Source organism: Thalassovita litoralis, from assembly GCF_900182725.1.
GTDB classification, from domain to species: Bacteria; Pseudomonadota; Alphaproteobacteria; order Rhodobacterales; family Rhodobacteraceae; genus Thalassobius; species Thalassobius litoralis.
Genome location: NZ_FXTO01000013.1, coordinates 1 through 57671, shown reverse-complemented (window position 1 = coordinate 57671; position 57671 = coordinate 1). Strand labels below are relative to the sequence as shown.

Here is a 57671-nt window from a genome sequence, read left to right as displayed (position 1 = left end):
ACCCTGCTGAAAAACCCGCCGATCCTGCTGTTGGACGAAGCAACCAGCGCCTTGGATACCGATACCGAACGGGAAATTCAGGGTGCCTTGGCGCGGGCCGGGCAGGGGCGGACGGTTATCACCATCGCCCACCGCCTGTCGACGATTGCCGACGCGGATAACATCGTGGTGCTGGAACAGGGCGAAGTGGTGGAACAAGGCACCCATGCCGAACTTCTGGCCGGACGGGGCCGGTATTACAGCCTGTGGACCCGCCAACAATCCGAGGAAGAGGCGGCCTGAATGTCATGGTGATGATCAGATAGCCAATCCAGAGGCACACACTTCGACGTCCAATCGCGTGCGCTTGATTTTGGCGTCACAGATCATTCGGTGTCATGGTCTTGATCGTTAGTGCTGAATGCGGTCCGATGCTGTGCGGCCGGACCCCCATTGGCTTGGGCGGTGTCAGCGACACTGGCGTTCCGCTTCTTCCCGAAGATCGCGGTATTGGCCGCCGCGTGCGCCCCGACCATCCCACCATTGCTCGCCAGAGCGCCAGATACGGTATTCCTGTCCATTGTTACAGGTGATCCTGTGGGCGGTGTTGGAAGTGCCGGCTACGCGCCCACCCGAGGTAATCGAACGTACCCCTTTTGTGGTGCCGGAGGTTCCAGCGGATTGAGACGCCGCAGGCTTGGATCCCGCTGTGGAACCACTATCGGAACTGTTTGTATCGGGCGCGGCGTATGTTGTCCCGTGCCTGCGTGCCTCCTCTGCGCGTATCCGGGCATTTTCTTCGGCCTGTCTGCGCCGCCGCTCGTCCGCAGCCCTTTCCTTTTTAAGCCAGTTGCGGTCTTGCTGCACGGCCTTCTCGAAGGCACTATTTCCCTGATTGATCAAAGATCCAAAGTCAGAGGCGAAAGCCCCGTGAGGAAGCCAGATGCAAAGCAACACGGCAAGGAAGGGGCGCGGGGCGGGCAGGACTGAATTAATCATTGGGCTTTTTTCGGTGCGCGGCGCACGACATTGCCGCTCTTGTTTTTCTCACGCCCCTTGCTCTTGAAAAACTCCTTCGAGGCAGAGAGCGTGCAACTGCGATCAAATTCATGGGAGACAGTGACCGCAGGACCATAATTCACAGGGTTCATATACCTGTCTCCGTTCATATACCTGTCTCCGTATCCGACAACCATGAATGGCTTGGACCTGACCGCTATGACAGAGCTGAATGCCTCACGAGAGGAGGCGACCCAGTCATCTGTATGTTTGCCAAACGGCGTGTCGGCACGGCTTTTATTACGAATGCGGATTTTCGGTTCGGCATAGAGGCTGACAGAATAGTTGTTACCGGGATAAAGAACAAACTTGTACCCTTCGCAACTACTCCCTTCTAGGTTTATGCCACCCTCTTTTATTCCCTTTCTGCCTTTCTCGGTGACCTCAAGCAGGAGTTTGGTTGCCGCATAGACATAAAGCGTTTTGCCTTCGGCGCGGACTTTTTGTGCAGCGGCAGAATTACCCAGGCTGGCCGTGAAGCGCATGGGTTGTTGCACGAATTGCGATGTGCTGGTGATATTCATCAGCCCTGTACGACCGCTGGCGATGGTCGAGTTTTTTGCATCCCCTAGTTTAATGTCCACGGTTACTCCACCTTCGCCCATCAGGGAGGCGCGAGAAACTGGTCCAGATGAAGGGGAGCCACAAGCAGACAATAAAAGGGCAGAGATCAAGCCAAATGCGCGAATGGACAAAATGTATATCCTAAATTTATCTAATGGTGGCAAATGCTTGCTGAGCAAGAGTGACATGAACGCTAGGGTGGTTCGCGATCTCTGTCAATTAGGAAACTTTGCCATGATATCCTAAGCGCGTTGGGGCTTGGTTCTCCATCGGGATGCGCGAATAAGGCGAAAAGGCCGGGCGTTGGCCCGACCTTTTCCTATCATTCTGCTGCTTTGATGTTCGGTCTGTCCGAGGACACGACATTAAATCCGGCCACATCAGGGGTATCATCGTCCCAGATGATTTCTGGTGCTTTCAGTTTGCGGGCGGCGCGTTGCAGGGCCATATCCTGTGCGGCGCGGCTGGCGCGGCCAAGGGACAGTGCCTTCAGCCCTTGGGCAATCCAGCGTAAATAGGTGGTCAGCCAGATCCGGATTGCCAGCAATGACGGGGTGAACACCAGCGTCAGCACTGTGGCAATACCCAGACCGAACACCACCGCAGTTGCCAGTTGTTTCCACCACAGCGCGGTGGGGCTGTCGATGGAATAACCGCCCTGAATGAAATCCAGCGACAGGCCGAACATCATCGGGGCCAGACCGGCCATCGTGGTGATGGTGGTCAGCAGCACGGGGCGAATGCGATCTTCGGCGGTGCGAACGATGGCTTCGATCCGGGGCATATAGGCGGAATATTCCTGATAGGTGTCGATCAGCACGATATTGTTGTTCACCACGATCCCCGCCAGCGCCACGATGCCGGTGCCTGTCATGATGATCGAAAACGCCTGATCCATCACCATCATCCCGATCAACACGCCGGTGGTGGACAAAACCACCGCCAGCAGCACAAGGAACGAATTATAAAAGCTGTTGAACTGCGCCAAAAGGATGATGAACATCAGCGCCAGCGCGGCAGCAAAGGCTTGCATCAGGAAGGCCTGAGATTCGGCCTGATCTTCCTGATCGCCGGTCCATTCCCATTCGATGCCCGCCGGAAATGGGTTTGAATTCAGCCATTCTGTCAGTGTTGCGATGCGTTCATTGGCGTTGATCGGCACCTGATAGGTCGTCCCATCGGGGTTGGTGGCGGTTTTGGTCAGCCCGTCCACCACGCCCGCTTTGACATCGAAGTAGCGGGTTTGATCCACGCGTTTGATCTGCGCCAGTTTGGGCACGGGTTCGCGGGTGATGAAATTGGCCAGCGGCACCAGCCCGTCCGGGGTGCGCACCTTCAGCGTGTCCAGCGTAGACAGGACGCGGTTCTGTTCCGGCAAGCGGACGCGGATTTCGATTTCTTCGTCACTGGTGTCCACGCGCATCGTGTCCAGCAGGATGCCGCGTGTGACCAGTTGGACCATTGCGCCCACAGTGGCCACATCCGCGCCATAAAGCCCGGCTTTTTCAACATCCACGTTGATTTGCCAGTCAATACCGGGCAGGGGCAGGGTGTCTTCGACCAGTTGCAGCCCTTCGGTGTCTTCAAAATGTGTGCGGGCAAGTTCGGTGGCTTTCACCAGATCGGCCCAGTTATTCCCCAGCAGGCGCAGATGTACCGGCTTGGCCGAGGCCGGACCCATCGCTTGTGCCAGAATCTCGATCTTGATGCCGGGGATTTGTTCTAACTGTTGGGTCAGTTCGGCAATGATCACGTCGCCGTCCAGATCAGGACGGTCGGATCGGTCTTCCCACGGAATTGTTTCAAGCTGAACCTGACCGATCGTATCCAGCGGCGGCTGCGCGCCCCCGGTATTGTTTTTCAACCCGCCTTCACCCGCGAAGGCAAAGGCGTTCAGCACACCGGGATGGGCCAGCACGATCTTTTCGACCTGTGCCACCAGCGCGTCCTTTTCATGCAGGGACAGGTTGCCACGGGCGCGGACATAGACGATGGCCTGTTCCGGTTCGGAATCCACAAAGAATTCCACGCCTTTGCTATTTTGGGAAAAGGTCATCATCGTCAGCACGACAAAGGTAATGACAGTGCCCACCGTGATCAGTGGCATAATCGGATTGCCTGCGATGAACTTGATCAAAATCCCAAAAGGTGTGCGTTTGTGGCCCGCCTTGATGCGGGTGCGGCGTGCCCATGTGATTTTGACCGATCCCAGCGCGATCGAGGCCAGAAAGGCCGCCCCGAAAAACAGCACCGTGCCGGGCAAAGAAGCAAAGGCCGGGGGCAGGGGGCTGGTGCCGCCGAACAGATAGCCGGGGTTCAGCACCTGCATCGCGCCGATGAACATACCCATCCAGCTAACCGGCACCAGCAGGGCGCGCAGCCACCACGGGGCATGGGCGGTCAAAAAGGCAGAGGCACCGTTGAATTTACGGCTCAGCCGCCCGGACACCCCGCCCATCACAGGCAGATAGATCAGCGCCACCACCAACGAGGCGGACAACACGAAAATCAGCGTAACGGGCAGCATCCCCATAAATTCGCCCGGAACGCCGGGCCAGAACAGCATGGGCAAAAACGCGCAAAGCGTGGTCGCGGTGGACGACACGATGGGCCAGAACATGCGCTTTGCCGCCTCGACATAGGCGTGCATGGGGCCGACCCCTTCGGAGATACGTTTGTCGGCATATTCCACAACCACGATGGCCCCATCCACCAGCATCCCCACGGCCAGAATCAGGCCGAACATGACAATGTTGGAAATGGTGACGCCCATCGCCGCCAGCAGCAGGAAACACAGCAGGAACGAGGTAGGAATGGCAAAGCCCACCAGTAGCGCGGCGCGGCTGCCAAGGCTGGACAGAACCACGATCATCACCAGCGCGATAGCTGTCAGCACCGAGCCTTCAAGCTGGCTGACCATCGACCCAACGACGCGGCTTTGGTCGTTTGACGTGCCAACGGTGACGGCGGCTTGTAAATCAGTGGGCCATTCGGTTTGCGCCTGGTCAACCACCTGCCGCACGGCGGCGGTGGTGTCCAGCAGGTTGAAGCCCTTGCGTTTGACCACTTGCAGCGCCACGGTGGGTTCGCCGTTGAAGCGGGCAATCCCGGTGCGATCCTCGAATGTCAGGCGGATTTCGGCCAGATCGCCCAGTGTCACAACCCGCTGACCATTGATTTTGACCGGCAGGGAATAAATGTCGCGCGGTTCATCAAAGGACGACGGGATCTTGACCGAAAACGTGCCTTGGGCGCTGTCTACCTCGCCTGCGGCGACCAGCATGTTATTGTTGCGCACCACGTTGATCAGTTCCGCAGCGGTGACGTTGTAGGATTCAAGACGCAGCGGGTCGATCACAACCTCGACCATTTCATCGCGCGATCCGGCAATCCCGGCTTCCAGCACAGCGTCCAGCCCTTCGACCTTGTCTTGCAGGTCTTTGGCGACCTGAAACATGGTGCGTTCGGGGACATCGCCGGTCAGGTTCACGATGATGATGGGAAATTCGGAAAAGTTGATTTCGTTGACGGTATATTTTTCCGCCCCATCCGGGAATTTGCTTTCGGCGGTGGACATGGCGTCGCGCACATCGGCCAGCACCTTGGATTTATCCCAGCCAAATTCAAATTCCAGCGCCACGCCCGCGTATCCCTCGGCCGCGGTCGAGGACATGGTTTTCAGCCCGTCCAGATCGGAAAATTCCGTTTCCATCGGTTTGACCAGCAGGGTTTCGCTGTCTTCGGCGGAAATGCCGGGAAAGGGGACAGATACGAAAAGAGCCGGGATTTCGATATCCGGCTCTCCTTCTTTGGGCAGGTCACGATAGGCCGTCCAGCCTGCCGCCAGCGACAGGATGATAAAAGCCACGATCATGCGGGCGCGGGCGGCGGCCCAATCGACCATTCCGGTCATTGCGCGACCTCCTGAAAGGTGGGGGCAACGGTGACGCCTGCGGTGACATATTCCTGCCCGACGATGATCACGTCGGCGGTTTCGTCCAGCCCGGTGATCCACACGCCCTGCGCGGTGTCGCGCACCAGCGTGATGGGGGCGAAGGCCACGATATTATTCGCCCCAACCAGCCGAACGCCAAGTTTGCCATCGTCATTCAACGTCAGTGCCGATTGCGGCAGCAAATGGGCCTTTGCCCCGTCTGACGCGATCAGGATTTCTGCCGTCTGTCCGTCGCGGATTTTCAGATCGGGGTTGGCAACGTCAATATCCACGCGGAAGGTGCGTGTTTGCGGATCGGCGGAACGGGACAAAAAGGTCACGCGCCCCTGCACCTGTGTGCCGGTGGTCAGCCGCGTCCCTGCCAAAGCCCCGACCGACACGCGGTCAATTTCGGTTTCAGGCACATAGCCCACCAGCTTGATCGGGTTCAATTGTATCACCGTGGCGCACAGCCCGCCGGATTGCAGCAGGCTACCCAATTCGGCGCTGTCGGATTCCAGCAGGCCGGTAAACGGTGCGGTGATGGTCAGGCGGTCGATTTCCTTTTGGCGGGCTGCAACGGCGGCCTGCGCGGATTCGATATTGGCCTGAACGGTTTCCAGTCCCGACCGGGCAGATTCCACACCGGCCTCGGCTGCTTTGGCGGCGGCTTCGGCGCCTGCCAGACGGGTTTCCGCGGCATAGCCCGAGGTGTTCAGCTTCTTGGCGACGTTATAGTTAATCGTTGCTTCGTGCAGGGCGGCTTCGGCCTTTTTCAGGTTCGCTTGCGCTTCTGGGATACGGGCGCGGGCGCTGGCCAGACCGGCCTGAGCCTCGGCCAGGCTGGCGGGGCGGGTGCCGGGGTCCAGTTCACACAGGGTTTGGCCCCGTTCCACATAGGCCCCCCGGCGCAGCGGATCGGAAACCACCTGTGCCGTGGTTTCGGCGCGGACATCGACCTGCCGCATGGCCTGCGTCTCGCCGCGCAAAACCACGGCGCTGTCAATCACCTGTGCCGTGGAATGCAGGGCGACCACGCCCACGGGTTTATGGGTGGGGCGGTCTGGTTTGGTGACTTCGGGGGTGGTGTCGTTTGTGTTGGCGACCTCTATCGCCTGTTCAACATCACCTGACAGGGCAAAGGCCATGAGCGCTTCGCGCTCCATCACCAGAACATATAGAAACGCTGTCACCAAAATGGCGGTGAGCACCGGGATGGGTCGCATGGTTGTGTCAGTCCTTGTTCGCGCGTCAAAGGGCAGTCCGGGTTCGCAAATAAGTGGGGTCGGACCGTTACTTTTCAATATGGGTCACTGTTGGGTGAACCGTTCGGTTCAGATTATGCGTGTGTCCCGAGTCACGCAAGCGTGCATTCGTTGATTATACGCGCATCATGCCGCAGCCCTTGGCAGCGCAGGGGCGCTGCGCTAAGAGGGTGCAAATCGAGAAAGGGTGCCTGCGTGAGCGATACCGACAGTTTCATTGAAGAAGTCACCGAAGAAGTGCGCCGCGACAAGCTGTTCGCACTGATGAAGAAATACGGCTGGATTGCGGTTCTGGCGGTGGTCGTCATCGTTGGGTCGGCGGCGTATAACGAATGGCGCAAGGCGCAAGCGACCGCTGCGGCGGAAAAGCTGGGCGATGATATCGTGACCGCGATGAAAGCTGACGATGCAGCCGCGCGGGAACAGGCGCTGGCCGGGGTTGAATCCGGTTCTGCGGTCGCCGGTGCCGTTGTGGCGATGATGCGCGCCGCCGAACTGGCCGAGGCAGGCGATGCCGCCGGGGCTGTGACGCTGCTGGATTCGGTGGCCTCGAACGGGGAAATCCCGATGATCTATCGTCAGGTCGCGGGGTTCAAATCGCTGTTGGTTCAGGGCGAAAAGCTGGATGCCGCCGAACGCCGAGTGCGTCTGGAGGGGCTGGTAACGACCGCGCCAACGCTGCGTCTGCCCGCCGAGGAACAACTTGCGTTGCTGGATGTCAGCGAAGGTAAAGCGCAGGACGCAATCGAGCGGTTACAGCGTATTCTGGCAGATGCCGAGGTGACAGGAGACTTGCGTCGCCGGGCGTCTCAGTTGATTGTATCGCTGGGTGGCGAGCTGAAAGCAGCCGATCAGGCGGGCGAGTGATCCACCGCGCGGTCGGGGTTCCTAAAGGTGGAACAGGCGGGCCGCAAAAAGAAGTGAGGGCAGTGTCCGTGAAAGCAAGTTCTTTGGTCCTTGGAGTGGCTGGTTTGGCAATGCTGGCCGCGTGCAGTGAGCGCGAGGAAGTTCTGATCGGCAAGCGGGAAGAGATTTACGCGGTGCTGGAGGGCGGCACCCCGCCCGCCGATGCGATCAGTGAGAATCGTTCCGTGGCAATCAGACTGCCCGCGCAACGCGCCAACAGCGAATGGACACATCGGATTGGCACGCCTGCCTATCGGACCTCGAACGCTGCTTTGGGGACCGCGCCGACCTTGGTTTGGTCTGCTCCGATTGGGGCGGGCGACAGCCGTCGCAACCGGATCACGGCTGATCCCATCGTGGCCGATGGACGAATTTACACGCTGGACGCCAATGCAACGGTGGTCGCCACCTCGGGTACTGGCGAAAGGCTGTGGAGCCGCGATCTGACGCCGCCGCGCGATACCCCGGACGAAGCGACCGGCGGCGGGCTGGCCTATGGCGGTGGAATGGTGTTCGTGACCTCGGGCTTTGGCAGCCTGACCGCGCTGGACCCGGTTTCGGGCGCTGTAAAATGGCAGCAATTGCTGAATGCCAGCGGATCGGGTGCGCCGACCTACTACAAGGGGCTGGTTTATGTCACCAGCGGCGACGATACCGCATGGGCAATCGAGGCAGACAGTGGGCGTATTCGCTGGCAGATGACATCAGCGCCGGATACCGGCAACGTGCTGGGGGCGCCGTCCCCTGCGCTGACCGATAAATACGCGATCTTCGGCTATGGCGATGGCGAGGTGCAGGCGGCGTTCCGCAAGGGCGGTATGCGGCTTTGGGCTTCGCAATTGGCAGGGCAGCGGCGCAATCGGGCGCTTGGCAAGATCAGCGACATCACCGGCGATCCGGTGGTGGATGGTGGCACTGTCTATGTCGGGTCTTATGCGGGCCGGATGGTGGCGATGGATTTGGACAGCGGTGAACGGCTGTGGACGGCCAAGGACGGGGCGCTGGGGCCAATGTGGCCTGCTGGGGGTTCGGTCTTTGCGATTACCGATCAAAACGAACTGGTCCGTCTGAATGCCAAAGATGGTAGCCGCATCTGGGGGGTGAAACTGCCCAATTACGTGAAGTTCACCCAGAAAAAAGCGACCGAGGTTTACGCCAATATGGGGCCGGTACTGGCCGGGGGGCGGATCATTGTTGCGTCGAACGATGGCAAGATGCGGTTTTTCGATCCCAAGGATGGCAGCCTGACCCAGACGGTAGATGTGCCGGATGGGGCGACGACCGCGCCGGTTGTCGCGGGGCGCACGTTGTATGTGGTGTCCACCAAGGGGCAATTGTACGCTTTCCGTTGACGCGGGAATGGTATAACAGGGCCGCTTGATCCGCTTTGGAGCCTGAGACATGAGTTTCACCCTTGCCATTGTGGGCCGCCCGAATGTGGGCAAGTCCACGTTATTCAATCGTCTGGTCGGCAAACGGCTGGCGCTGGTCGATGACCAGCCCGGTGTGACGCGCGATTTGCGCGAGGGCGAGGCGCGTCTGGGCGATCTGCGCTTTACCGTGATTGACACCGCCGGGTTGGAAGAAGCCACCGATGACAGCCTTCAGGGGCGGATGCGGCGGCTGACCGAACGGGCCGTGGATATGGCCGATATTTGCCTGTTCATGCTGGATGCACGTGTGGGGGTGACACCGTCAGACGAGGTGTTTGCCGATATCCTGCGCAAGCGGGCCAAGTATGTGATTCTGGCCGCGAACAAAGCCGAAGGCCGCGCGGGCGAGGCCGGAGCGCTGGAAGCCTATGCGCTGGGTCTGGGCGAACCCTTGCGGTTGTCTGCTGAACACGGCGAAGGCATGGGCGATCTGCTGCATGTTCTGATGCCTTTGGCCGAGGAATTCGCGGATCAGGCGGAACAGCATCAGCCTGAAACAGACATCAGCGTGGACGAAGATTGGGACGGCGAAGAAGAATTGCCGATCCGTTGGCCGACCATCGACAAACCGATGCAAATTGCCGTGGTGGGCCGCCCCAATGCCGGGAAATCCACCCTGATTAACAAAATTCTGGGCGAAGACCGCCTGTTGACCGGCCCCGAGGCCGGGATCACCCGTGACGCGATTTCACTGACGATCGACTGGAATGGCCTGCCGGTGCGGATGTGGGACACCGCAGGGATGCGCAAACGCGCCAAGGTACAGGAAAAGCTGGAAAAGCTGTCTGTGTCCGATGGCCTGCGGGCGGTGAAATTCGCCGAGGTTGTGGTGGTACTGCTGGATGCAGCGATCCCGTTTGAGCAGCAGGATTTGCGTATTGCCGATCTGGCCGAACGCGAAGGCCGGGCTGTCGTGGTGGCGGTGAACAAATGGGATATCGAGGACGAAAAGCAGGAAAAACTGCGGGCCTTGAAAGAAGCGTTTGAACGACTGCTGCCGCAATTGCGCGGTGCGCCGCTGGTTACGGTATCCGCCAAGACCGGCAAGGGGCTGGATCGGCTGCAAGCCGCCATCGAACGCGCCTATGAGACATGGAACCGCCGTATCCCAACCGCTGCACTGAACCGCTGGCTGGTGGGGATGCTGGAACAGCACCCGCCGCCCGCCCCGCAGGGTAAGCGGATCAAGCTGCGTTATATGACACAGGCCAAAACCCGCCCGCCGGGATTCGTGGTGATGTGTTCGCACCCCGATAAAATCCCCGACAGCTATTCACGCTATCTGGTGAACGGGTTGCGGCAGGATTTCGACATGCCCGGCACGCCGATCCGGCTGTATATGCGGGGGCAGGGGAACAAGAACCCCTATAAGGGACGCCGCGAAAAGAATGCGGGTGCCTTGACCAAACACCTGAACAAGAAACCAAAAGGGCGCTGATGCGCCCTTTTTCTTTTGCGTAGTAGTTTGTTATTGGGCCTTTGTTAATGAGCCACTGTGCGGGCCTGAGCAAAGGACAGAAGTTTCTTTGACTTCTCATCCCACAGATGCAGGCGGGCACTGGTAAGGCTTTCGCGGATCGTCATGCGATTGTCTTGTGCCAGTTCCGGGTAATCGCGCAGCACATCGGGCAGGCGATAAAACGGAATGCGGCTGTACAGGTGATGAACGTGGTGGATGCCGATATTCGCGCTAAGCCATTGCAGCAGCGGCGGCAGCACGTAATAGGAACTGCCCTGCAATGCGGCGGTGTGCATGTCCCAGTCTTCTTCCTGAGCCCAATGGGTATCCTCGAACTGATGCTGGACATAAAACAGCCACATCCCGGCTGTTGCCGCCAATATGGTCGAGGGCAGGAAGATCAACAGGATCGGCATAATTCCCCCGAACCAGTAGATCACCGCCAGAACCGCCACAATCGCGGCGTTGGTTCCCATTGCGCTGGCCCAGAACCGGGGACTGTTCATCAACCCCACCGGCACCCGGTTTTGCAGGAAAAACAAATAGCTTGGCCCGAACCCGAATAAAACGGCAGGGTTGCGGTAAAGCCGGTACATCAGCCGATCAAATCGTGTCAGGCTGGCATATTCCGCAACGGTCTTTGTATGCACATCCCCGATGCCACGCCGCCCCAGATGCCCGGCGGAACTGTGGTGAATCGAATGGGTGCGCCGCCACACGTCATATGGTGTCAGGGTGATCACGCCTAAAACGCGGCCCAGCCAGTCGCTCGCGGTGCGGTTGGTCAAAAGAGATCCATGTCCGCAATCATGCTGGATGGCGAACAGGCGCACCAAAAAGGCGGCATTCAACAGGGAAATTGCCAAGGTCAGCCAATAGCTGATGGACATCGCCCACCATGCCAGCGCCCAAAGGCCCAGAAATGCGCCCAAGGTCACGGCCAGCTCGAAGCTGCTGCGCCATGTGTTTGGCTGTCGATATTGCGCAAGGATCTTGATCCAGTCTCTTGCGGCTCGGGTTTCGGTAGCTTGCCCAGCGGCGCCGGATGGATCAGGCATTGATTTGCTTTTCTTTGTTGGTTCGGCTGCCCCTTTACATGATGGGGGGCGCGGCGGGAATGGTGAAAACTACTGTCTGGGGCGCTATGTCACAAAGGGGAAGCCACCAGCGGGCGCACGCGGCAGGGGGCGGCCCCGGATTTTATCCTGCTTTGCTGGCATAAGCGCCGTTTTGCCGACGGGCCGGGGCTACGGCCTGCGGGCCGTAATCGGGACCACTTGTGAAAATTCAGGGTTGGGATATTTCTGCGCACGAAGGCACTTTCGCCTTTGTTTCAGCGACTTATGAGTCGCATTTGGAGTTTTGCTTCATGAAGAAGTTCGTTCTGACCCTGGCTGCTGCGGCAGCGGTTTTTGCGGTTCAGGCACAGGCCGAAACCGCCGTCGAAGATACCGATGGCAACGGCACCTATTCGATGGACGAAATGGCCGCTGTCTACGCGGACCTGAGCGAAGAGCTGTTCGCACAGATCGACGCGGATGCCAGCGGCGAAGTCAGCCCCGAAGAACTGGCTGCCGCTGTCGAGGCCGGTTTGATCGAAGGCTGATCATCCGCCAATGACCAACGGCCTGACCTCGGGGCCGTCTGGACGCCCCCGGTGCTGGTTGCGCCGGGGGTTTGTGCTTTTGGGGAACAAGTCGATCAGGTCAAAAAACCGTTGTCATGCTATGCTATCCTTGCGTGAATCGGAATTGACAGGAGGTTGCATGTCCATCCGCACGATCCGCGATCTGACCCGTGCCTATATTCAGCCGGATAACCGGCTGGCGGCGCTAAGCTATTTTGGCACCTTTGCCGTGTATTTTGTGACGCTTTGGGCGGCTGTCGGATTGGTGGGGGCAGGGCTATGGAGCCTGCTTTTGCCATTGGCGGTGGTGGTGAATGCCTTTGCGGCGGTGCGGCTGTATGTGTTGCAGCATGATTGCGGCCATGCGTCCCTGTTCAAAACCCCGGCGCAGAATGTTTGGGCGGGCTATGGGCTGTCGGTGTTTACGCTGACGCCGTTTCGGGCCATGCGCTATAATCACAACCTGCATCACAAACATATCGGCAATCTGGATCATCGCGAAACCGGCGAAGTTCACACCATGACCCTGCGGGAATGGCAGGCGGCGGGACCGGGGACGCGGCTATATTATCGGCTATACCGGAATCCGGTGGTGCTGATGCTGGTCGGTGGCATTTTTGTATATTTCCTGCGTTATCGCTGGCCTAAAAATGCTTTGAAAACAGGTGTCTGGGACGTTCTGGCGCATAATTTGGGGATTGCGCTGTGGCTTGGGCTGATCTGGATTTGGGCAGGTTGGACCGGGTTGGCGATCTGGGCAGTCACGGCGGTGTTGGCCGGTGCGATCGGGGTGTTTCTGGTCTATCTGCAACATAATTTTGAAGAAACATATTGGGATCGCCGTCCCGATTTGAACCCTCAGATGGCGGCGCTGAAAGGTGCGTCCTCGTTGGATCTGGGGTGGTGGTGGGATCTGGGGACTGGAAATATCGCCTATCACGACATCCACCATTTTGAGCCACGCATCCCGTCCTATCGGCTGCGGCGGTGTCAGCGCGATCTTGCGGCAGCATTGGCACCGCAAACCACTTTGGTGCGCTGGCCCGAAGCACTCCGTGCCTTTCGGCTGAAACTATGGGACGAAGACGCGCAAAAGCTTGTGCCGTTTCCATCCCGAACAGCCCCAAAGCCAGTCACCGTTGCCTGAGCCTGATGCGCGCCTGTTATCGGCCTTGGTCGTTTCCTCAGGCCTTGGGGCGCTGCCCCAAACCCCGGAGTATTGCCAATCAGAAAGAAACCGATGCGCTTCTTTCTGATCTCAAATACTCTGGGGGAGGGCGCCATAGGCGACCGGGGGCAAAGCCCCCAATCTTAGGCTGGTCAGATCAGACCAACCGGCCTTCGGCGGTCAGGCGGGTTTTTCCGCCCAGATAGGGGTGCAGGACATCGGGCAGGGACACGGACCCGTCCGCCTGCTGGCCGTTTTCCAGAACCGCGATCAGCGTACGGCCCACTGCCAGCCCCGAGCCATTCAACGTGTGAACGAATTGCGGCTTGCCGCCATCGGCGGGTTTGAACCGGGCATTCATCCGGCGCGCTTGAAAATCACCGCAGACCGAAACAGAACTGATTTCACGATAGGTATTCTGACCGGGCAGCCAGACCTCGATATCGTGGGTTTTCGTCGCGCCAAATCCCATGTCGCCGGTACACAGCACCACCGTGCGATAGGGCAGGCCCAGTTTTTCAAGGATACCTTCGGCGCATTTCGTCATGCGGTCGTGTTCGGCCAGGCTGGCATCGGGGTGGGTGATGGAAACCATTTCCACCTTTTCAAACTGGTGCTGGCGCAGCATCCCGGCGGTATCGCGGCCTGCGCTACCCGCTTCCGAGCGAAAACATTGGGTATGGGCCACATAGCGGCGGGGCAGGCTGTCGTGGTCGACGGTTTCACCGTTGACGATATTGGTCAGGGTGACTTCGGCGGTGGGAACCAGCCACCAGCCTTCGCGGGTTTGATAGCTGTCTTCGCCGAATTTCGGCAGTTGCCCGGTGCCCAGCATCATTTCTTCGCGCACCAGAACCGGGGTCCAGGCTTCGGTCAGGCCGTTTTCATCCACATGGGTGTTCAGCATGAACTGCGCCAGCGCCCGGTGAATGCGCGACACTGCCCCGCTTAGCACCACAAACCGCGAGCCGGACAGTTTGGCCGCCGTTTCAAAATCCATACCGGGTTTGACGCCGGACAGTTCAAAATGTTCGATCGGCTGGAAATCGAATTCGCGCGGGGTGCCCCAGCGGCGGATTTCCACGTTATCGTTTTCATCTGCGCCTTGCGGGACATCGTCCAGCGGGGTGTTGGGCAGGGTCATCAGCAGGTCATTCAGCTTTTGATCCAGCTCTTTCGCCTCGGTCTGCATGGCGGCGATTTCGGATTTCTTTTCGGCGACCAGCGCGCGCAGGCGTTCGAACTCTGCCTCGTCGCCCTTGGCCTTGGCGGCACCGACCAGTTTGGCGGCCTTGTTCTGATCGGCCTGCGCGGTTTCGGCGGCCAGAATTTTGGCCCGGCGGGATTCGTCCAGCGCCAGAATGTCGGATGACAACGGCGCAGCCCCGCGGCGGGCAAGGGCCGCATCGAAAGCGGCGGGATTTTCGCGGATGGCACGGATGTCATGCATGGGTTTGCTCCGGGTTGCGGGTTTGAGTCGTGTTTCGCGCCGCTTATTGCCGATTTTTGCGCCGGATGTAAGCATGGCGCGTCTGCGCAATTGGATTTGTGCCATGAATGCGCCAATCCGTTACAGACAGGCGGGGCTTTCGCGCCTTGCAAATGGCGGGGTCCGCACATAGGTTCCCTGCAAATTCGCGGGGCCGTTTCGGCCCTGCCTGCATCTATAAGGACAGACAAGATGGACGCCATTGGCCAGTTTCTCCCGCTTATCCTGATTTTCGGGATCATGTATTTCCTGCTGATCCGCCCGCAGCAGAAAAAGATGAAGGATCACCAAAACATGGTATCCAATCTGCGCCGTGGCGATCAGGTGGTGACGCAGGGCGGTATCATCGGCAAAGTGTCGAAGGTCAAAGATGACGGCGAGATCGAAGTTGAAATCGCTGATGGCGTCAAAGTGCGCGTGGTCAAAGCCACCATTGCACAGGTTCTGAGCAAAACTGAACCGGCCGCAGCCGAGGCGTAAGCCTGTCCTGCCTCTAAGCGAAAGCCTATCCTATGCTACAGATTGACCTGTGGAAGCGCGTGGTAATCTTGGGGCTATGTGTCCTGGGATTGTTGCTGGCGCTTCCGAACGCGTTTTACACGCGGGTGGAAACCCATAACGACGCCGTCGCCGCCATCGAAGCCGGAGGCTCGGGGCAAGGGCTGGAGGAACAGGTTGGCCTGTGGCCGTCTTTCCTGCCGTCTGGGTTGGTCAATCTGGGGCTGGATTTGCGCGGCGGTGCGCATCTTCTGGCCGAGGTACAGGTTGAGGATGTTTATGAAAGCCGCTTACAGGCGATGTGGCCCGAAGTGCGCGATCTGCTGCGCGAGGAACGTGACACGATTGGCACGATCCGGTTGCAGCGCACCAAGGGCGCGGAGCTGCGGGTCCGGCTGAACCAAAAACCGGAAATGGCGGAACGCGCGGCTGAACTGGTGCGCGGTCTGGCGCGTCCGGTGGTCAGCCTGTCGGGGGCCGGGTCCAGCGATATCGAAGTAACCGTAGACGGCGCTGACGTGGTGGTCATGCTGAGCGAGGCCGAGCGCGTCGCCACGGATGATCGTACCGTCAAGCAGGCGTTGGAAATCATCCGCCGCCGGATTGACGAGGTCGGAACCCGCGAACCCACCATCCAGCGGCAGGGCGATGACCGTATCCTGATTCAGGTGCCCGGTGTGGGCAGCGCGAAAGAGCTGAAAGACATCATCGGCACCACCGCGCAATTGACGTTCCAGCCGGTTGTGACGCGCACCAATAACGCCGACATGCCCGCCGGGGCCGGAAACGAGGTATTGCCCGCCGTGGACGAGGCGGGGCTTTATTACGTTCTGGAACAGGCCCCCGTTGTCACCGGCGAGGATCTGGTGGATGCACAACCGTCCTTCGATCAGAACGGGCGGCCTGCGGTGTCGTTCCGGTTCAATACGTCCGGGGCGCGGAAATTCGGGGATTACACCGCCGAAAATATCGGCAACCCCTTTGCCATCGTTCTGGACGGAGAGGTGATCAGCGCCCCGGTCATTCAGGCGCATATCGGTGGCGGATCGGGGATCATCACCGGCAATTTCACCGTGGACGAATCGACCCATCTGGCGGTTTTGCTGCGGGCAGGGGCTTTGCCCGCCGGTCTGGATTTTCTGGAAGAACGGACCATCGGCCCGGAACTGGGGGCTGACAGCATCGAGGCGGGCAAAATCGCCTGTATCGTGGCTGGTCTGGCCGTGCTGATTTTCATGCAGCTTAGCTATGGGTTGTTCGGCACCTTTGCCAATATCGCGCTGATGATGAACGTCGCGCTGATCTTTGGTGCGCTGAGCCTGATTGGGGGGACGCTGACGCTGCCCGGTATCGCCGGGATCGTGCTGACCATTGGTATGGCGGTGGATGCCAACGTGCTGGTGTTTGAACGCATCCGCGAAGAATTGCGGACCGCACGCGGCCCGGCACGGGCGATCGAACTGGGCTATGATCGGGCGCTGTCTGCGATCATTGATGCCAATATCACCACCTTCATCATCTCGGTGATCCTGTTCATGCTGGGGTCTGGCCCGGTGCGCGGGTTCGCTATCACGCTGGGGCTGGGTATCCTGACCTCGGTCTTCACGGCGATCTTTGTGACCCGCCTTCTGATTGTCATGTGGTTCGAGCGTCGCCGCCCGAAAACGATTGAGGTCTGACCATGCGTTTGCGTTTTTTCCGCGAAGTTCCGAACTATGACTTCTTTCGCCTGCAAAAGCTGACTTTGGGTATTTCCGCGGTGGCCGTTGTGCTGTCGTTGGTATCCTGGCTGATGCTGGGCCTGAATTTCGGCATTGATTTCAAGGGTGGCACCACCATCCGCACCGAATCTACCGCTGCGGTGGATGTCGGGGCGTATCGTCAGGCGCTGGCCCCGCTGGGGCTGGGCGATGTGTCCATCACCGAAGTGTTCGATCCGTCCTTTGGCGAAGACAAGAACGTGGCGATGATCCGTATTCAGGCGCAGGGCGACCAAGAAGCGGTGACGCCTGAAACCATCCAGACGATCGAGGACGCGCTGAAAGGTGTCGACCCGTCGATCAGCTTTCCATCCGTGGAATCGGTGGGACCGAAAGTTTCGGGCGAGCTGATCCAGACCGCGGTTTTGGCTGTTGCGGCGTCGCTGGCGGCAATTCTGGTCTATATCTGGCTGCGGTTTGAATGGCAGTTTTCCGTGGGGGCCGTGGCCGCGCTGGCGCATGACGTGATCATCACCATCGGTATTTTCTCGGCCCTGCAAATCCGGTTCGATCTGGCGACGATTGCGGCGCTGCTGACGATCATCGGCTATTCGATCAACGATACGGTGGTGATTTTTGACCGGCTGCGGGAAAACCTGATCAAGTTCAAGACAACGCCGCTGCGCGATCTGATGAACCTGACGGTCAACGAAACCCTAAGCCGGACCATCATGACCAGCGGCACCACGCTGATTGCGCTGATTGCGCTGCTGGTGCTGGGGGGCGATGTGATCCGGGGCTTTGTGTTTGCGATCACCTGGGGCGTGATCGTCGGCACCTATTCATCGGTCTATGTGGCCAAAAACATCGTGCTGATGATGGGCGTGAAACGCGACTGGTCCAAGCCGGACAATAACCAAGGCAATCAATTCGCGAATATTGATGCCTGAGGTTCTGTCTCAAACGCTGTCCATCCCCGGTTTGGGGTGGATGGTGCTGGCGATCTTTCTGGCCGGGATGGTGCGGGGTTTTGCAGGGTTCGGTACGGCGCTGGTGGCCCTGCCGATCCTTGGGCAATATGTGCCGCCTATCTGGACGATTGTTGTGATTATCGTGGCGGACCTGATCGGGGCGTCGCTGAATGTGCCGCGCGCCTTGCGGGATGGGCAGCCCAAAGATGTGGGGGTCATGCTGCTGGGGGCGGTGCTGGCGCTGCCGGTCGGATTGTCCCTGTTGCTGGCGATCTCGCCCGAACTGTTCCGCTATATCGTCAGCATCATGGCGCTGATCGTTCCGGGGCTGCTGATGGTGGGGTTCCGGCTGCGCCGCCCTCTGACGCGCCCGATCCTGTTTGGCGCCGGGGCGGCAAGCGGTATTCTGGGCGGGCTGTCCGGGTTGGCCGGTCCGCCGGTGATTCTGTTGTTCATGGCCTCCAGTCGCCCGGTGGCGGCTATCCGGGGCAATATCATGGCCTATCTGTTTGGGTTTGCGCTGCTGACCCTGTTGGTATTGTGGCCGCAGGGGCGGCTGGATCTGGGCGCGGTGATGCTGGGGCTGGTGCTGGCCGGTCCGAATTTGGCGGGCAACATGCTGGGGGCGGCGATTTTCCGGCCAGATCGGGAACGGCTGTACCGCGTGGTTGGTTATACGATTACGGCAGTTTCGGCGCTAAGCGGGCTGCCGCTGTGGGACTAAGGACAAACGGGGACAGGGGCGCGGACGATGCAACTGACTGAAATTACCTATCGTGATGCGGTGCCGGTCGATGGCTACGGGCCGGGGTTTTTCCGGGTCGCGGGCCGTGTGATCGAAGGCCCGGCGCTGGTCACGCTGACCCGCGCCAGCAATTGGGGCGGGTTGGATGATCTGGCCGCGCTGCTGGCGCTGGAAGGACAGGTGGACGTGCTGTTTCTGGGAATGGGGGCAGACATTGCCCATGCCCCGGCGGCCTTTCGTCAGGCACTAGAAGCGGTTGGCATCGGGGTCGAAGTCATGAGTTCCCCCGCAGCCTGCCGGACCTATAACGTGCTGGCATCAGAAGGGCGGCGGGTTGCCGCTGCATTGCTGCCGGTTTGATCGGGGTCAAGGCCCGACCCGATAGGCTGGGTTAGGGCTGACGGGACAGCGTGGGGGCCAGCCCCCACACCCCCGGAGTATTTCGGGCAAGATGAAAAACGGTTTGCGGCGCTGGGGCGATCGGGTAGGACGGCTGCATGGAATTGAATGTATCGGAACTTGCAGTAGCGCGCGGCGGCGTGCCTGTGCTGGAGGGGGTCTCGTTTTCCGTATCGGCGGGCGAGGCGCTGGTGCTGCGTGGCCCCAATGGCTGCGGTAAAACCACGCTGTTGCGCACCGTGGCCGGATTGCAGCCCGCCCTGTCCGGCGTAATCGGGCTGGAGCGCGAGGCGATGGCCTATGCCGGGCATTCCGATGGCATCAAGGCGGTGCTGAGTGTGCGCGAGAATCTGCAATTCTGGGCGGATGTATTTGGCACCGGCACGATTGATCCGGCGCTGGCAGCATTTGATCTGCACGGGCTGATCGACCGGCCTGCCGGGGCGCTGAGTGCGGGGCAGAAACGGCGGCTAGGGTTGGCGCGGATGGTTGTCACCGGGCGGCCTGTGTGGGTGCTGGATGAACCGACCGTATCGCTGGATATGGATGCGGTAGCGATGTTCGCCGGGGCGGTGCGCACCCATCTGGCAGGCGGCGGGCTGGCGCTGATGGCCACACATATTGATCTGGGGCTGGACGAAGCGCGGGTGCTGGATATGCGCCCGTTCAAGGCCAAGGCCCCTTCGATCGACGATTTTGACGGAGCCTTCCTGTGATTGCCTTATTGATCCGCGATATTCGTCTGGCGGTCCGGGCCGGGGGCGGTTTTGGGCTGGGGCTGGCGTTTTTCCTGATCGTGGTGGCGCTGGTGCCATTTGGCGTGGGGCCGCAGTCGGCACTGCTGGCCAAAATCGCGGCGGGGATTTTGTGGCTGGGCGCTTTGCTGGCCTGCCTGTTGTCGCTGGATCGGATTTTCGCACTGGACTGGGAAGACGGGTCGCTGGATCTGCTGGCAACCGCCCCGGTGCCGATGGAAGCCGCCGTGTCGGTAAAAGCATTTGCGCATTGGTTGACGACGGGGCTGCCGCTGGTGCTGGCCGCGCCGGTGTTCGGGCTGTTGCTGAACCTGCCGGGGCCGGGCTATGGGCCGCTGGTGGTGTCGCTGCTGCTGGGCACACCGGCGCTGAGTGTGATCGGCACCTTTGGCGCGGCGCTGACGGTGGGGATCAAGCGGGGCGGGCTGTTGCTGAGCCTGCTGGTGCTGCCGCTTTATGTCCCAACATTGATTTTTGGCGCCGAAGTGGCGCGGCGCGGGGCCGAAGAAATGGCGTATCATACGCCGTTGCTGATGCTGGCGGGGATCACCTGCGGCGCTATCGCGCTTTTGCCTTTTGCCTCGGCCGCTGTACTGAGGGTGAACCTACGCTAACGGGGGTACGACACACGGGGATGTGAGTTGCGCCGCACGCAGGAAGAAATAGGAAAAGACATGGCCTCGATCTGGGAATATGCCAATCCAAAGAAATTCATCGCCACCACGGACAAGCTGTTGCCGTGGGTTTCGGCGCTGGCGGTTGCCACGCTGGTAAGCGGGCTGATCTGGGGGTTCTTTTTCACCCCCGAAGATTACAAACAGGGATCGACGGTAAAGATCATTTATCTGCACGTTCCAGCGGCGCTGATGGCGATCAATGCGTGGATGATGATGCTGGTGGCGTCATTGGTGTGGATCGTGCGGCGGCACCATGTATCGGCCCTGGCGGCCCGCGCGGCGGCCCCGATCGGGGCAATGATGACAATGATCGCACTGATCACCGGGGCAATCTGGGGACAGCCGATGTGGGGGACATGGTGGGAATGGGACCCGCGTCTGACCAGCTTTCTGATCCTGTTCCTGTTCTATCTGGGCTATATGGCGCTGTGGTCTGCGATTGAAAATGACGATACCGCCGCCGATCTGACCAGTATCTTGTGTCTGGTTGGGTCTGTCTTTGCGTTGCTTAGCCGCTATGCGGTGAATTTTTGGAACCAAGGGCTGCATCAGGGCGCGTCACTGTCGATGGACAAAGAGGAACATGTGGCGGATGTGTTCTATTATCCGCTGCTGGTGTGCATCGCCGGGTTTATCCTGCTGTTCGTCGCGTTGGTGTTTCTGCGCACACAGACAGAAATTCGCGCCCGCCGGACGCGGGCCTTGCTGGCAAGAGAAAGGCTGGGCCAATGATGCCGGAACTGGGAAAATACGAGGTAGAGGTGCTGTCCTCTTATGCGGTGTCGATTTTGCTGATCGTGGCGCTGGTCGTTGTCAGCATTCTGCGGTCGCGCAAGGCGCGGGCCGCGTTGGACGAGGTGGAAAAGCGGGGCCGGAAACATGGCTAAGATTTCTCCGATGATGATTGCGCCGCCGGTGATTTTCGCCGGGTTGGCGGCTATGTTCCTGATCGGGATGCAGCGGGAAAATCCCAATGAATTGCCAACCACGATGGCAGGAAAATCCGCCCCGGCGGTGCAGGTGGTGCCGCTGTCCGATTTGCCGGGTTTCACGGATGAAACGCTGCGGGACGGGCAGGTGAAGCTGGTGAACTTCTGGGCGTCATGGTGTGCGCCCTGCCGGGTGGAGCATCCCAATCTGGAAGCGCTGGCTGAACAAGGTGTCACGATTTACGGCGTGAATTACAAGGACAAGCCCGAGGCGGCGCTGAAGTTTCTGGCCGAACTGGGCAATCCTTATGCCGGGATCGGGCAGGACGATACCGGGCGGATGGGGTTGAACTGGGGCGTTTATGGCGTGCCGGAAACCTATTTGATCGACGGCGAAGGCCGGATCGTGACACGCCATGCCGGTCCGATCACCCAGCGCGTGATCGAAACAACGCTTGGCCCGGCTATTAAAAAGGCGATGGGGCAGTAAGCCCCATTTTGCCAGTGTGCAGGGGCAGGGGCGAGGTCGGGGCGTTCAGTCCATCCAGAATTTGCGGGTGAACAGAACGTAGACCGACAGGATTTCCAGCCGCCCGGCCAGCATCCCGAAAATCATCAGCCATTTTGCCGTTTCAGGGAAAGCGTTCAGCGCCCCCGCCGAGGATACTTCGGGGCCGAAAGCGGGGCCGACATTGGCGATGGCGGTCCATGCGGCGGTGATCGCGGTTTTCGGATGCAGGCCTGTCAGGTTCAGCGCCACGGTCAGCAGCCCGAAGCTGAGAACGAACAGCCCGAAAAAAGCGATGACAGAATCCATCACATCGGGTTCAATCGCCTGCTGCCCCAAGCGTGGGCGCAAGACCGCATTCGGCCATTGGATACGGCGGATCTGGGTTTTGATGGCTTCGATAACCACCAGCCAGCGAAAAATTTTGACAGAACACCCGGTCGAGGCGGTACAGCCACCAATCAACCCGGTGATAAAGATGATGGTAAAGGGGAAAGCCCCCCAAGCGGTGATGTCCTCGGATGCGTAGCCGGTGCCGGAAAAAAGCGTGACCACGTTAAAGGTGCTTTCGCGCAGGATATCCAGAAAATTCCCGGTTTCATGAATCCAGCGCCATGCCACCACGGCCCCGATGGCATAGGCGGTCCAGCGCAGGTAGGCCCGGATTTGCACATCCCGAAGCACCGGGGCGACCTGTCCGCGTGTGAGCTGCACAAAGCGGATAAACGGCATCGAGGCTAATAGCATGAAAACAGCTGAAACATATTCCAACGGCCCTTTGAATGCCCCAAAACTGGCGTCCGTGGTGGAAAAGCCGCCGGTGGACAGGGTGCTCATGGCGTGGATCGTGGCATCGAAGACGCTCATGCCCAACACCAGATAGCACAGGGCACATAGCACAGTCAGACCGATATACATATCCAGCAGGCTGCGGGCGATGTCGGGGGCGCGGGGCAGTACCTTGCCCAAGGTATCGAACCCTTCGGAGCGGAAAAACTGCATCCCGCCGACGCGCATGACTGGCAGGAAAATCATGGCCACAACGACGATCCCCAAACCGCCCAACCATTGCAGAATACCCCGCCACAGCAGGATGCCAGCGGGCAGGGTTTCGATTTTTTCGTAGATCGTCGACCCCGTCGTGGTCATGCCAGACACGGCCTCGAAATAGGCATCGGTAAAGGCGGATTGGGTTTCACCCAGCATCAGGGGCAAGGCACCGATCATGGGCATGACAACCCATGTGCCTGTGGTCAGCAAAAACGCCTCGCGGATACCAAGACCCTGATCGCGGCGGTTCTGGGTGGACAGAACGACGATTGTGCCCACCAGCAGGGCCAGCCCCGCAGATTGGGCGAAAACGCCGATATGCTGATCGCCTGTGACCCCGTCGATGACCAGACAGGGCAGCATGGCGATACCCATTGCAATAGCCAGAAATCCCAAGATGCGTGCAACGGTCGCGTATTGCATAGTTTTGTCCCGAATTCGGTGGGGCGCAGTTAATGCCAAGGTGGGGCAGAGGTCCAGCGCGAAAACGGGCTGGACGCCGCAGCATTTTGGACGCAGCATCCGGGCATGACACAGATATTGCAAACAGAACTCAGCTTTGTCCCTTGGGCCGATCCGCGCACCCGGCGGTTGCCGGGGGTGGTTCCGGTGACATTGGACAACTGGCTAGAGGTCGATACCGCCTTTGCCGGGCAAATGGCCCTGCGTGATCAGTTGATCGCGGAAAAACCGCAAGAGGTGCTGGCCCTGCATGACAGCGCCCGCCCCGCCGCCGAGGAACTGTACCAGACGGTTTTGGCGCAATTGCCCGCGCTGGGATACCGGCTAGAGCCTGACAGGGTTTTGCGCCCGGATGGGGTGTGGATTGCGTTGGAACCGGCGCAACCCTTAGCCACCTTGGGGCGGTTGGTGCAATGCGATTTGTGCCTGATGCAGCCCGACCCGACCGGGGGGACAACGGAAAGCGTGCTGACGGGCGGGGTGCTGTGTTTCCCGTCTGGCTGGCGTCTGGCGCAAAAATTCATGATGCCGATGATCCGCATCCATTTGCCGATTGAAAAATACACCCCCGATCTGGCGATGCGGGTGCAGCGGTTGTTGGATGGGGTGCAGGTGGGCAGGGGGCTGATGCGTGGCACCGCATCGCAATCCGATGCGCCCTTGGCTGACCCACGATCCGAAGGCGATCTTGTCCACGGCACGCGCGGATCACGGTTTATCCGGGTGGAACGGCAATGCCTGATCAGACTGCCGGAAACGCGGGCCGTGGTGTTTTCGATCCATACCCAGATCATAGAGCCATCGGCGCTGACACCGGAACAGGCCGCAGCGTTGGAAGAATTCCCAATTCGTTTGGCCGATTGACGGCGGATAACGCGGTCAGGTCTGATTTGGCTTATAGTCGGTATCCCCCTGCAACAGTCAGGATTTCGCCGGTGATAAATGACGCGTTGTCCGAAGCCAAAAAGCGCACGGCCTTGGCAATATCTTGCGGGGTGCCGATACGGCCAAGGGCGGTTTGATCTACGAAAAGCCGGGTCAGATCGGCATCGCGCGGGGCTTCGGGGGTGTTGATCGCGCCGGGGGCGACGGCGTTGACACGGATTCCTTGCGGTCCCAGCTCCTTGGCCATCGCGCGGGTCCATAGATTCAGCGCCGCCTTGCTGGCTCCGTAGATCGCGGCATCACGCGGGGGCAGTACCGCATTGATCGACGAGATGCTGACAATCGCCGCGCCGGAGTTCAGATGGGGCAGGGAGGCCGCCAACAGGGCGGCGGGGGCAGACAGGTTCACGTCCAGAATGCGGTGATGGGCCGCCAGATCGAATTCCGTTTTCGGGGACATGGCGATTTGTCCGGCGTTATTCACGATCACATCCAGCCTGCCAAAGCGGGCCAGCACTTGCCCAACCACTTGTTCCGCGCTGTTCGGTTCCGTCAGATCCGCCTGTAGCGCCAGACAATCCGGGCAGGTGGACAGTATCGGGCCGGGGTCGCTGCTGTGATGGGTAAAGACCACGTTATGATCCGTCGCTAATTCTTCGACAATGGCGCGGCCAATCCCACGCGCGCCGCCGGTGATCAGTGCCGTTTTGCGCATATTTTTTCCCTTCCTGACAACGAAGAAGGGCACCCCGAAGGGTGCCCGTCAAGTTTCTTAGTGAAAGTTGGCGCTGTCTTACGACTTGGCCAAGTTGCGCAGCACGTAATGCAGCACGCCACCGTTTTCCAGATATTCGATCTCGGGCGCGGTATCGATCCGGCACTTGACCTTGATGGTTTTGGTGGTGCCATCGCCATAGGTGATCGCGCAATCCAGAACCTGAAGCGGTTGCACGCTGTCCAGACCCGTGATCGAGATGGTTTCATCCCCTTTCAGGCCCAGAGTCTTGCGGTTGTCGCCGCCGGTGAATTCGAACGGAACAACGCCCATGCCCACCAGGTTCGAGCGGTGGATACGTTCAAACGATTCTGCGATCACGGCCTTGACGCCCAGCAGGTTGGTGCCTTTGGCCGCCCAGTCACGCGACGAACCCGCGCCGTATTCGATGCCGCCAAACACAACCAGCGGGGTGCCCGCCGCCTGATAAGCCATCGACGCATCGTAGACCGAGGTCTGTTCGCCATCGGGGCCTTTGGTAAAGCCGCCTTCGACGCCATCCAGCATTTCGTTCTTGATGCGGATGTTGGCGAAGGTGCCGCGCATCATCACCTCGTGGTTGCCGCGACGAGCACCGTACGAGTTGAATTCACGCACCGGCACACCGCGTTCGGTCAGGTATTTGCCTGCCGGGGTGTCGGCCTTGAACGAACCGGCGGGGGAAATGTGGTCGGTCGTGACCATATCGCCCAGGATCAGCAGAACCTTGGCACCTTCGATATTTTTGATGGTGCCTTTTTCCGTGCCCATGCCGCGGAAATACGGCGGGTTCTGGATATAGGTCGATTCCGCGGGCCAGTCATAGGTTTCACCCTTGGACGTTTCCACAGCCTGCCATTTTTCGTCGCCTTTGAAGACGTCGGCGTATTTTTTCATGAACGCTTCGCGGGTCACGGTCTTGTCGACCAGTTCCGCGATTTCTTTGTTGGTCGGCCAGATGTCTTTCAGGAACACATCGTTGCCATCCTTGTCCTGCCCCAGCGGTTCGCTGGTCAGGTCAATATTCATGTCACCGGCCAGCGCATAGGCCACAACCAGCGGCGGCGACGCCAGATAGTTGGCGCGCACATCCGGCGAAATCCGTCCTTCGAAGTTCCGGTTCCCCGACAGAACAGCGGTGGCGACCAGATCGCCCTCGTTGATCGCGGCCGAGATTTCCGGCTGAAGCGGACCCGAGTTCCCGATACAGGTGGTGCAGCCATAGCCAACAAGGTTGAAGCCAACGGCGTCCAGATCTTCCTGAAGGCCAGCAGCTTCGAGGTATTCGGTCACAACCTGCGAACCGGGGGCCAAAGAGGTTTTTACCCAAGGCTTGCGGTTCAGACCCAGCGCACGCGCCTTGCGGGCAACCAGACCGGCGCCGATCAGCACATAGGGGTTCGAGGTGTTGGTGCAGGACGTGATCGAAGCAATCACCACCTTGCCCGAGGTCATGGCGTAATCTTCGCCTTCAACGGCCACTTCTTTGTCCATCGGACGCTTGAAGTTATCGGCCATTTCCTTGGCAAAGGCAGCTTTCGCGCCGGTCAGCGGCAGATAGTCCTGCGGGCGTTTCGGACCCGAGATGGCGGGAACGATGGTGCCCATGTCCAGTTCCAGCGTGGACGAGTAGATCGGCGCATAGTCCGCACCACGCCAGAAGCCGTTTTCTTTGGCATAGGCTTCGACCAGCGCAATGCGGTCCTCTTCGCGGCCGGTCTGGCGCAGGTAGCGCAGGGTTTCGTCGTCGATCGGGAAGAAGCCACAGGTCGCACCGTATTCCGGGGCCATGTTGGCAATGGTCGAACGGTCGGGCAGGGGCAGGTGATCCAGACCTTCGCCGTAGAATTCAACGAATTTGCCGACCACGCCATGTTTGCGCAGCATTTCCACGACCTTCAGAACCAGGTCGGTTGCGGTGGTGCCTTCGACCATTTCGCCGGTCAGTTTGAAGCCCACAACCTCGGGGATCAGCATCGAAATCGGCTGGCCCAGCATGGCAGCTTCGGCTTCGATCCCGCCAACGCCCCAGCCCAGCACGGCCAGACCGTTCACCATGGTGGTGTGGCTGTCAGTGCCAACCAGCGTATCCGGGTAAGCCACGGTATCGCCGTTCTGGTCGGTGTCGGTCCAGACGGTCTGGGCCAGATATTCCACGTTCACCTGATGGCAGATGCCGGTGCCGGGCGGAACCACGCGGAAGTTATTGAACGCGCCCTGACCCCATTTCAGGAACTGGTAGCGTTCCATGTTCCGTTCGTATTCGCGGTCCACGTTCATCTGGAACGCGCGCGGATTGCCGAATTCGTCAATCATGACCGAGTGGTCAATGACCAGATCAACCGGGTTCAGCGGGTTGATTTTCTGGGCGTCGCCACCCAGCGCCTTGATACCGTCGCGCATGGCGGCCAGATCGACAACGGCGGGAACGCCGGTGAAATCCTGCATCAGCACGCGGGCCGGGCGATACGCGATTTCGCGCGGGTTCTTACCGCCATTCACAGCCCATTCGCCAAAGGCTTTGATGTCGTCAACCGACACCGAAAAACCATTGTCTTCAAAGCGCAGCAGGTTTTCCAGCACCACTTTCAGCGAAGCGGGCAGCTTGGAAAAATCGCCAAGCCCGGCTTCCTGGGCGGCGGGGATCGAGTAATAAGAATAGGATTTTCCGCCAGCCGACAGCGACTTGCGTGTCTTGGCGGTGTCATTTCCAACGACGATGGGCATGGATGGCCTCCCTCTGGTCAGCAAAAAGGGTTACGCTGGTGCCGCTTCTGCCTGAATGCGCCGAGGCAATCAAGGGGGGAGTGACAATTATGTATACCATTGCACACATTTTCGGGGATGATCGGCAGGGGATGGATTGCCTCACTCTTGGCTGACAAAACGTTGATTGGTTATTTCAGGCTGAAAGGCCTATGACAGAAGGCACGGAAAGAAGGGGAAAAACGCGATCATGCGTCAGGTCATGACATGGATAGCCGCTGCCTGGGTGGCGGCAGTGGGGCCGGTTTGGGCCGACGATCATCCAGTGCTGGTTGAGCTTTTTACCTCTCAGGGGTGTTCCTCTTGTCCGCCTGCTGATGAATTTCTAAGCACATTGGCAGAACGAGAGGATGTCATCGCCTTGGCGCTGCATGTGGATTATTGGGACTATATCGGCTGGAAAGACGCTTTTGCCGATCCCGCCTTTACCGCCCGGCAAAAAGCCTATGCCATCGCAGGTGGGCGCCGGTCTGTTTACACGCCGCAGATGATTGTCGGCGGGCGTGAACATGTGGTGGGTAATCATCCGGTCGATGTGATGGATTTGGTCCGTAAACACGCAGATCAGGCGCAGCCAGTGACCTTGACGCTTCGCCGACAGGGGGATCTGGTGCATATCACGGCACGGGCCAGCCAGCCGTTGCCCGAACCCGTTGTGGTTCAACTGGTGCGCTACCGGCCTTCGGCGCGGGTGGAAATCCACAAGGGTGAAAATGCTGGCCGGTCCGTGGAATATTCCAACATTGTGACCGAATGGCACATTCTGGGGGAATGGGACACGCGGCAAGGATTGGATACGGGCGGGCCGGTGCCCGGTGATCAGCCGGTCGTGGTGATCGTTCAGAAAAAAGGCCCCGGAGAGGTGCTGGCCGCCGCACGGTTGCGGTAGAACTCAGAGCGTTTTGCTCCAACGGCGGTGAATCCAAAACCATTGTTCAGGATGGGCGTTTACCCGCGTTTCCAGTCGCCGCGTCATTTCGTTGGTCATGGTCAGCGGGTCGGTGTGCGGAATCGGCGCTTCGATTTCCACATCGAAATTCACCCCATCCGCGTGACGGGTGGCGAAGAACGGCACCAGCAGCGCCTTGGTTCGCATCGCGATTTCAGCGGCAGAGGTCAGGGTAGGCGCGGGTTTCCCCATGAAATCAATCGGTTCGCCTGACTTGTCATGCAGGTCAAACAGAAGCACGCCGAACCCGCCCTTGGCAATGTGGCGGATCAGCCCCAGCGTACCGCGTTTACCCTTTTCAAACACGGGGCCGGACAGGCGTTTCATGTTTTCGGCGTAATGTTCGTTGAAATAGGGGTTGGCCATCGGGCGATACAGCCCGCCGATCTGAAAACCACGGTTGACCAGCGCGGCGCGGGGAATTTCAAAATTGGCATAATGGGCTGTGACCATCAGGACCGGCGTACCATTGGCGCGGGCCTGTTCGATCACTGACAGGCCGGGGCCGGAAATGGATTGCGTTTTTGTGCGCTCCAGCAGGCCCGCCGTGTCGTAGTTTTCTATCATCGTGCGCCCGGCATTATCGGCCACGGCATCCGCGATGCGGCGTTTTTCCGCGGCGGACATGTCCGGGTAAATATAGCTCAGGTTCGCGATGGCGCGTTTGCGATAGCCAACCGTGGGGGACAGGACGCGGCGGGTGAACCAGCCCATCAGACGCACACGGGTTTCCCAAGGCAGGGCCAGCGCCGTGCCGATCACCCCGCGCAGGACACGATCCGCGATCCAGTCCTGCCAGCCGCCGTGGGTTTTCTGTTTCTTCGCCAAAAGCCCGGTTATCCCCTTGTTTCCCGGTGCCAGACATAAATGCCGGATACCGCGATCACAAGAGCGCCGATACTTGTCCAAAGGTCAGGATATTCCCCGAACAGGGTGATTCCCCAGAAAGCGGCAAAGATCAGCCCGACATAGGCGAACGGGGCCAGCATCGCGGCTTCGCCAATAGACAGCGCCCGGATCAGCAACAACTGCGAGGCCGTGCCGCAGATCGCCAACACGGCCATGAGCATCAACGCAAACGGGCTGGGCGTGACCCAATAGAAGGGCACGGCGCAGGACAGCAGGATTGCGCCGAACAGCGCGGTATACAAAAGTGATGTCCAGGGATCTTCGTTTCTGCCCACGAACCGGGTGACAAGATTATAGCCGGAATAGGCGAACGCGCCCGCCAGCGGATACAAGGCATAAGGGGAAAATACGCCTGATCCGGGCCGGATTATGATCAACGCGCCGACCATCGCGGCGGCAATGCCAAAAATGCGACGCGGTCCCAGTTTTTCCCCCAGAAACAGCGCGGCGCCCAGCGTGATCAGCACCGGGTTGATGTCCATAATCGCCGTGGCCTCGGCCAAACCAATATGGGCCAATCCCGAAAAGAAACAGACAGTGCCGATCATCAGCAACACGGATCGCGCCAGTTGCAGGCCGGGATAGCGCGTGCGCATCACGGTTTTCAGTCGCGGGAATACCACGATCAAAACCATCAGGCTTTGCCCGGCATAGCGGGACCAGACCGTAGGGATCGTGCCGATATGCTGACCCAGTTCCTTGGCGGTGGCATCCATGATGGAAAAAAATAACAGCGCCCCCAACATCAGGGCGATGGCCTGCCCGTTGGGCGATAGTCTGGACATAACGGCAGCTTCCCTGCGTGGCGGATAACGGCGGGACGTTATGGGGCATAATTGTCAGTGTCCAGTGCTACTGGTCTTCTTCTTCGGGGATCAGCTCTATCTCTCCGGCTGATTCCAACTGGCGGATGGCGGCGACGACGGCGCCCATCGCCTCTTCCCCGGATTTGGGTTTGATGATGCCGGATTCGGCCATTTCTTCGCGTAGGGCGTCCGCCATACGGCCTGACAGGTTGGACAGGATGTGATCCGCCGCTGCGGTGCCATCCGTGGCGGTGGCATGGGCCAGCGCCATCACCAGCACGGGCTGATCCACGGCACGGGTCAGTTTGGGCACGTCCAGCGAGGCAATCCGAGCGGGAATGTCGTTGAAAGTGAAAATCGCGCGGCGGACGCGGGCGGCAAATTCGGCGTCTTCATCCTCGAGCGCGGTCAGTAATTCATCCCGCGTGGCCGAAGGGGAAAAGTTCAAAATAGCGCCCACGCGTTTGTCTGGTCCGTCTGCGAAGGCGCGTTCCGGCTGGGCGTCCATCTGCGCGGCCAGCGACAGGCCGATCCGGTCCACGGCATCGGGCGTGACAGCCCCGGTCAGTGATACGGCATAGGTGATGCGGCGGGCGTGGTCGCCGGGCAGCAGGGCCAGCACCTCGGCCGCGCGGGTGACATCCAGTTTAGACAGGACCACAGCGGCGATTTCGGTCGATTCGTCCTGAAAAATCGGCAACAGGGCAGGGGCATCCAGCGCCCTGATCCGATCCCACGGGTCCGCATATTGGCGCACGCCCGCCTGTTTGCGTAGCCGGGCAGCGGTGCGGGGATGAATGCGCCCGTCCAGAATGGTCAGCGCCCCGGCCAGATCATGTGGAAAGGTCACGCCGATTTCTTCTAACTGACCGGCAAATTCGGCCACGACATTCGCCAATGTCTGACGGTCCACCAGTCGCATGTCGCCCATCTGGCGGGTTAGTTCAGCCTGTAATTCTTCGGGCAGGTCGGAAAAATCCAGATCGGCCCCTTCGGACAACAAAAACCGCACCATGATAGCGGCCTTTTGCCTGCGGGTCAGGCCGGGGGATTGGCGCACAGATTTCCCCGTGCCGGACGCAGGCACCGCTTTTTTCGCCGGGGTGATCCGGGCCAGTTGGGTCGAGTTGGTCATCCATCCCTCTTCGTCAGCGTTTAGGGCAGATAACCAGCGAAGAATGAAGAAACCCTTTAGCCCAGCAGTTTAGCCGGTGGCACTGGTGCAGGATTTGCTGTCTTTATCCCAGACCTTGCCATCGGCGCAGGACATCGCCTGTTGGTGGTCATAGGGGCATTCGGCCATTGCGGTCAGCGGCGCGATGGTCAGGCTAAGCGCAATCAGAACGGTGCGGATCATAAGAAAACTCCCTGTCATGGGTCACATGACAGGGAGCATAGCACAGTTTCGCGATTCTGACGAACTCAGACCTCGCCGAACACCCGGCGGAAGATCGTGTCGACATGTTTGGTGTGATAGCCCATGTCGAATTTTTCGTTGATGCCATCCACGCCCAAGGCCGCGACAACATCCTTGTCCGCCAGCAGCTCTTCGCGGAAATCAACGCGGTCTTCCCAGACTTTCAGCGCGTTACGCTGCACCATCGCATAGGCGTCTTCGCGCGAAACGCCCGCTTGCGTCAGCGCCAGAAGCACCCGCTGCGACATCACCAGACCGGGGAATTTGTTCATGTTGTCCAGCATGTTTTGCGGGAAAACCAGCATTTTTTCAACAACGCCTGCCAGACGGTTCAGCGCGAAATCCAGCGTCACGGTCGCGTCCGGGCCAATGCCGCGTTCCACCGACGAATGTGAAATATCGCGTTCGTGCCACAGCGCCACGTTTTCCATCGCAGGCACCACGGTCATGCGCACCAGACGGGCCAGCCCGGTCAGGTTTTCGGTCAGCACCGGGTTCTTTTTGTGCGGCATCGCCGACGAGCCTTTTTGACCCATCGAGAAGAATTCAGCGCCTTCCAGCACCTCGGTCCGCTGCATGTGGCGGATTTCGATGGCGACGTTTTCGATGGAGGAGGCAATAACCCCCAGCGTCGCAAAGAACATCGCGTGACGGTCGCGCGGGATCACCTGCGTGCTGATGGGTTCGGGTTTCAGGCCCATCATCTTGCAAACATGTTCTTCGACGGCGGGGTCGATATTGGCAAAGGTGCCAACCGCGCCGGAAATCGCGCCCGTGGCGATTTCTTCGCGGGCGGCTTGCAGGCGGGCCTTGTTGCGGTCCATTTCGGCATAGAAACGGGCAAAGGTCAGGCCCATCGTGGTGGGTTCTGCGTGAATGCCGTGGCTGCGGCCCACGCGCACGCTGTCCTTGTGTTCAAAGGCGCGTTTTTTCAGCGCGGCCAGAACCTTGTCCAGACCACCCAGCAGAATATCCGAGGCGCGGACCAGTTGCACGTTCAGGCAGGTATCCAGCACGTCGGACGAGGTCATGCCCTGATGCACGAAACGCGCTTCTTCGCTGCCGACATGTTCGGCCAGATGGGTCAGGAATGCGATCACGTCATGTTTGGTGACAGCTTCGATTTCGTCGATGCGGGCCACGTCGAATTCCACGTCTTTCGCTTTCCAGACGGCTTCGGCGTTTTCGCGCGGGATCACGCCCAGATCGGCCTGTGCATCACAGGCGTGGGCTTCGATCTCGTACCAAATCTTGAACTTGGTCTCGGGCGACCAGATAGAGACCATCTCGGGGCGGGCATAACGCGGGATCATCGGCTTTCCTTGGATATGGTGGTTGGCGCGTTCTTTACCCCCCGTAGCCCTGCGCGGCAAGGGTGGGGCGGTCATATGTAGCGGTTGGGAACGGCCCTAATCATCTGCCAGCAGCGTTTCCACCTGACTGCCACGGGTCAGCGTACCGTGAACCGGGCATTTATCCGCGATCTGGCGCAGCTTTTCGCGCTGATCCGGGGTCAGGTCGCCGTCCAGATGGATGCGGCGGGTGAACAGATCAATCTTGTCGGCATTGCTGGCATCCTGCGCGTGAACTTTGCCCTGCGTGACATCCACCCGCACATGTTTCAGCGGCCAGCCCTTGCGCCGGGCATACATGCGGATCGTCATCGAGGTGCAGGCCCCCAACCCCGCAGCCAGAAATCCATAAGGGGTCATGCCGCGATTGGTGCCGCCATAGGCCAGGGGTTCATCGGCAATGCTGTGATGCAGGGGGCCGGATTGAATATCCTGAAGGAAACCGTCCGGGTCGGCCTCGGATACGCGCACGACACCTTCGGGTGCGCCGGGGGGCGGGGCGGGGTGTTTCAGCGCCAGATAGCGGCTGGCCCATGTGGCGATGACCTGCGCGGCGTATTCTGCATCCGCAGCGCGGGAAATCAGGTGGTCGGCATCATCCAGAGTCACGAAACTTTTGGGGTGTTTGGCGGCCACGAAAATGCCGGTGGCATTGTCGATCCCCACAATTTCATCCCGCGGGGCGTGCAGCACCAAAAGCGCGGCTTTCAAGTGGCCGATGGCATCAATCAGATTGGCCTGTGACACGTCTTTCAGAAAGCTGTCGGTGATCGGAAATGCCCCGTGGCCCAGTTGCACCTGTGCGCAGCCTTCGGTTTCGATGGTGTGAATATCCGTTTCAAACGCTTTCAGAATGTGGGCCGGATCGAATGGCGCGTTCAGCGTGGCAACCGCGCGAATGCCATTGATCTGCGGTGCAGCACGCAACACAGCCGCCCCGCCCAGCGAATGCCCGATCAGCAGGGTCGGGGCCATGTTCCGCCCGGTCAGATAGGTGGCTGCGGCCAGAATGTCCTGTACGTTCGAGGTGAAATTGGTGTTGGCAAATTCCCCCTGCGAATGGCCCAACCCGGTGAAATCGAAACGCAGCACACCGATACCCAGCCCGGCTAGCCGCTGGCTGATCCGGCGGGCGGCGGCGATGTCCTTGGTGCAGGTAAAGCAATGCGCAAATATGGCGGTGGCCTGATGCGGCCCGTCAGGCAGGTCCAGCCGGGCTGCCAGTTGGGCGCCATCATGGCCGACAAAAGTGATGCGTTCAGAAGGCATGAATGGTCTTTCAATTTGTGGATTTCGGGGCGCAGGGGGCCGCTTTACCAAAAGATTAGGGTGTGAGGACGGGCTGCACCAGTTGCCATAAGCTGTCGTCACGCGAAGTTGAGCCACAGAGAACACATAGGGCGTGCGCTGCCGCTTTGCGGTCATCGCAGGCAGGCGGCATATCGGAGGGGTGTTTTGCCAAGGAGAAAAACACCATACGAAAAGGCCATCGCGCGGGGCGACGGCCAGGTCCCTTGCCGCGCAAGGTTGGGGAAAACGGGTTAGCTGACGATTTTCGTTACAATGCCGATCACATCGGCGGTTGCGCCATTGGCATTTAGCGCCGCAAACAGTCCGGTCAGGGACAGGGTGTGAGCTGACAGGCGGAAATCTTCGCCACGAAACAGGTTATACACCATCAGGAATGCCGCCAGCGGCAATGAAAAGACGCCAACAGTGATGGACACGAACCATGTTGCCATACGGGCCACGCTGTTGCGTGGGGCGGCGATTCCGCTTTCTTCCAAGGCTGAATCATCGACGTCTTGGAAACTGCTGCGCAGTTCGGAAAGTTCGTGAATTTCGGTCTGGCTCATGGCCTGTTGGCTGCGGCGGTCATATTCCCGTTCCAACAGCCGCGAGGTGATGTCCACATCCGGGAACCGTCCCGGTGCGCGGGGTGTTTGTGGGCGATCAGGGGCAAGGGCCGGATGGTTCGGGCGCACCACAGCCGCCGGGGACGGAGCCGGAGAGACAGAAGCCATTGCCATCGCCATTTGCGGTTGCGCCAGAATGGGGCCGGGAACCGCACGGACAGGGCGCTGTTGCGTGGTTTGCTCTTTGCGCTTCACGCGGCGGGGCATGACGCGGGCCACGGCTTTGACAAAATCCTGCGTTTCAAGCAGGGTTTCTTCGTCCAGCCATTGAATATAGTCGGGTTCCAGCCAGACTGCCATCTGGCAGGTCAGGCTGGCCAGCGTCGCCTGTGTCGCGCGTTTGGCGGGGGTCGTTTCACTGTCCAGCGGCTGCGTCAGGGATACTTCGATGATCAGCCCGGCATGGTCCAAAATGGCCCGTGCAGATGCCGTTTCATGGTCCAACGGTTCGGGCGTTGCGGGGCCGGGGTGATCGGGGACAGACAGTTCCAGCGTCAGCAGGTCCGAGATGACCTGCACATGGTTTTCGGATTGCACCTGAACGCCGGAAATGCGGTGGCCGTTTGCTTCCAGAACGCGCTGCAAGCTGACGCTCAGTTCAAGCGTGTCGCAATTGCGAGAGGCCAGAAACACCAGCCCAGAAGTATAGCGGTTTTCGTCGGTTTTCATCACTGAGGCTCCGGCCTTCTTATCCTGTTCGTCCTGTTCAATCTGGAGGGGAAAAAGGGAAAGATTATGGCCGAAATTCGGTGACTGCGGGGTAATCCCGCGTCATGGGCGACACTGTTGCCTGTCAACGAACAGTGGGGCGGGAAAAATCCGGGTTGGATGTATCCCTGACCAGAGAGAGGCGCAAAACCGCGCCTATCTGGTTCGGTTTGGGGGTGAAAATTCTCTGCTTTGGGTTGATTCGCAGCGTTGGCCGCTTGGCAAAAGAAAAAGGACGCCCAAAGGCGCCCTTTCCCAAGTCAGTGACTGCTTGATCAACAGCTATAGTACATCTGGTATTCGATGGGGTGGGGGGTATGCTCGTAAGCATGAACCTCGTCCATCTTCAGGGCGATGTAACCATTGATCTGGTCTTTGGTGAACACGTCACCGGCCAGCAGGTAATCCATATCTGCTTGCAGCTCGTCCAGAGCTTCGCGCAGCGAACCGCAAACGGTGGGGATCCCGGCCAGCTCTTCTGCGGGCAGATCGTACAGGTTTTTGTCCATTGCGTCGCCCGGATCAATCTTGTTCTTGATCCCGTCCAGACCAGCCATCAGCAGGGCGGCAAAGCACAGGTAGGGGTTCGCCGCGGGATCGGGGAAACGGGCCTCGACGCGCTTGGCTTTGGGCGATTCAGTCCACGGAATACGAACGCAACCCGAACGGTTACGGGCCGAATAGGCGCGCAGAACGGGGGCTTCAAAGCCGGGGATCAGACGCTTGTAGCTGTTGGTCGACGGGTTGGTGAAGGCGTTCAGCGATTTCGCGTGCTTCAGGATGCCGCCGATGAAATACAGGGCTTCTGCCGACAGATCGGCATATTTGTCGCCTGCGAACAGCGGCTTGCCGTCTTTCCAGATCGACATGTTGACGTGCATCCCCGACCCGTTGTCGCCCTTCATCGGTTTCGGCATGAAGGTCGCGGTCTTGCCATAGGCATGGGCCACGTTGTGGATCACGTATTTGTATTTCTGGATGTTGTCAGCCTGTTCGGTCAGGGTCCCGAAGATCAGGCCCAGTTCGTGCTGACAGGTCGCAACTTCGTGGTGATGCTTGTCGGTTTTCATGCCCATGCGCTTCATGGTCGACAGCATTTCGGCGCGGATGTCCTGTGCTTCGTCCACGGGGTTCACCGGGAAATAGCCGCCCTTGTGTTCCGCGCGGTGTGCCAGGTTGCCGCTTTCGAATTCTGCATCGGTGTTCCATGCTGCGGCTTCGGCGTCGATCGAATAGCCAACTTTCGACGGGGTCACGGAATAGCGCACGTCGTCGAACAGGAAGAATTCAGCTTCAGGCCCCATATAGGCCACATCGCCGATCCCCGAGGATTTCAGGTAGGCTTCGGCTTTTTGTGCGGTGCCGCGCGGATCGCGTTCGTAGGATTCGCCGGTGTCGGGTTCCACGACCGAGCAATGGATGCACAGGGTTTTTTCCGCATAGAACGGGTCAACATAAACCGAGTCAGTGTCGGGCATCAGTTTCATGTCCGATGCTTCGATCGACTTCCAGCCTGCAATCGACGAACCGTCGAACATGAAGCCTTCTTCCAGGAAATCCTCGTCAACCAGATCGGCGACAACCGTCACGTGTTGCAGTTTGCCACGCGGATCGGTGAAGCGGATATCGACGTATTCGATTTCCTCGTCCTTGATGAGGTTAAGAACTGCGTCCTTGCTCATTCTCTTATCCCTTTCTTTGTATTGGGGGTAATTACAGCGCGTCCGAGCCGGATTCGCCGGTACGGATGCGGATAGCTTGTTCAACGGGGCTGACGAAAATCTTGCCGTCACCGATTTTGTCGGTTTTGGCGGCGTCGATGATCGCCTCGATTGCGCCATCAACCAGATCGTCGTCCAGCACAACTTCGATTTTCACTTTGGGCAGGAAGTCCACGACGTATTCAGCGCCGCGGTACAGTTCGGTATGGCCCTTCTGACGACCGAAGCCTTTGACTTCGATCACGCTCAGACCTTGGATACCGGCCTCTTGCAGCGCTTCTTTTACTTCATCAAGCTTGAAGGGCTTGATGATCGCCTCGATCTTCTTCATCGCTTTGGATCTCCTCGCCATGACGTGTTGCAAGCCGACAGATCACTTTCCCTGAACAGCCACAATTAGCTATGGTTATGTCACCGGGAAGGCATGGCTGAAACCGGGGTGAGTGATTAAATTTTGTGCAATTTGCACGAAAAATCATCGAAATTGAATCGCTGAGGCGGGCATAATGACTGAAATTCTGACATCTGCACAAATGCGCAGCATCGAACGTGCCGCTATCGAGTCGGGACAGGCTACGGGGCTGGACCTGATGGAACAGGCCGGTCAGGGCGTGGTCGATGCTGTCTTGGCGCAATGGCCGCAGATGCAGAAAACCCCGCGCTGCGCAGTTGTTTTATGCGGGCCGGGGAACAATGGCGGCGATGGGTTTGTGATTGCCCGCCTGCTGGCGGCGCGGGGCTGGATGGTCGAGGTGTTTTTCTTTGGCCAGATCGACAAATTGCCGCCCGATGCACGAAAGAATTACGATAGATGGCACGGCGGCGTTCACCCCGTTTCTGAATTTCTGGCGCGATCGGCTTGGGACTGCGATCTGGTGATTGACGCGCTGTTCGGCACCGGGTTGACACGCAGTCCAGAAGGGCTGGCAGCGTTGTTTGAGCGAATGAAAGCGCTGCGCGATGGGTCGGCAACGCGACCCGTATGCGTGGCGGTGGATATTCCCAGCGGGCTTTGCGCCGATAGCGGGCGAGTCTTTACGTCAGAGCCGGGTGAACCGGCGGCGATGGCTGATATAACGGTCAGTTTTCATGCCGCAAAACTGGGGCATGTTTTGGCCGAGGGGCCGGATCGTTGTGGCAAACTGGTGGTCGCGGACATCGGACTGGCACAAAGCGGGGCGCCTTCGGTGGTGCAGCAAGTGATGGCCCCCGACTGGCGGTTACTGAACAAAGGGGCGGGGCATAAATTCTCGCACGGTCATGCACTGATCCTGTCCGGTGGGGCCGGGCGCACTGGCGCGTCGCGTTTGGCGGCGCGGGCGGCGTTACGGGTTGGGGCCGGGCTGGTGACGCTGGGGGTGCCGCCTGCGGCCCAGCAAGAGGTGGCCTGTCAGGTGACTGCCATCATGTTGCGGCGCGTGGCTGATGGCGCTGGCCTGTCCGCTGTGTTGCAGGACGGGCGGCTGAATGCCGTGGGGTTGGGTCCGGCGTTGGGGTTGAACGATCACGCGGCGGGGTTGATCGCGGCAACGCTGGCGGCCGGGCGGGCGACTGTTCTGGATGCCGACGCCCTGACGCTTTTGGCCGGGGATCGGGATTTGTGGCAGACATTGCATCCGGGCTGTGTGCTGACCCCACATGGCGGCGAATTTGCGCGGCTGTTCCCGGATATTGCTGCTGACTTGGCCGAATTGCCGTTGCGCGGGCCGATCCGGTCCAAGGTGGATGCCACCCGTGATGCCGCGAAACGGGCCGGGTGCGTTGTGTTGTACAAAGGCGCGGATACGGTGATTGCAGCCCCGGACGGGCGATGTGCGGTTCATGCGGCGGCATACGATCAGGCCGCCCCGTGGCTGGCAACAGCCGGATCAGGCGATGTTCTGACCGGGCTGATTACCGGGCTTCTGGCGCGCGGGATGCTTCCGTTTCAGGCCGCTCAAACGGGCGCGTGGTTGCACGCGGCCGCTGCACGCCGTGCCGGGCCGGGCCTGATTGCCGAGGATTTACCCGAGGCGATACCGACCGTGTTCCGCGATTTGCAGAATGCCGTTTCCAATCTTGTATCAGGAAAGTAATTTTTCCTCTCGCATCCCGTGAAGGGGTTTGCTAAGGAGCGTCGAACCAGCCGTTGGCTGATGAATGTGCGGGTGTGGCGAAATTGGTAGACGCACCAGATTTAGGTTCTGGCGCCGCAAGGCGTGGGGGTTCAAGTCCCTCCACCCGCACCACTTATGTGAATATCTTTAAATAAAATCAGTGGGTTGCGAAGTCGTTCATTATTGCAGTCCCCCTTTGAGTCCCCTTTTTGGTCGTCGTTTGGTGATAAGAATGGAGACTGTGCCAACTGGCCGATCTTCGCATGAAGGGATTTCACGTCGATCTCGGGGGGCGAAGCCCTCGGCTTGTCGTCGAAGACATCCGAAACGCCGTTCAGAAGTTGGTCTTTCCACTGCTTGATTTGGTTGGGATGCAGATCGAACTGGGTCGCCAACTCGCTCATCGTCTTGTTGCCCTTCAAGGCCGCCAGTGCGACCTTCGCCTTGAATGCAGGGCTGTGGTTACGTCGCGGTCGTCTTGTCATCTTCTCTCCTTTGTCTCGGCAACGCTGCCGGAGTGGGAGCAGAAAATCCACCTAACTCAACTGTTCAGATTCGTCGGGCCACCTCTGTTTTGATCGGTTTGATATAGCTGCGCAGTTTGTCGGTGATAACGACCCTTGGTTCAGGACGATATATGTGTTTGGTGCAGCTCTTATGCCAATCTTCCTGATCATGGTCTTTGCAAAGAGCAAAAGGGGGTGATGGGTTTCGATCCTCGCAGGATGGCGCATAATTCCCATACCGCATATGTTCTGCTATTGTTCGCCTTCCTGACAAGAGCAAGGGAATCGTGACCCATGTGCAATCTCTATTCCCAGACGAAGAGCCAAGATGCGATGCGGCATGTTTTTGATGCCATGCTGGAAGAGGGGGAAGAACTGGTGGATCGCACCGGAAACCTGCCACCAATACCCGGCATCTGGCCCGACTATCCCGCACCGATCATTCGGCGAGGCGCGGGGGCGGCTTGGCAATTGACTATGGCGCGATGGGGCATGCCAACCCCGGCCAAATTCCTTGAGGGCAAGCGCGTTGACAAGGGCGTGACCAACATCCGCAATGTCGGTTCGCCCCATTGGCGGCGCTGGCTTGGGGTAGAGCACCGTTGCCTTGTACCTTTTACCAGCTTTTCCGAGCTTGACGGACGTCGCGGTGCCTCGCGTAATTCGCCGGTCTGGTTCGCTTTGGGAGTGGATCGCCCCCTTGGTTTCTTCGCTGGGATACGCACCACATGGACTTCGGTACGCAAACTGAAGGAAGGCGAAGTAACGGCAGAGATATTCGGTTTCCTGACCTGCGAACCAAATGCCGAAGTTGCAGCTGTTCACCCCAAAGCTATGCCCCTGATCCTGACCCGGCCCGAAGACTGGCGATGCTGGTTAACGGCCCCGACCGAGAAGGCGCTGACCCTTCAACGTCCCCTGCCGGATGGGCGGCTTACAATTGTGGCCGAAGGGGTCCGCGAGGATGTGGCTAACCATGTCGGTTAAGAACGATCCGTTCGCGTTGGTCCCGCATCGGGTGCACGAGGCCGAAGGGCAAGGGCGGCGCAGCTTTGCCTTGTTTCAGGCGACGCGTCGAACCGGGCCACTGATCTGGGTCCTGCCTGGCCATGCCTACCATCTGCCGATGTTGCGCGGCCTGCCCGAAGGTGTCGGGCAACGATTGCACCTTGTCCGACCCACAAACGAGGGGGATCTTCTGTGGGCCGTTGAGGAAGCACTGAGGACCACAGGGGTTGGGCTGATCATTGCCGAGCCGGAAAAGCCCCTGTCACTGATCGCTGGTCGGCGTCTGCAACTGGCGGCCGAAGCGGGACGAACAACAGGTCTCATGCTGATCCGCGAGGGGCAGGGCAGTCATGCGGCCGAAACTCGCTGGCGATGTACACCAATTGCATCTGAACGGCGGGACTCGACTCTGCATCGATGGAGTCTTAAGAAGAACAAAAAGGGAACTTCAGGAATCTGGACCGTGCACTGGAATGGCAAAACGGCTTCTGTCCATTCGGTTTCCGCGACTGGCGAGCGACAGTGCGCTGCGGAAACGTCCCCTTGAGGGACCGTTCGCCCTGATCCATCGATCAGGGAACACCGATCATGTGCACTGCCTGAACCCGGAGGCCGAGGCGCGTGGGGTACATTGCGGCATGGCAGCCACTGATGCCCGTGCCATCTGTCCTGATCTGATTACCCGGCCCGCAGATTTGATACGCGAAGCCGCAGCATTGGCCGGGCTTAGACGGTGGGCTGGACGTTATTCGCCAATGGTGGCGCGAGACGGGCCGGGTGGACTGATTGCCGATATTTCCGGCGTGCCGCATCTTTTTGGTGGAGAGCCGGAATTGAGGGCCGATTTACATGCGCGGCTGGAACGGGTTGGCCTGACCTTATCCAGTGCCATCGCCGAAACCCGCGGCGCAGCCTATGCGCTGGCCTGTCATGGCGGCGGCATCCTGCCCGAAGGCACGGTGCAGGACGGTCTTGCCCGCCTGCCGGTTTCGGCGTTGAGGATCGGCAGCGACGTGGCCGAAGGGCTGTCCCGCATGGGATTGAACCGGATCGGGGATCTGGCAAGCTTGCCCCGCGCCCCTCTGGCACGACGCTTTGGCACTGGTCTTGTACTGCGGCTTGATCAGGCCCTGGGCCTTCAGCCCGAGCCGATCTCGCCCGAGGCGGAGGCACCGTATTTCGGGGTGCGGATGACCCTGCCGGAACCGATCGGGGTACAAGCCGATGTGATGGCGGGCCTTAGGCGTCTGCTGGATCGGTTGTGTGCCACTCTGGCTGGGCATCATCGTGGGGCGCGACGTCTGCATCTGGAACTCCACCGGGTTGATCGCGAAATCGCACGGGTGGAAATCGGGCTGGCCCGCCCGATGCGCGATCCAGAGCGCATTGCGGCGCTTTTCGCCAAGGGTGTGGCGGAGGTGGACGCCGGGTTCGGGATCGAAGCCATGCGCTTGGTCGCCCATGTGACCGAAGACCAGCCGCCTGAGCAGATCGGTGGCCCCAGAATCATCCACGAAGATGACGCGCTGGCTGATCTGTTCTCCCGGCTGGGCAACCGGCTGGGATTTGACCGGGTGCTGCGGCTTTTACCGGCAGCCAGTTTAATCCCGGAACGCAGTTTCCTGATAGCCCCCGCCGCTTATAGCGAAGCAGAATCCCCACCTCCGCATCGCGGCCCGGATCGCCCGATCATCATCTTCCCACCCGAATTGGTCACGACAAAAGGACTGGGACAGCCCGGCCATCCCCCCGCCCAGTTCACATGGCGGCGCATGTCCTTCAACACGCTGCGCGCGGATGGGCCGGAACGGATCACCCCGGAATGGTGGTTTGATGATCCCGCCTGGCGTTCAGGATTGCGGGATTACTGGCGTGTGGAAACCCGCGAAGGCGCACGGTTATGGCTGTTTCACACGCCACAGGCCCCGGCAGGATCCACGCAAAACTGGTTCGCACAAGGAGAGTTCGCATGACGGGCTATGCTGAGCTGTGCGTGACCAGCAATTTTACCTTCCTGACTGGAGCCTCGCACCCCGAAGAGCTAATCACCCGCGCAGCCGAATTGGGTCTGGCGGCCATTGCCATCACCGACCGCAATTCGGTTGCGGGGGTGGTGCGGGCGTTCTCGGCGCTGAAGGAACTGATCCGGCTGAAGGATGAGGTCCGCGCGGTTCGCGATGGGTCCGAGTCCGGCCCCGCAATCCGATCTCGACAGGTGACAGATCATTCCAGCCGTCAGATAAGGCAACAGGGGGATTACAACGATATCCCTTACGTTTCACCAGACCTGCCCCTGCCCAAGCTGATCCCCGGCGCCCGGATCGTGTTGACCGATAGTGCGGTGGACTGGCTGGCTTTGCCCACGGATGTCGCGGCCTGGTCTCGGCTGACCCGGCTTTTATCACTGGGCAAACGGCGCGCAGAAAAGGGCGATTGCCACCTGACGCGCAAAGATCTGTCTGACTGGGGGCAGGGCATGGTGCTGATCGCGTTGCCACCCGACCCAATGGAGCCTTCAGATCCAAACCTTGCCAGTGACATCCGGCACATGCTGCGGGCCTTTCCCGGTCAGTGTTTCCTTGGCGCAGCCCCGCGCTATGACGGGCGCGATCCATCGCGGCTTGAGCGGCTGGCGCGGCTGGCTCATGACACCGGCTTGCCGCTTGTGGCCGTGGGCGATGTTATCATGCATCGCGCGGCCCGGCGTCCGCTGGCGGATGTTCTGACCTGCCTGCGGACGGGATGTACCATCGACACGATTGGCGAACGGCGGCTGACCAATGGCGAACGTCGCCTTAAAGCCCCCGAAGACATGGCGCGGATGTTTCACCGCTACCCGGCGGCGATACGGCGCACGTTGGAAATTGCCGACCGTTGCGCGTTTCGGCTGGATGATCTGCGCTATCAATACCCTGATGAGGCACAGGGCGGCGAACCCGCGCAGATGCGACTGGAGAGGCTGTCGCGCAAAGGGCTGTATTGGCGTTATCCCGAGGGGCCGCCCGCCAAAATCGTCACACGGGTCGACAAGGAACTGAAGCTGATAGAGGAAATGGGCTATGCCCCGTATTTCCTGACGGTTCATGACATCGTAGCCTTTGCACGCTCCAAAGGCATCCTGTGTCAGGGGCGCGGCTCGGCGGCAAATTCGGTGGTCTGCTACCTGCTGGGCGTGACAGAAGTGCCCCCAGAAAGCATCACCTTGATTTTTGAGCGGTTCATTTCAAAGGAGCGCGGTGAGCCGCCAGATATCGACGTGGATTTTGAACATGAACGCCGCGAAGAGGTCATCCAATGGATTTACGAACGCTATGGCCGCCACCGGGCGGGGCTGACTGCGACTGTGATCCATTTCCGGTCACGCGCCGCGATCCGCGAGGTTGGCAAGGTGATGGGGCTGAGTCAGGACGTGATTGCCCGACTTGCGGGGCAGATCTGGGGATGGTCCTCCAGCGCGCCGGGTGCGGATCGGATGCGCGATGCCGGGATCGACCCAACGGACGGGCGCGTGGCGCTTGCGGCCCGGCTGATTGGCGAAATCATCGGATTCCCAAGGCACCTGAGCCAGCATGTCGGCGGTTTTGTTATCACCCACGGGCGGCTGGACGAACTGTGTCCCATCGAGAATGCGGCGATGGAGGATCGCACCATCATCGAATGGGACAAGGACGATATTGACGCTCTTGGCTTGTTGAAGGTCGATGTTCTGGCGCTTGGTATGTTAACCTGTATCCGCAAGGCGTTTGCGCTGTTGAAAGATCACCGCCACCTGCCGCTGAGCCTTGCCACTGTCCCGCCCGAAGATCCGGCAGTTTATGATATGCTGTGCCGGGCTGACGCGATCGGGGTGTTTCAGGTAGAAAGCCGAGCGCAGCTTAATTTCCTGCCGCGTATGCAACCGCGCACGTTCTACGATCTGGTGTGCGAAGTTGCCATCATCCGGCCTGGTCCGATTCAGGGCGGTATGGTGCATCCCTTCATCAATCGGCGTCAGGGCAAGGAGCAGGTCGAGGATTTTGGCCCCGCCATGATGGAGGTTCTGGGGCGCACCTATGGCGTGCCGTTGTTTCAGGAACAGGCCATGCAGATTGCCGTGGTCGCGGCGGGGTTTTCGGCAGCCGAAGCGGACCGATTGCGCCGCTCACTGGCAACGTTCAAGCGAATGGGGACCATTGGCGCGTTTCGGGAGCGGTTCGTCTCCGGGATGCTGGCGCGCGGATACGAGGCGGATTTTGCGGAACGCTGTTTCGCCCAGATCGAGGGTTTCGGCAGCTATGGTTTCCCTGAAAGTCATGCCGCAAGCTTTGCCCGGCTGGTCTATATTTCCGGGTGGCTGAAACGACATCATCCGGCGGTGTTTACCTGTGCGCTGCTCAACAGCCAGCCAATGGGGTTTTATGCCCCGGCGCAGCTTGTGCGGGATGCACGCGAGCACGGTGTCGAAATCCGTACCGTATCCGTTAACCATTCCGCTTGGGATTGCACGTTAGAGCCACGCAGCGACGGGGCACTGGCTCTGCGCCTTGGGTTTCGCCAGATCAAGGGTCTGCGCGAAGAAGATGCGGTATGGATCGAAGCCGCCCGTGGCAATGGGTATGCGGATGTCGAAAGCCTGTGGCGCCGAGCCGGACTTCGCCCCGATGCGCTGGAGCGATTGGCTGAGGGGGATGCATTTGCCCCGCTCGGTCTGAATCGTCGCGATGCGCTTTGGGCGGCCCGTGCGCTGCGGGGGCCTAAACCCCTGCCGCTGTTCGGTGCCGATGGCGAAGGCGGGGTTGAGCCTCAGGTCACCCTGCCGGCAATGACGCTGGGTCAGGAGGTGGTCGAGGATTACCTTGCCCTGCGCTTATCGCTCCGCGCTCATCCGATGGAGATTTTGCGTGCCCACCTGCCAGAAAGCCTGCCGCATGAGCGGCTGGTCCGGGCCAACGGACGCGTCACTGTGGCAGGCCTTGTCATCACACGCCAACGCCCCGGCACGGCCTCGGGCGTGATTTTCCTGACGCTGGAGGATGAAACAGGCGTGTCCAACGTGGTGGTCTGGACCAAAGTCTACGAGGCGTTTCGCAAGGCGGTGATCGCGGGGCGGTTGCTGCGTGTCACGGGCCGGATTGAACGCGAGGGGCAGGTGATACACCTTATTGCCGAGAGGATCGAGGACCTCTCATCCATGCTTGCCAGCTTGGGGCGACCGGCAAAGGATGCAGTGGCGCACCCGGCTGAAACACACACTGGCCCCACCGCCCGGCACCCGCGCGAGCAAGCCAAAAAGCTGTTTCCAAGCCGGGATTTCCATTGATCCGGAAGACTTGCACCCATGATCAGGCCGGGGCATGTATTACGGCAGCCCTTCAAATCAGAGATCTGCCTATGGCCCGCGCTCCCGCCCTGTCCGTTGATAAGCTGAAAGACCTTGGGGTCGATAAACTGGCGCAGCTGGTACTGGACGAGGCCGAGCGAAACGCTGGTTTTAGACGGCAGGTCAAGGCGGCGGTGGTCGGAAAAGCTGGTCCCGAAGCGATTGTTAAACTGATTGATCGGCGGTTGTCCGGGTTGACGCGGGCCAAGAGTTTTGTCGACTGGGACAAGGCCCGCGCCTTTGCCGACGATCTGGGCAGTCTGGTGGATACACTTACCTCCGAACTTGGGCCCGCTGCCCCAGCACTGGCCATCGATCGGCTACTGCGTTTCATTGCGACCCACGAGCAGGTGTTTGAGCGCGTCGACGATTCATCGGGGCGGGTTCAGGACGTTTACTATCAGGCGATTGCCGCAATAGGGGAACTGGCGCCGAACCTGAGCGCACCGGATGCGGATCAGTTGCCCGAGAAAATCATGGCCACATTAGGAGAAACCACGCATGGATATCTGGATGATGTCACCAGTGTCGCGGTGCCACATTTGCCGCCAGAAAGTCTTATCCGTTGGGATGGCACCCTGAAACACGCGATCATCCAGCGACAGGCCGAGGAAGCGGGTCGACCCTCGGATGGCTGGTTCTATTCGATGACCTCACAATGGGCTTCAATGCGTCAGACGATTGCTTTGGCACGCGGGGATATCGATCTCCTGATTGCGCTGGAGGAGAAGAAAAAAACGCAGATGCAGGATACGCTGGGCATTGCGGCTCAGCTTATGGAGGCCGGGCGCAATGCCGAGGCGTTGGCGTGGGTGCGTAAACCGGGGCGGCACACGTTAGGCGAGGCCAATAACGATCTGTCTGCGAAGCGGGTTAGTCTGGAAGCCAGCATTCTGGAGGCCACAGGCGATAAACCCGCCGCGCAAGCTCTGCGTTGGCAATGCTTTGAGGTCTCGTTATCCGCCGATATATTGCGGGAATACCTGCACCATCTGCCTGATTTTGAGGATATTGAGGCCGAAGATCGTGCACATGCGTTGGCATTATCTGCGGATAAACCTGAACAGGCACTGCAATTTTTCCTGGATTGGCCGCGTCTGGATCTGGCGGCAAAGCTGATCATGACGCACCCCCAGCATTGGAACGGTGGCCATTGGCACACCCTGCCGAAAATCGCGCTCCTGCTGGAGCACGACTTTCCGTTGGCCGCGACCATACTCTACCGTGCGCTACTGGACGACATTCTGAAACACGCGCGCTCCAAGGCATATGGGCATGGCGCAACTTACCTTGGAAAGCTGACCCTGTTGGCCAAAGAAATTGAGGTTGCTGGTTTAGGCGAAATAGTCAGTCATGCAGCCTATCTTGCCAACCTTCAACAAACGCATTCCCGCAAGTCCGGGTTCTGGGCCCGTGTCGGTGCAGGGTGACGATAGCTGCCGTCTCTATGGGCGATTGATAATAATCAGGTCGCGTTCAGGTATCGAAATGTCCAGATCAAGGGCTTTCGCGATCCATTTCGCTTGTTCGGCCATTGCATCGCCCAGTCTTTTGCGGGCTGGGCCAGACATTGCGGGGATATACGCCACAACGTTTTCGATCAGCTCTTGCATTCGCGTCTGCATGGGGGCGGTGAAACTGCGAAACCCCAGATCCGTTACAAAAAGCCTCAGGTCTTCCAAAGTCAGGTCATCGGTCATTTGTGCGTGGCCAATATCGAACGAAAGTTGATGCGTCACGCCATCGTCAATCAGCGTCGGCACGATGTCATAGAAAGGCGCCAACTGAGGCCGATCCGGGCGCGCGCCCGTGTAAAGCAAGCTGTGGTTCTTGGCGTGATTGTCGGTATTGCCAAGCAGAAGGTTAACAATCGTTCCCTCCAGAAACGCCAGCCGGGCCTGCGCCGGAGCATCACATGCGGCCAGAACCTTGCTGACGCTGCGGGCCGAAAACACCCGATCCCCAGCTCCGTTGCGTTGATATTTCAAAAGCGGGCCAAGCCCCAGTGCCTGACAGAAGTCCTCTTGATGGATGCGGTGAACCTTGCCGTCTTTTATCTCTCGATCAAAGCGAGTGATCAAAAGCCCGCGCAAATCCTCACCACCCATCGGTTCAGTTTGCGCAACCGGGTGGTTCATCAGAGCGCCTGCGATCTGCATCAGGATATGTTCGTGATCGACCAACCGTATGTCATTGGGGCGTGGCACCTTCAGAATATGGGTGGTCGGTGCCCCGCTACCCGCACGCGGCAGGGCAAAACGGCCATCCGGCAAACGCGTGAGCGCAACCTTGCCCTGCACCCCAGCCAGCGGCGAGGGATCGTTCGTGTTTTCTGGCATCCTGCGCTTGTCGCGCAAGGATCGCATAATCGCTGTTAACTGATCCGCGCTGATCGGATCATAGTCCGCCACCAAATCCCCCGGCTGTTTGGCCGGGGCGGCGCCTTCCGGCACCACGGAAATTGCGCCGGGGCAATCCTTACCCAGATGATACAGCAGGCCAACGATATCTGTCTGATCAATCCCATACTTTTGCATGACCTGATCGCGCAGGGCGTTTTCAAACAGCAGATTGTCAAAGAACCCCCTCGTCACGACATCGCCGAAAACCTTTTTGGTCAGCGGTAGCGATTGCGAAATGGGATATGGCAGATCAAGGTTATGATATGCATAAGAAATTCCCCCATCATCGGCACGGGTCAGTGCGCCGACAGGATCGGGTATGCCTTCAAGATATACATCAAGTCGCAACATGATCAGAACCCGGCCGTCAGTTCAATGCCCAGACCTTCGCAAAGAGCAAGCGCCACGCCGATCCCGCTTTTTTCATTTCCGCGCTCTACCGCGATAATCGTGGGGACCGAAATACCTGTTTGCAAGGCAAGCATTTTCTGCGTGATGCCCAATGCTTTTCGCCGTTTGCGGATTACAGCGCCGATTTCCTTAGCCGAGCGGATCGTTTCCTGTTTGGACATCATAGATAAACTCAAGAAAGCTTTAGTTTAGGTCGACCTGTATAGCATTAACCATAATAACTCAAGACTTCTTTATTTTATACCCTATGTCGCACGAGTTGCGGAAAAACTAAAGAATTGCTTATTTCCTCAGGGGCGTGGCCGTAGAATTTACGCTCAGATATCTTGCCGGTCTGTTTGGCTCTGGATCGAAGGTCGCGATTGCTGATGTATATCCAGTTAGCTACTTTATCTGGGAACCAGACTTGCACTATCTGGATCATAGCGAAAGTTTGTGATGGAACCATCCCGGATCTTCTGGACCGCCTCGTCGATGACGAACAGCGGCACCAGGAACCACTCACGGGGCATCACGGGACGGCCGAACCGATCCGGAATTTCGATGTCGAGCTGTGCTGTACCGAAAATCCGGTGGATCAGGTTTTCAAGCCGGGTCTGGTTGATGTTGTAGAGCTCATAGGTCGCCACAACCTCGACCGGCGCCATGAGGAAGGTCGGTTGAAGATGCGCACCGGCAATCCTCTTCTCGACACCCAATGTGGTCACGCCAATCTTGTGCACCAAGTCCCGGTTCTCGGACACCATCGGATGATCGGACTTGCTGCGCAGGACATAGATCGTGCCGGTGGTGCTATCGCCTTCTTCGGGGGCGTCCGCGAACAACGGCCCTGCAACTGACTCGGTAATCCTCCGACCGGATTCATCCTTGTTCAAAGCTCGTTGGAGCGAACGCATCAGCATTCTGCTTTCCATGCCATTGTCGAAAATCACGCGCAGACGGGCATCCGTCCGACCTTGATCGGTAAGGGTCTCCTCGCCCATCTCCGCGACATAGGCCTTTTGCCCCGCAACGATGAAGAAACGGCCCTTCTGGATCTCAGCCTTCAACTCGAAGGGACGGGTTTCACGCTGCCCGGCATCCAGTTCACGCTGAACCTTCTCGAACAGCGGTTGGAACGTCTCGAAATCCTCACAACGCTGACGGTTTGCAATGTCCTCCGCCTCCTTGCGTTCGGCGTTCGAACGGACATGCTTCAACTCGGTGATAGGGGAGGCTTCGACCTCGACGCCAAGCGCGGCAAGCAACGCATCGTCATCCAGATCATCGGCAACAGGCGTCACCTCGGCTCCGGCAAGCAAGCCCTCATCATCGAGGTCGGCAAGAAGGTCAGCGGCTTCCGGCAACTCCCGCAGCCGTTGAAGGCGCACGGCATAAAGCCGTTCGAAAATATCGCCGTCCTCGGAATGCTGAGGCAGGCGTCCATGCTCGGCGACGAATTTCTGGATGTCCTCGAAGCCAGCGATGATCCGTTCCTCGCGGGGCGTCCGCGTGACCTGTTTTTTCTTTTCGACCTCGATACCCAGCTCGGACAGCAGGGCATCGTCATCATCGGTGAACATGTTAGCCATTCATCGCCTCCTGCTTCATGCGCGTGAGGAAGGCCACGCCTTCAGCCATGCGTTTCTCCCAGGCATCTGTGGAGGTCAATGACGGCAGCCGCCCGCGCTCCTGTTTGAACTTCACAGCACGCTTGGCGAGGTCTCGGGCTTCCTCCGGGGACAGTTTGATCTTCTTGGCCTCGATCACCGCGGCCACCTCTTTCAGGCTTTCCTCGCTCATGGTCTTGGCAAGGATCGCATAGGCCTCGCTGAACGGATTGATCCGGTCGATCAGGTCGATGTCCAGCTCCTTGACGCTCATGGCGAACTGGCGAACGCCATCGACAAAGGCGGTGTTGGACGGCGCCTCGGTGCCATCCCCCAACAGCGTCTTCTTGGCCTGCTGCGTAAAATTCATCGCGGCAATGGCGTGTTGACGCACGGCCTCCTGATCGGCCTCGTCCAGCTCGGGGTACTTGTCGCGAACGATCTTGCCCATCTTCACCTGGGTCAGCTCTTCCGGAACCATTTCCTCATCGAACAGCCCACGTTCAATCGTGGTCTTGTCCTGCACGAAGGCCGTGATGACCTCGTTCAGGTCGTTCTCACAGATGCGGTTCGCTTCCGCGCTCTTGGGCTGGGTCAGGCCCTTAATCTCGATCTGGAACGTGCCCTTCTGCTCATTGAAGCCCACGTTGCACTTGCTGTCGTCATAACCGCCCTCACCATAATCGAAGCCGTCCTGCGGTTGGCTGGCGGGCGTCTTGGGTTTGAACTCGAACTTGGGCGTCAGCACCTGCTCCATCAGCAAGCTCGCCGCGATGGCCTTCAGGGTATCGTTGACGGCTTCGCGCACCGCTTCTTCTGAAGCATCCGGTTCAGCGATCAGGTTGGTGAAACGCGCGTGGGTCTTGCCCTTCGCATCCCGCGTGGCCCGTCCGATGATCTGCACGATCTCCGTCAGGCTCGACCGATAGCCCACGGTCAGGGCGTGCTCACACCAGATCCAATCGAAGCCTTCCTTCGCCATCCCAAGCGCGATGATGATGTCCACATGATCGCGGTTTTTCTTCTGGCTCGGGTCTTTGAGAGAGGCGGAAACCTTGTCCCTCTTGGCCGGATCATCGTCCACCAGGTCGGCAATCCGCAGCACCTTGCCATCGGGGCGCTTCACAAGCTGAAAGCCCGTGGCCGGGTCGGTGCCCTGCCAATCGCCTAAGGCGTCGATAATGTGCTCGACCTCCCGATGCTTGTCCTTCGTGCTTTCGCGAGAATTGACGTTCGGGATGTGCAGGATGGTCTTCTCGGTCGGGTCCAGCACCTTCAGCAGCTCGTCAGCATAGGAACCGCTGTAGAAGAAATACCCGATGTCGAGCGTCTTCAGGTAGGTATAGCCGCTGAGCTGTTCGTAATAGGTGTAGGTCACGGTCTCGAACCGCGCCTCATCCTCGGGCGACAGGACGGCCTCGGTGTCGCCGCGGAAATACGATCCGGTCATGGCGACCACATGCGCCTTGTCACGGGCGATCAGGGTGCCGAGATGCGCGCCCAGCTTATTGTCGGGGTTGGCCGAGACATGGTGGAACTCGTCCACCGCGATCAGCCGGTCATCGAAGGCCTCGATCCCGAACTTGTCGACGGCAAAGCGGAAAGTGGCGTGGGTGCAAACGAGGATCTGGTCGTCGCCTTCCAGGAACTTGCCGACCGCCCCTACCTTGCCGCTGTCACCACCGGGCGCGTTGCAGAGGTTCCAGCGCGGCGCGACGGTCCAGTCGGCCCAAAATCCGAACTTCGACAGCGGCTCATCGGCAAAGCTCGATCCGATCGACTTCTCCGGCACCACGATGATGGCCTGCTTCAGACCCTGATTGTGCAGCTTGTCGAGCGCGATGAACATCAGCGCCCGGCTTTTCCCCGAGGCGGGCGGCGACTTGATCAACAGGTATTGCTCGCCCCGCTTTTCATAGGCGCGCTCCTGCATGGTGCGCATCCCAAGCTCGTTGGACTTGGTGGAACTGCCATTGGCCGGATAGGAAACGGAAACAGAGGGAACAGACTTGGTCATGCGGAAATCCTGTAGTCTTGCAAATAGGTGATGGCCCATGCAGGCGGGCTGGGCCAACTGCGGAAACCTTTCTCATGCCAGGTTATGCTGGCATCGCCGATCAGACCATTTGTCTCCAAGTGCCGAACAAAGGCATCATGGTCATAGAGATAGGCTTCATCGCCATGCAGAAAGGCGACGTAGATCTGTTTGCCGAGGTACTTCCTGTCGATGACCAGCCGCCCCTTCAGCTGCACCTTGAGGAAGGTTTCACCATCAACGTGAACCGCGATGAAATCTGCCCCCTGCCAATCATCCGTCAGGCGAATGCAGTTGAAGCCGTAGTCCGCCATGCGGGCCGCGATCTTATGAAAATTGTAGTTTTCCCGCTGTCGGGAGTTGAGGTCGGCATAGGGGACACGGGCGAACATCTCAGGCCGGAACCTTCGTCGTCATCTTGGTGTACATGTCGAAGAGCTTTTCGAGGCGTTCGGTGTCGTTCTTGAAGCGGCGACCGATGTAGATGCGTTCCAGGGTCTCGTCGTTGCGGTCATGGGCCGCGCGGAGGTTGGCGGGCATTTTTTCGGGGTCGTAGAGGTCTGCGATGGTGGCCGGGAAATGCGCCTCGCGTGCCAGAAGGATGTCTTCGGCGCAGCGGGTCAGGTCTTCGCGGTTTTTATCGGTCAGCTTGGGGACCGGGAAGGTGTTCCAGCCCATTGTGTTTGAGTAGCGGAAGTCCGTTTTCATTTTGCCGCAAACCGTTGCGATCCAGATCAGGTGTAGTTTGGAAAGAAGCAGAGACAGGTTCCAAATAGGTGCATCGTAGAGGGCGAAACACAGGTTAGTGACAGTTGACCGATTGTCGATCAAGCCAGCCGGAAGGTATCCGCGATTTTCGGATGACACACAGGGCATGGCGATCGTTTGCTTGGTGCCGATGTTCATTTCACGCATTTGATGAGCCCGCTTACCCATCTCATTGGCGCCTTTGTCACGGCTGGCAAGGCGCATGGTCCGCACGCCTTCAATGCGAGCTTTGATTGGTGCGATTTGCATGGCTTCGGCAAGGTGCTGATCTTCAACCCAGAGGCAATACCGCTCCTGCCCGCGAATGAACTCAGCCGAGCCATAAATGCGCCGAATGAAGCGCTTGTGTTGATTTGGGTTAAGACCGAGGGCTGCAACCTCGTCGGAACTCATAAGTAGGTTGCCGCCATCGTATGGCATGTTTCCTCGAAGCATTTCCGTAGCCCCACCGATGGGGCACGAGGACTTGACTACCATGACATTGGGCGCAGCAACCAAATAAGCATTGATGTTATGGCCTTCCTTAAGCACTGTTTCGCCAGCAGCATCCAAGGCGTAAAGTTTCTTAACCGCGCTCGCATGCTTAGAGATCGCCACAATTGCGACTGTTACGCCAGCGTTATGGCTGGCAAGGTTTGCCCACTTGAACGAGGTATGAGCAAAGGCAATCTCATGGCCTGTTTCAAGAACCAGTGGCCACAGGATGGGCACTTGTTGACCTTGGCAGATCGAATTTGTGGTAACGAAAGCAGACACTGTGGGTGTATGGAGTCCATAGTCAGCCGCCTTCATGAACCAGCCAGCAACATAGTCGAGGGACTTCCAGCTTTTTGTGCGCCCATCAAAAATGCGCTGCAAATCGGCTTTTTGCTCTTTGCTTTGCCAAGTTGAGCCAAGATAGGGTGGGTTTCCGCAGATATATGTCTCACCCCCCTCATTCTCGAAATCGATCTGCGCCTGATCCAGCGGTGTCTGAAACAGATCGTCCGCCTTCACCTTCACACCCGTCCCCGTGGGCGGACAAATCGACAGCCAGTCGAGCCGCAGAGCGTTGCCACAGGTGATCCAGTTCTGACTGTCCAGCGGCAGGAACTCGGCTAGGGCTTCCTTCTGGCCGCGATAGGTCACGTCGCACTGGTATTCCGCGATGATCAGCGCCAGCCGGGCGATCTCGGCCGAGAAATCCCGGATCTCGATACCGCGGAAATTGGTCAGGGGAATGTCCGTCTTGCGATCAGCCTCGCCTCGACGGCGGTTGATCTCGGCCTCGATCGCGCGGAGCTGCTTGTATGCGATGACAAGGAAGTTGCCCGACCCGCAGGCGGGGTCGAACACCCGGATTTTGGCGATGCGGTTTCGCAGGTTCAGCAGCTTGCGGGCATTGTCGCCCGCCTCCTCCAGCGCCGCGTTCAGGTCATCAAGGAAGAGCGGGTTCAGCACCTTCAGGATGTTCGGCACGGAGGTGTAGTGCATACCCAAGACAGAGCGTTCGCCCTCATCCGCGACCGCCTGGATCATCGAGCCGAAAATGTCGGGATTGATCTTGGTCCAGTCCAGCCCGCCGATATGGCTGAGATAACGCTGCGCGATCTTGGAGAAGCGCGGCACCTCGGTCGAGCCGGAGAACAGGCCACCATTCACATAGGGGAAGGCATCGGCCCAGCGGGGCAGATTGGCGCTGGCACGGTCCTTTGTGGCTACGTTCATCGCGCGGAAAATTTCGCTGATGACCTCATGCGTGTTGGTGCCGTCGCGGTTCGACATGCGGTCGATCGTGCCGGTGAACAGATCGGCGGTGGTGAAGATGTCGGTATCTTCCGCAAAGAAGCAGAAGATCAGCCGCGCCATGAAGTGGTTCATGTCGTGCCGACGCTCGGCCTTGCCCCAATCGGGGTTGTCCTTCAGCAGCTCGACATAGAGGCGGTTCAGGCGGCCCGTCGCCTTGATGTCAAAGGCGCTTTCCTTGATCTGCTTGACGGTCGAGATGCCCGCGAGGGGAAGGAAGACGCCAAAGCTGTCGGGGAAGTCCTTGTAGGCGCAGGCCACAGTGTCGCCGCCGATCAGATCCTCGGCCTCGAAGGTCTGGCCGTCCGTGGCGAGGATGAACTTGGCCTTGTGTTTGGCCGTGGCGGGGCTGCCCTTGAGCGCGGCGAGGGTCTGGGAGACTTCGCCCGGCGCGCAGGTTGCCATGTGGATGTTGTTGCGTTGCAGCACCCCGCCCAGGTCCGACTTGTTGGTGTCGCCCTTGCGCAGCTTCTTGATCTCGGTCGCCTTGCGCCCAAAGGCCTCAAGGAAGGCATAGGGAAATTCCGCCGCATCAAAGGGAGCCTCGGCGAGGTCGGAAATGGCCTGCTCGATTTCAACGGGGTTCATGGGGTCTGCCTCGTAAATGGCTGGACTTCGATCTCATGGGCACGCGCCATGACCGTCTCCAACTCGTGGTTCATTTGTCGCTCCATCCAAGAGCGGGCGGAGGTGCCGAACGCCTTCTCAAGGCGCAGCGCCATCTCCGGAGAAATGCCGGATCGCCCGTTCAGGAGGTTGCTGAGGGTCTGACGGTTGCACCCAAGCACCTGTGCGGCGTCGGTGACGGACAGGCCGTTGGGATCAAGGCATTCGCGTCGAACAAGGATTCCGGGATGGGTCACGTCTGCTCCTCAGTTTCGACGAGCGTATGGTGATAATTGTCGATTATCAATCAGATTTCGACCGCGATAAGGCCGGAAAGGAAGTCGAACGACCTTGCGTGTCACATCGACATCAAAAGTCTGAAAGCCGACTTAGGGTGACTGATAAGGCCCGCGCCTAAGCGCGGCGGCAAAGCCCCGTTGTCAGAAGGTGGGTTGTTCAATGAAGGTGCAAGTGCCCAGCAGGACATGTTCAGCAGCCCTGCCCCCAATACGGAAAGCGAAGCGATCACCATCGAGCCTATCCGTGAACGAGCGGCGGTGCTGCGCGGTGTTCCGCAAGATCGCCCCCATTCTGTCAAAGGCGTATCCCTGAAATGGGATGCCAAAGCAGGCGGATTTGTCTTCTCGCGCAAGAACACTGACAAGGTGAGCGAGGCTGTTGGGCTACTGACTGCCTTTGAAAGAGGGCGCCAGCGCTCCGAACGGTCTTCATCGCGGCTCGAAGATATTTGGGAAGGCTCGATTTCCTCTTCCCCGCTGACGCGGATCGAAAATAAGCCTGATGCGCTCGAAAACAAGAAGCGGAGGGGTAATCTCCCCATTTTTAACGGGATGCATCCGTAGAACTTTGAATCGCCCCGAGTTTGTCGGAGACCATCAACCTAAGTAAGGATGATGGTTATGACAAAAAGCAAAATGGCAAATCGCTATTCGCCCAAGGTCCGCGCGCGTGCGGTGCGGATGCTGTTCGAGCATCAAGGCTCATACGAAACGCAGGCGGGCGCGATCGCGGCCATTGCACCCAAGATTGGCTGTAATCCCCAGACCCTGCGCGAATGGGTCAAGCAGGCTGAGAAGGACAGCGGCATGCGCGATGGCGTGACCACTGAGGAACGGGACCGGATCAAGGCCCTGGAACGTGAGGTCCGGGAGCTTCGGCAGGCGAATGAAATTCTCCGCAAAGCGTCGGCGTTTCACCCGCCACTCGAACCAGTGGCGTGACGGGTTCAACTTTGCGCAGGCGGAACTCGACCGCCCACTGAAGCGATGATCGCTTTTATTGAAGATCAGCGCATTGTTTACGGCGTCGAGTCGATCTGCAGGGTT

At 59.3% G+C, this 57671-nt stretch carries 49 protein-coding genes, 1 tRNA gene, 2 pseudogenes and 1 other annotated feature (1 of these 53 running past the window's edge); of the genes and pseudogenes, 27 read left to right on the top strand and 25 right to left on the bottom strand.

The annotated features are described in order from the left end of the window. A protein-coding gene (locus FN828_RS11385) for an ABCB family ABC transporter ATP-binding protein/permease (protein ID WP_142493602.1) crosses the window boundary here: on the top strand, nucleotides 1-282 show its 3' end. Its footprint begins 1539 nt before the window's first position; the window shows 282 of its 1821 coding nt (coding positions 1540-1821); the start codon falls outside the window, past its left edge; its stop codon occupies nucleotides 280-282. A 692-nt stretch (nucleotides 283-974) separates the two neighbouring features. Here FN828_RS11385 and FN828_RS11380 read toward each other — a convergent pair. The 3 genes from FN828_RS11380 to FN828_RS11370 all read right to left on the bottom strand — a co-directional run bounded on the left by FN828_RS11380 (nucleotide 975) and on the right by FN828_RS11370 (nucleotide 6762). Beyond that, nucleotides 975-1733, bottom strand: coding sequence for a hypothetical protein (locus FN828_RS11380; protein ID WP_142493600.1), 759 nt, complete (start codon nucleotides 1731-1733; stop codon nucleotides 975-977). A gap of 191 nt (nucleotides 1734-1924) precedes the next feature. Next, complete coding sequence (locus tag FN828_RS11375; protein ID WP_142493598.1) at nucleotides 1925-5515, bottom strand: efflux RND transporter permease subunit; 3591 nt, start codon at nucleotides 5513-5515, stop codon at nucleotides 1925-1927. Further along, nucleotides 5512-6762 carry an efflux RND transporter periplasmic adaptor subunit gene (locus FN828_RS11370; RefSeq protein ID WP_142493596.1) on the bottom strand — a complete coding sequence of 417 codons (1251 nt, stop codon included), beginning with the start codon at nucleotides 6760-6762 and terminating at the stop codon, nucleotides 5512-5514. The genes FN828_RS11375 and FN828_RS11370 overlap by 4 nt, the downstream gene beginning before the upstream one ends. Before the next feature lie 234 nt (nucleotides 6763-6996). Between FN828_RS11370 and FN828_RS11365 the strand changes: the two genes are divergently transcribed. The 3 genes from FN828_RS11365 (at nucleotide 6997) to der (ending at nucleotide 10578) form a co-directional block, all read left to right on the top strand. Next, nucleotides 6997-7668 (top strand): tetratricopeptide repeat protein, encoded by a 672-nt coding sequence (locus FN828_RS11365; RefSeq protein ID WP_142493594.1) that lies wholly within the window; start codon nucleotides 6997-6999, stop codon nucleotides 7666-7668. Between the two features lie 68 nt (nucleotides 7669-7736). Beyond that, complete coding sequence (locus tag FN828_RS11360) at nucleotides 7737-9059, top strand: outer membrane protein assembly factor BamB family protein (RefSeq protein WP_235891461.1); 1323 nt, start codon at nucleotides 7737-7739, stop codon at nucleotides 9057-9059. Nucleotides 9060-9108: 49 nt separating this feature from the next. Further along, a complete protein-coding gene (gene der / locus FN828_RS11355; protein WP_142493592.1) occupies nucleotides 9109-10578 on the top strand; it encodes a ribosome biogenesis GTPase Der in 1470 nt (489 codons plus the stop codon). A 44-nt stretch (nucleotides 10579-10622) separates the two neighbouring features. Here the strand turns inward: der and FN828_RS11350 are convergent, their stop codons facing one another. Beyond that, nucleotides 10623-11657, bottom strand: coding sequence for a fatty acid desaturase (locus FN828_RS11350; RefSeq protein WP_142493590.1), 1035 nt, complete (start codon nucleotides 11655-11657; stop codon nucleotides 10623-10625). Nucleotides 11658-11968: 311 nt separating this feature from the next. Between FN828_RS11350 and FN828_RS11345 the strand changes: the two genes are divergently transcribed. Beyond that, nucleotides 11969-12205: an EF-hand domain-containing protein gene (locus FN828_RS11345; RefSeq protein WP_142493588.1), complete on the top strand. Its 237-nt coding sequence runs from the start codon at nucleotides 11969-11971 to the stop codon at nucleotides 12203-12205. Nucleotides 12206-12365: 160 nt separating this feature from the next. Continuing rightward, nucleotides 12366-13373 carry a fatty acid desaturase gene (locus tag FN828_RS11340; protein ID WP_142493586.1) on the top strand — a complete coding sequence of 336 codons (1008 nt, stop codon included), beginning with the start codon at nucleotides 12366-12368 and terminating at the stop codon, nucleotides 13371-13373. A 178-nt stretch (nucleotides 13374-13551) separates the two neighbouring features. Here FN828_RS11340 and serS read toward each other — a convergent pair whose 3' ends face one another. Continuing rightward, on the bottom strand, nucleotides 13552-14844 hold the full coding sequence (gene serS, locus FN828_RS11335) for a serine--tRNA ligase (protein WP_142493584.1): 1293 nt from the start codon (nucleotides 14842-14844) through the stop codon (nucleotides 13552-13554). 231 nt (nucleotides 14845-15075) lie between these two features. Here serS and yajC point away from each other — a divergent pair, with 231 nt between their 5' ends. The 10 genes from yajC (at nucleotide 15076) to FN828_RS11285 (ending at nucleotide 22047) form a co-directional block, all read left to right on the top strand. Next, nucleotides 15076-15363, top strand: a complete 288-nt coding sequence (yajC, locus tag FN828_RS11330; protein ID WP_142493583.1) for a preprotein translocase subunit YajC — start codon at nucleotides 15076-15078, stop codon at nucleotides 15361-15363. Nucleotides 15364-15395: 32 nt separating this feature from the next. Next, a complete protein-coding gene (secD, locus tag FN828_RS11325; RefSeq protein ID WP_142493581.1) occupies nucleotides 15396-17060 on the top strand; it encodes a protein translocase subunit SecD in 1665 nt (554 codons plus the stop codon). A 2-nt stretch (nucleotides 17061-17062) separates the two neighbouring features. Next, on the top strand, nucleotides 17063-18031 hold the full coding sequence (secF, locus tag FN828_RS11320; protein ID WP_142493578.1) for a protein translocase subunit SecF: 969 nt from the start codon (nucleotides 17063-17065) through the stop codon (nucleotides 18029-18031). Beyond that, nucleotides 18024-18776 carry a sulfite exporter TauE/SafE family protein gene (locus FN828_RS11315; RefSeq protein ID WP_142493576.1) on the top strand — a complete coding sequence of 251 codons (753 nt, stop codon included), beginning with the start codon at nucleotides 18024-18026 and terminating at the stop codon, nucleotides 18774-18776. The genes secF and FN828_RS11315 overlap by 8 nt, the downstream gene beginning before the upstream one ends. 27 nt (nucleotides 18777-18803) lie before the next feature. Then, a complete protein-coding gene (locus tag FN828_RS11310; protein WP_142493574.1) occupies nucleotides 18804-19157 on the top strand; it encodes an Mth938-like domain-containing protein in 354 nt (117 codons plus the stop codon). A gap of 137 nt (nucleotides 19158-19294) precedes the next feature. Then, nucleotides 19295-19912, top strand: a complete 618-nt coding sequence (gene ccmA / locus FN828_RS11305) for a heme ABC exporter ATP-binding protein CcmA (RefSeq protein ID WP_142493572.1) — start codon at nucleotides 19295-19297, stop codon at nucleotides 19910-19912. After that, complete coding sequence (gene ccmB / locus FN828_RS11300; protein ID WP_142493570.1) at nucleotides 19909-20565, top strand: heme exporter protein CcmB; 657 nt, start codon at nucleotides 19909-19911, stop codon at nucleotides 20563-20565. Before ccmA ends, ccmB begins: the two co-directional genes overlap by 4 nt. Before the next feature lie 60 nt (nucleotides 20566-20625). Beyond that, nucleotides 20626-21360 (top strand): heme ABC transporter permease, encoded by a 735-nt coding sequence (locus tag FN828_RS11295; RefSeq protein WP_142493567.1) that lies wholly within the window; start codon nucleotides 20626-20628, stop codon nucleotides 21358-21360. After that, entirely contained in the window at nucleotides 21357-21515 is a 159-nt protein-coding gene (gene ccmD, locus FN828_RS11290) for a heme exporter protein CcmD (protein ID WP_142493565.1), read from the top strand. Before FN828_RS11295 ends, ccmD begins: the two co-directional genes overlap by 4 nt. Continuing rightward, nucleotides 21508-22047, top strand: a complete 540-nt coding sequence (locus tag FN828_RS11285) for a DsbE family thiol:disulfide interchange protein (RefSeq protein WP_142493563.1) — start codon at nucleotides 21508-21510, stop codon at nucleotides 22045-22047. Before ccmD ends, FN828_RS11285 begins: the two co-directional genes overlap by 8 nt. Before the next feature lie 45 nt (nucleotides 22048-22092). Here FN828_RS11285 and FN828_RS11280 read toward each other — a convergent pair whose 3' ends face one another. After that, nucleotides 22093-23538, bottom strand: coding sequence for a TrkH family potassium uptake protein (locus tag FN828_RS11280; protein WP_142493561.1), 1446 nt, complete (start codon nucleotides 23536-23538; stop codon nucleotides 22093-22095). A gap of 105 nt (nucleotides 23539-23643) precedes the next feature. Here FN828_RS11280 and FN828_RS11275 point away from each other — a divergent pair, with 105 nt between their 5' ends. Further along, nucleotides 23644-24441 (top strand): heme-dependent oxidative N-demethylase family protein, encoded by a 798-nt coding sequence (locus FN828_RS11275; protein WP_142493560.1) that lies wholly within the window; start codon nucleotides 23644-23646, stop codon nucleotides 24439-24441. Nucleotides 24442-24472: 31 nt separating this feature from the next. Here FN828_RS11275 and FN828_RS11270 read toward each other — a convergent pair whose 3' ends face one another. Together FN828_RS11270 and acnA are read right to left on the bottom strand one after the other, a co-directional pair. Then, nucleotides 24473-25177, bottom strand: a complete 705-nt coding sequence (locus tag FN828_RS11270; RefSeq protein WP_142493558.1) for an SDR family NAD(P)-dependent oxidoreductase — start codon at nucleotides 25175-25177, stop codon at nucleotides 24473-24475. 78 nt (nucleotides 25178-25255) lie between these two features. Beyond that, on the bottom strand, nucleotides 25256-27943 hold the full coding sequence (gene acnA, locus FN828_RS11265; protein WP_142493556.1) for an aconitate hydratase AcnA: 2688 nt from the start codon (nucleotides 27941-27943) through the stop codon (nucleotides 25256-25258). Between the two features lie 229 nt (nucleotides 27944-28172). Between acnA and FN828_RS11260 the strand changes: the two genes are divergently transcribed. Next, nucleotides 28173-28871 (top strand): DUF1223 domain-containing protein, encoded by a 699-nt coding sequence (locus tag FN828_RS11260; RefSeq protein WP_142493554.1) that lies wholly within the window; start codon nucleotides 28173-28175, stop codon nucleotides 28869-28871. 3 nt (nucleotides 28872-28874) lie between these two features. Here the strand turns inward: FN828_RS11260 and FN828_RS11255 are convergent, their stop codons facing one another. The 9 genes from FN828_RS11255 to FN828_RS11220 form a co-directional block, all read right to left on the bottom strand. After that, nucleotides 28875-29759, bottom strand: a complete 885-nt coding sequence (locus FN828_RS11255; RefSeq protein ID WP_235891460.1) for a lysophospholipid acyltransferase family protein — start codon at nucleotides 29757-29759, stop codon at nucleotides 28875-28877. Between the two features lie 8 nt (nucleotides 29760-29767). Next, nucleotides 29768-30625, bottom strand: coding sequence for a DMT family transporter (locus FN828_RS11250; RefSeq protein WP_221930551.1), 858 nt, complete (start codon nucleotides 30623-30625; stop codon nucleotides 29768-29770). A 67-nt stretch (nucleotides 30626-30692) separates the two neighbouring features. Next, on the bottom strand, nucleotides 30693-31781 hold the full coding sequence (locus FN828_RS11245) for a flagellar motor switch protein FliG (protein ID WP_142493552.1): 1089 nt from the start codon (nucleotides 31779-31781) through the stop codon (nucleotides 30693-30695). Nucleotides 31782-31850: 69 nt separating this feature from the next. Beyond that, nucleotides 31851-32003 carry a hypothetical protein gene (locus tag FN828_RS20515; protein ID WP_185958997.1) on the bottom strand — a complete coding sequence of 51 codons (153 nt, stop codon included), beginning with the start codon at nucleotides 32001-32003 and terminating at the stop codon, nucleotides 31851-31853. Nucleotides 32004-32068: 65 nt separating this feature from the next. Next, a complete protein-coding gene (gene purB, locus FN828_RS11240) occupies nucleotides 32069-33376 on the bottom strand; it encodes an adenylosuccinate lyase (protein ID WP_142493550.1) in 1308 nt (435 codons plus the stop codon). 96 nt (nucleotides 33377-33472) lie between these two features. Then, the gene (locus FN828_RS11235) at nucleotides 33473-34684 is read right to left on the bottom strand and encodes a bifunctional alpha/beta hydrolase/OsmC family protein (RefSeq protein ID WP_142493548.1); all 1212 of its coding nucleotides are present in this window, start codon (nucleotides 34682-34684) and stop codon (nucleotides 33473-33475) included. Between the two features lie 272 nt (nucleotides 34685-34956). After that, nucleotides 34957-36000, bottom strand: a complete 1044-nt coding sequence (locus tag FN828_RS11230) for a hypothetical protein (RefSeq protein WP_142493547.1) — start codon at nucleotides 35998-36000, stop codon at nucleotides 34957-34959. Between the two features lie 314 nt (nucleotides 36001-36314). Further along, nucleotides 36315-37721: a type I glutamate--ammonia ligase gene (gene glnA / locus FN828_RS11225; protein ID WP_142493545.1), complete on the bottom strand. Its 1407-nt coding sequence runs from the start codon at nucleotides 37719-37721 to the stop codon at nucleotides 36315-36317. A 31-nt stretch (nucleotides 37722-37752) separates the two neighbouring features. Beyond that, nucleotides 37753-38091, bottom strand: a complete 339-nt coding sequence (locus FN828_RS11220; RefSeq protein ID WP_136340092.1) for a P-II family nitrogen regulator — start codon at nucleotides 38089-38091, stop codon at nucleotides 37753-37755. 175 nt (nucleotides 38092-38266) lie between these two features. On the opposite strand from FN828_RS11220, the gene FN828_RS11215 reads away from it, so the two are divergent. Together FN828_RS11215 and FN828_RS11210 are read left to right on the top strand one after the other, a co-directional pair. Further along, nucleotides 38267-39835: an NAD(P)H-hydrate dehydratase gene (locus tag FN828_RS11215; protein ID WP_142493544.1), complete on the top strand. Its 1569-nt coding sequence runs from the start codon at nucleotides 38267-38269 to the stop codon at nucleotides 39833-39835. Between the two features lie 68 nt (nucleotides 39836-39903). Further along, nucleotides 39904-39988 (top strand) — tRNA-Leu (locus tag FN828_RS11210). Nucleotides 39989-40098: 110 nt separating this feature from the next. Here FN828_RS11210 and FN828_RS20820 read toward each other — a convergent pair. Continuing rightward, nucleotides 40099-40341: pseudogene (locus FN828_RS20820) on the bottom strand (transposase); the annotation flags it as partial. 315 nt (nucleotides 40342-40656) lie between these two features. On the opposite strand from FN828_RS20820, the gene FN828_RS11200 reads away from it, so the two are divergent. The 5 genes from FN828_RS11200 to FN828_RS11180 all read left to right on the top strand — a co-directional run bounded on the left by FN828_RS11200 (nucleotide 40657) and on the right by FN828_RS11180 (nucleotide 48159). Next, a complete protein-coding gene (locus tag FN828_RS11200; protein ID WP_142493540.1) occupies nucleotides 40657-41349 on the top strand; it encodes an SOS response-associated peptidase in 693 nt (230 codons plus the stop codon). Beyond that, entirely contained in the window at nucleotides 41339-41917 is a 579-nt protein-coding gene (locus FN828_RS11195; RefSeq protein WP_142493538.1) for an ImuA family protein, read from the top strand. Before FN828_RS11200 ends, FN828_RS11195 begins: the two co-directional genes overlap by 11 nt. Further along, a complete protein-coding gene (locus tag FN828_RS11190) occupies nucleotides 41844-43343 on the top strand; it encodes a Y-family DNA polymerase (protein WP_142493536.1) in 1500 nt (499 codons plus the stop codon). The genes FN828_RS11195 and FN828_RS11190 overlap by 74 nt, the downstream gene beginning before the upstream one ends. Continuing rightward, nucleotides 43340-46669: an error-prone DNA polymerase gene (locus FN828_RS11185; protein WP_142493535.1), complete on the top strand. Its 3330-nt coding sequence runs from the start codon at nucleotides 43340-43342 to the stop codon at nucleotides 46667-46669. The genes FN828_RS11190 and FN828_RS11185 overlap by 4 nt, the downstream gene beginning before the upstream one ends. A gap of 71 nt (nucleotides 46670-46740) precedes the next feature. Next, nucleotides 46741-48159 (top strand): DUF6880 family protein, encoded by a 1419-nt coding sequence (locus FN828_RS11180; RefSeq protein WP_142493533.1) that lies wholly within the window; start codon nucleotides 46741-46743, stop codon nucleotides 48157-48159. A gap of 15 nt (nucleotides 48160-48174) precedes the next feature. Here FN828_RS11180 and FN828_RS11175 read toward each other — a convergent pair whose 3' ends face one another. From FN828_RS11175 to FN828_RS11145, 7 genes are all read right to left on the bottom strand, one after another. After that, on the bottom strand, nucleotides 48175-49482 hold the full coding sequence (locus tag FN828_RS11175; RefSeq protein WP_142493531.1) for a HipA domain-containing protein: 1308 nt from the start codon (nucleotides 49480-49482) through the stop codon (nucleotides 48175-48177). 2 nt (nucleotides 49483-49484) lie between these two features. Then, entirely contained in the window at nucleotides 49485-49706 is a 222-nt protein-coding gene (locus tag FN828_RS11170; RefSeq protein WP_142493530.1) for a helix-turn-helix domain-containing protein, read from the bottom strand. Nucleotides 49707-49931: 225 nt separating this feature from the next. Beyond that, nucleotides 49932-51113 (bottom strand): GIY-YIG nuclease family protein, encoded by a 1182-nt coding sequence (locus FN828_RS11165; protein ID WP_142493528.1) that lies wholly within the window; start codon nucleotides 51111-51113, stop codon nucleotides 49932-49934. Continuing rightward, nucleotides 51106-53148 (bottom strand): DEAD/DEAH box helicase, encoded by a 2043-nt coding sequence (locus tag FN828_RS11160; protein ID WP_142493527.1) that lies wholly within the window; start codon nucleotides 53146-53148, stop codon nucleotides 51106-51108. Before FN828_RS11160 ends, FN828_RS11165 begins: the two co-directional genes overlap by 8 nt. Next, nucleotides 53145-53558, bottom strand: coding sequence for a hypothetical protein (locus tag FN828_RS11155; protein WP_142493525.1), 414 nt, complete (start codon nucleotides 53556-53558; stop codon nucleotides 53145-53147). Before FN828_RS11155 ends, FN828_RS11160 begins: the two co-directional genes overlap by 4 nt. Nucleotide 53559: 1 nt before the next feature. After that, nucleotides 53560-56307: a class I SAM-dependent DNA methyltransferase gene (locus tag FN828_RS11150; protein ID WP_142493523.1), complete on the bottom strand. Its 2748-nt coding sequence runs from the start codon at nucleotides 56305-56307 to the stop codon at nucleotides 53560-53562. Further along, nucleotides 56304-56582, bottom strand: coding sequence for a HigA family addiction module antitoxin (locus tag FN828_RS11145; protein ID WP_142493522.1), 279 nt, complete (start codon nucleotides 56580-56582; stop codon nucleotides 56304-56306). Before FN828_RS11145 ends, FN828_RS11150 begins: the two co-directional genes overlap by 4 nt. 195 nt (nucleotides 56583-56777) lie before the next feature. On the opposite strand from FN828_RS11145, the gene FN828_RS11140 reads away from it, so the two are divergent. Together FN828_RS11140 and FN828_RS11135 are read left to right on the top strand one after the other, a co-directional pair. After that, nucleotides 56778-57188, top strand: coding sequence for a hypothetical protein (locus FN828_RS11140; protein ID WP_142493520.1), 411 nt, complete (start codon nucleotides 56778-56780; stop codon nucleotides 57186-57188). Between the two features lie 57 nt (nucleotides 57189-57245). Then, nucleotides 57246-57671: pseudogene (locus tag FN828_RS11135) on the top strand (transposase); the annotation flags it as partial. Beyond that, nucleotides 57570-57671: a sequence feature (AL1L pseudoknot), on the top strand. This feature is flagged as partial in the annotation. Its footprint overlaps the pseudogene before it by 102 nt.

Bases quoted from the DNA above. Each gene is read 5' to 3' on its own strand.
- FN828_RS11375 (WP_142493598.1), bottom strand. From the start codon at position 5,515: ATGACCGGAATGGTCGATTGGGCCGCCGCCCGCGCCCGCATGATCGTG.
- FN828_RS11370 (WP_142493596.1), bottom strand. From the start codon at position 6,762: ATGCGACCCATCCCGGTGCTCACCGCCATTTTGGTGACAGCGTTTCTA.
- der (WP_142493592.1), top strand. From the start codon at position 9,109: ATGAGTTTCACCCTTGCCATTGTGGGCCGCCCGAATGTGGGCAAGTCC.
- FN828_RS11350 (WP_142493590.1), bottom strand. From the start codon at position 11,657: ATGCCTGATCCATCCGGCGCCGCTGGGCAAGCTACCGAAACCCGAGCC.
- FN828_RS11345 (WP_142493588.1), top strand. From the start codon at position 11,969: ATGAAGAAGTTCGTTCTGACCCTGGCTGCTGCGGCAGCGGTTTTTGCG.
- FN828_RS11340 (WP_142493586.1), top strand. From the start codon at position 12,366: ATGTCCATCCGCACGATCCGCGATCTGACCCGTGCCTATATTCAGCCG.
- serS (WP_142493584.1), bottom strand. From the start codon at position 14,844: ATGCATGACATCCGTGCCATCCGCGAAAATCCCGCCGCTTTCGATGCG.
- yajC (WP_142493583.1), top strand. From the start codon at position 15,076: ATGGACGCCATTGGCCAGTTTCTCCCGCTTATCCTGATTTTCGGGATC.
- secD (WP_142493581.1), top strand. From the start codon at position 15,396: ATGCTACAGATTGACCTGTGGAAGCGCGTGGTAATCTTGGGGCTATGT.
- secF (WP_142493578.1), top strand. From the start codon at position 17,063: ATGCGTTTGCGTTTTTTCCGCGAAGTTCCGAACTATGACTTCTTTCGC.
- FN828_RS11315 (WP_142493576.1), top strand. From the start codon at position 18,024: ATGCCTGAGGTTCTGTCTCAAACGCTGTCCATCCCCGGTTTGGGGTGG.
- FN828_RS11310 (WP_142493574.1), top strand. From the start codon at position 18,804: ATGCAACTGACTGAAATTACCTATCGTGATGCGGTGCCGGTCGATGGC.
- ccmA (WP_142493572.1), top strand. From the start codon at position 19,295: ATGGAATTGAATGTATCGGAACTTGCAGTAGCGCGCGGCGGCGTGCCT.
- FN828_RS11295 (WP_142493567.1), top strand. From the start codon at position 20,626: ATGGCCTCGATCTGGGAATATGCCAATCCAAAGAAATTCATCGCCACC.
- ccmD (WP_142493565.1), top strand. From the start codon at position 21,357: ATGATGCCGGAACTGGGAAAATACGAGGTAGAGGTGCTGTCCTCTTAT.
- FN828_RS11285 (WP_142493563.1), top strand. From the start codon at position 21,508: ATGGCTAAGATTTCTCCGATGATGATTGCGCCGCCGGTGATTTTCGCC.
- FN828_RS11280 (WP_142493561.1), bottom strand. From the start codon at position 23,538: ATGCAATACGCGACCGTTGCACGCATCTTGGGATTTCTGGCTATTGCA.
- FN828_RS11275 (WP_142493560.1), top strand. From the start codon at position 23,644: ATGACACAGATATTGCAAACAGAACTCAGCTTTGTCCCTTGGGCCGAT.
- FN828_RS11270 (WP_142493558.1), bottom strand. From the start codon at position 25,177: ATGCGCAAAACGGCACTGATCACCGGCGGCGCGCGTGGGATTGGCCGC.
- acnA (WP_142493556.1), bottom strand. From the start codon at position 27,943: ATGCCCATCGTCGTTGGAAATGACACCGCCAAGACACGCAAGTCGCTG.
- FN828_RS11260 (WP_142493554.1), top strand. From the start codon at position 28,173: ATGCGTCAGGTCATGACATGGATAGCCGCTGCCTGGGTGGCGGCAGTG.
- FN828_RS11250 (WP_221930551.1), bottom strand. From the start codon at position 30,625: ATGTCCAGACTATCGCCCAACGGGCAGGCCATCGCCCTGATGTTGGGG.
- FN828_RS11245 (WP_142493552.1), bottom strand. From the start codon at position 31,781: ATGACCAACTCGACCCAACTGGCCCGGATCACCCCGGCGAAAAAAGCG.
- FN828_RS20515 (WP_185958997.1), bottom strand. From the start codon at position 32,003: ATGATCCGCACCGTTCTGATTGCGCTTAGCCTGACCATCGCGCCGCTG.
- purB (WP_142493550.1), bottom strand. From the start codon at position 33,376: ATGATCCCGCGTTATGCCCGCCCCGAGATGGTCTCTATCTGGTCGCCC.
- FN828_RS11235 (WP_142493548.1), bottom strand. From the start codon at position 34,684: ATGCCTTCTGAACGCATCACTTTTGTCGGCCATGATGGCGCCCAACTG.
- FN828_RS11230 (WP_142493547.1), bottom strand. From the start codon at position 36,000: ATGAAAACCGACGAAAACCGCTATACTTCTGGGCTGGTGTTTCTGGCC.
- glnA (WP_142493545.1), bottom strand. From the start codon at position 37,721: ATGAGCAAGGACGCAGTTCTTAACCTCATCAAGGACGAGGAAATCGAA.
- FN828_RS11220 (WP_136340092.1), bottom strand. From the start codon at position 38,091: ATGAAGAAGATCGAGGCGATCATCAAGCCCTTCAAGCTTGATGAAGTA.
- FN828_RS11215 (WP_142493544.1), top strand. From the start codon at position 38,267: ATGACTGAAATTCTGACATCTGCACAAATGCGCAGCATCGAACGTGCC.
- FN828_RS11200 (WP_142493540.1), top strand. From the start codon at position 40,657: ATGTGCAATCTCTATTCCCAGACGAAGAGCCAAGATGCGATGCGGCAT.
- FN828_RS11195 (WP_142493538.1), top strand. From the start codon at position 41,339: ATGTCGGTTAAGAACGATCCGTTCGCGTTGGTCCCGCATCGGGTGCAC.
- FN828_RS11190 (WP_142493536.1), top strand. From the start codon at position 41,844: ATGGCAAAACGGCTTCTGTCCATTCGGTTTCCGCGACTGGCGAGCGAC.
- FN828_RS11185 (WP_142493535.1), top strand. From the start codon at position 43,340: ATGACGGGCTATGCTGAGCTGTGCGTGACCAGCAATTTTACCTTCCTG.
- FN828_RS11180 (WP_142493533.1), top strand. From the start codon at position 46,741: ATGGCCCGCGCTCCCGCCCTGTCCGTTGATAAGCTGAAAGACCTTGGG.
- FN828_RS11175 (WP_142493531.1), bottom strand. From the start codon at position 49,482: ATGTTGCGACTTGATGTATATCTTGAAGGCATACCCGATCCTGTCGGC.
- FN828_RS11170 (WP_142493530.1), bottom strand. From the start codon at position 49,706: ATGATGTCCAAACAGGAAACGATCCGCTCGGCTAAGGAAATCGGCGCT.
- FN828_RS11165 (WP_142493528.1), bottom strand. From the start codon at position 51,113: ATGGCTAACATGTTCACCGATGATGACGATGCCCTGCTGTCCGAGCTG.
- FN828_RS11160 (WP_142493527.1), bottom strand. From the start codon at position 53,148: ATGACCAAGTCTGTTCCCTCTGTTTCCGTTTCCTATCCGGCCAATGGC.
- FN828_RS11155 (WP_142493525.1), bottom strand. From the start codon at position 53,558: ATGTTCGCCCGTGTCCCCTATGCCGACCTCAACTCCCGACAGCGGGAA.
- FN828_RS11150 (WP_142493523.1), bottom strand. From the start codon at position 56,307: ATGAACCCCGTTGAAATCGAGCAGGCCATTTCCGACCTCGCCGAGGCT.